52 protein-coding genes and 4 pseudogenes (1 of these 56 cut by a window edge) are annotated in these 57,292 nt (G+C 49.4%); 26 read left to right on the forward strand and 30 right to left on the reverse strand.

What is annotated here, in order from left to right:
• Positions 1–464: 464 nt before the first annotated feature.
• The 4 genes from feoB to topA all read right to left on the reverse strand — a co-directional run bounded on the left by feoB (position 465) and on the right by topA (position 6,179).
• On the reverse strand, positions 465–2,366 hold the full coding sequence (gene feoB, locus EAO38_RS04830) for a ferrous iron transport protein B (RefSeq protein ID WP_121021646.1): 1,902 nt from the start codon (positions 2,364–2,366) through the stop codon (positions 465–467).
• Between the two features lie 131 nt (positions 2,367–2,497).
• Positions 2,498–2,950: a DMT family transporter gene (locus EAO38_RS04835; protein ID WP_121021648.1), complete on the reverse strand. Its 453-nt coding sequence runs from the start codon at positions 2,948–2,950 to the stop codon at positions 2,498–2,500.
• A gap of 29 nt (positions 2,951–2,979) precedes the next feature.
• On the reverse strand, positions 2,980–3,897 hold the full coding sequence (locus EAO38_RS04840; protein ID WP_121021650.1) for a radical SAM protein: 918 nt from the start codon (positions 3,895–3,897) through the stop codon (positions 2,980–2,982).
• A complete protein-coding gene (topA, locus tag EAO38_RS04845) occupies positions 3,897–6,179 on the reverse strand; it encodes a type I DNA topoisomerase (protein WP_121021651.1) in 2,283 nt (760 codons plus the stop codon). The genes EAO38_RS04840 and topA overlap by 1 nt, the downstream gene beginning before the upstream one ends.
• 107 nt (positions 6,180–6,286) lie before the next feature.
• On the opposite strand from topA, the gene EAO38_RS04850 reads away from it, so the two are divergent.
• From EAO38_RS04850 to lpxB, 6 genes are read left to right on the forward strand one after another with little or no spacing between them, the layout of a single operon-like run.
• Positions 6,287–7,831 carry a flagellin B gene (locus EAO38_RS04850; protein WP_121021653.1) on the forward strand — a complete coding sequence of 515 codons (1,545 nt, stop codon included), beginning with the start codon at positions 6,287–6,289 and terminating at the stop codon, positions 7,829–7,831.
• A 16-nt stretch (positions 7,832–7,847) separates the two neighbouring features.
• Positions 7,848–9,764 carry a motility associated factor glycosyltransferase family protein gene (locus EAO38_RS04855; protein WP_121021655.1) on the forward strand — a complete coding sequence of 639 codons (1,917 nt, stop codon included), beginning with the start codon at positions 7,848–7,850 and terminating at the stop codon, positions 9,762–9,764.
• Positions 9,765–9,803: 39 nt separating this feature from the next.
• Positions 9,804–11,960 carry a flagellar hook protein FlgE gene (gene flgE / locus EAO38_RS04860; RefSeq protein ID WP_121021657.1) on the forward strand — a complete coding sequence of 719 codons (2,157 nt, stop codon included), beginning with the start codon at positions 9,804–9,806 and terminating at the stop codon, positions 11,958–11,960.
• Positions 11,961–11,968: 8 nt separating this feature from the next.
• Positions 11,969–12,313 carry a hydrogenase/urease nickel incorporation protein HypA gene (gene hypA, locus EAO38_RS04865; RefSeq protein WP_121021659.1) on the forward strand — a complete coding sequence of 115 codons (345 nt, stop codon included), beginning with the start codon at positions 11,969–11,971 and terminating at the stop codon, positions 12,311–12,313.
• Entirely contained in the window at positions 12,310–12,915 is a 606-nt protein-coding gene (gene mua, locus EAO38_RS04870) for a nickel-binding protein Mua (RefSeq protein ID WP_205588350.1), read from the forward strand. Before hypA ends, mua begins: the two co-directional genes overlap by 4 nt.
• On the forward strand, positions 12,912–14,015 hold the full coding sequence (lpxB, locus tag EAO38_RS04875; RefSeq protein WP_121021661.1) for a lipid-A-disaccharide synthase: 1,104 nt from the start codon (positions 12,912–12,914) through the stop codon (positions 14,013–14,015). Before mua ends, lpxB begins: the two co-directional genes overlap by 4 nt.
• A gap of 20 nt (positions 14,016–14,035) precedes the next feature.
• On the opposite strand, the gene EAO38_RS04880 is transcribed toward lpxB, so the two are convergent.
• The 9 genes from EAO38_RS04880 to greA form a co-directional block, all read right to left on the reverse strand.
• Positions 14,036–14,374, reverse strand: coding sequence for a dihydroneopterin aldolase (locus EAO38_RS04880; RefSeq protein WP_121021663.1), 339 nt, complete (start codon positions 14,372–14,374; stop codon positions 14,036–14,038).
• 8 nt (positions 14,375–14,382) lie between these two features.
• On the reverse strand, positions 14,383–15,051 hold the full coding sequence (plsY, locus tag EAO38_RS04885) for a glycerol-3-phosphate 1-O-acyltransferase PlsY (RefSeq protein ID WP_121021732.1): 669 nt from the start codon (positions 15,049–15,051) through the stop codon (positions 14,383–14,385).
• A gap of 71 nt (positions 15,052–15,122) precedes the next feature.
• The gene (locus tag EAO38_RS04890; protein ID WP_235852521.1) at positions 15,123–15,629 is read right to left on the reverse strand and encodes a D-glycero-alpha-D-manno-heptose-1,7-bisphosphate 7-phosphatase; all 507 of its coding nucleotides are present in this window, start codon (positions 15,627–15,629) and stop codon (positions 15,123–15,125) included.
• Positions 15,630–15,640: 11 nt separating this feature from the next.
• Complete coding sequence (locus tag EAO38_RS04895; RefSeq protein ID WP_121021667.1) at positions 15,641–16,330, reverse strand: sulfite exporter TauE/SafE family protein; 690 nt, start codon at positions 16,328–16,330, stop codon at positions 15,641–15,643.
• Complete coding sequence (locus EAO38_RS04900) at positions 16,321–16,935, reverse strand: type III pantothenate kinase (protein ID WP_121021669.1); 615 nt, start codon at positions 16,933–16,935, stop codon at positions 16,321–16,323. Before EAO38_RS04900 ends, EAO38_RS04895 begins: the two co-directional genes overlap by 10 nt.
• A complete protein-coding gene (locus EAO38_RS04905) occupies positions 16,932–18,128 on the reverse strand; it encodes a hypothetical protein (protein WP_235852522.1) in 1,197 nt (398 codons plus the stop codon). Before EAO38_RS04905 ends, EAO38_RS04900 begins: the two co-directional genes overlap by 4 nt.
• Positions 18,125–18,736 carry a hypothetical protein gene (locus tag EAO38_RS04910; RefSeq protein WP_121021671.1) on the reverse strand — a complete coding sequence of 204 codons (612 nt, stop codon included), beginning with the start codon at positions 18,734–18,736 and terminating at the stop codon, positions 18,125–18,127. The genes EAO38_RS04905 and EAO38_RS04910 overlap by 4 nt, the downstream gene beginning before the upstream one ends.
• Positions 18,736–19,167, reverse strand: coding sequence for a dUTP diphosphatase (gene dut, locus EAO38_RS04915; RefSeq protein ID WP_121021673.1), 432 nt, complete (start codon positions 19,165–19,167; stop codon positions 18,736–18,738). Before dut ends, EAO38_RS04910 begins: the two co-directional genes overlap by 1 nt.
• Positions 19,154–19,645 (reverse strand): transcription elongation factor GreA, encoded by a 492-nt coding sequence (gene greA, locus EAO38_RS04920; RefSeq protein ID WP_121021675.1) that lies wholly within the window; start codon positions 19,643–19,645, stop codon positions 19,154–19,156. Before greA ends, dut begins: the two co-directional genes overlap by 14 nt.
• 73 nt (positions 19,646–19,718) lie before the next feature.
• Here greA and EAO38_RS09470 point away from each other — a divergent pair.
• Positions 19,719–20,159: pseudogene (locus EAO38_RS09470) on the forward strand (5-formyltetrahydrofolate cyclo-ligase); the annotation flags it as partial.
• Positions 20,160–20,268: 109 nt separating this feature from the next.
• Positions 20,269–21,834, forward strand: coding sequence for a ribonuclease Y (gene rny, locus EAO38_RS04930; protein ID WP_121021678.1), 1,566 nt, complete (start codon positions 20,269–20,271; stop codon positions 21,832–21,834).
• Position 21,835: 1 nt separating this feature from the next.
• Here the strand turns inward: rny and priA are convergent, their stop codons facing one another.
• The gene (gene priA, locus EAO38_RS04935; protein WP_121021680.1) at positions 21,836–23,680 is read right to left on the reverse strand and encodes a replication restart helicase PriA; all 1,845 of its coding nucleotides are present in this window, start codon (positions 23,678–23,680) and stop codon (positions 21,836–21,838) included.
• Between the two features lie 6 nt (positions 23,681–23,686).
• Positions 23,687–24,462: pseudogene (dapF, locus tag EAO38_RS09195) on the reverse strand (diaminopimelate epimerase).
• A gap of 46 nt (positions 24,463–24,508) precedes the next feature.
• Here dapF and EAO38_RS04950 point away from each other — a divergent pair.
• Positions 24,509–25,594 carry an AI-2E family transporter gene (locus EAO38_RS04950; RefSeq protein WP_121021735.1) on the forward strand — a complete coding sequence of 362 codons (1,086 nt, stop codon included), beginning with the start codon at positions 24,509–24,511 and terminating at the stop codon, positions 25,592–25,594.
• Here EAO38_RS04950 and EAO38_RS04955 read toward each other — a convergent pair.
• Genes EAO38_RS04955 through guaA form a run of 3 tightly spaced genes read right to left on the reverse strand, consistent with a single transcriptional unit; the run spans position 25,542 to position 28,427 of the window.
• Positions 25,542–26,288, reverse strand: coding sequence for a hypothetical protein (locus EAO38_RS04955; protein WP_121021686.1), 747 nt, complete (start codon positions 26,286–26,288; stop codon positions 25,542–25,544). The genes EAO38_RS04950 and EAO38_RS04955 overlap by 53 nt on opposite strands.
• Positions 26,272–26,895, reverse strand: coding sequence for a thiamine phosphate synthase (thiE, locus tag EAO38_RS04960; protein WP_121021687.1), 624 nt, complete (start codon positions 26,893–26,895; stop codon positions 26,272–26,274). Before thiE ends, EAO38_RS04955 begins: the two co-directional genes overlap by 17 nt.
• Positions 26,886–28,427 (reverse strand): glutamine-hydrolyzing GMP synthase, encoded by a 1,542-nt coding sequence (gene guaA / locus EAO38_RS04965; RefSeq protein ID WP_121021690.1) that lies wholly within the window; start codon positions 28,425–28,427, stop codon positions 26,886–26,888. The genes thiE and guaA overlap by 10 nt, the downstream gene beginning before the upstream one ends.
• 100 nt (positions 28,428–28,527) lie before the next feature.
• Here guaA and ccoG point away from each other — a divergent pair, with 100 nt between their 5' ends.
• The 8 genes and pseudogenes from ccoG to EAO38_RS05005 all read left to right on the forward strand — a co-directional run bounded on the left by ccoG (position 28,528) and on the right by EAO38_RS05005 (position 36,703).
• Positions 28,528–29,925, forward strand: a complete 1,398-nt coding sequence (ccoG, locus tag EAO38_RS04970; protein WP_121021692.1) for a cytochrome c oxidase accessory protein CcoG — start codon at positions 28,528–28,530, stop codon at positions 29,923–29,925.
• Between the two features lie 118 nt (positions 29,926–30,043).
• Positions 30,044–30,673 (forward strand): cytochrome c3 family protein, encoded by a 630-nt coding sequence (locus EAO38_RS04975; RefSeq protein WP_121021694.1) that lies wholly within the window; start codon positions 30,044–30,046, stop codon positions 30,671–30,673.
• Positions 30,674–30,752: 79 nt separating this feature from the next.
• Entirely contained in the window at positions 30,753–32,096 is a 1,344-nt protein-coding gene (locus EAO38_RS04980; protein ID WP_121021737.1) for a multiheme c-type cytochrome, read from the forward strand.
• A 75-nt stretch (positions 32,097–32,171) separates the two neighbouring features.
• Positions 32,172–32,438 (forward strand): hypothetical protein, encoded by a 267-nt coding sequence (locus tag EAO38_RS04985; protein ID WP_121021696.1) that lies wholly within the window; start codon positions 32,172–32,174, stop codon positions 32,436–32,438.
• A 149-nt stretch (positions 32,439–32,587) separates the two neighbouring features.
• Positions 32,588–32,923, forward strand: a complete 336-nt coding sequence (locus EAO38_RS04990) for a DUF485 domain-containing protein (protein ID WP_121021698.1) — start codon at positions 32,588–32,590, stop codon at positions 32,921–32,923.
• On the forward strand, positions 32,910–34,568 hold the full coding sequence (locus EAO38_RS04995) for a cation acetate symporter (RefSeq protein WP_121021700.1): 1,659 nt from the start codon (positions 32,910–32,912) through the stop codon (positions 34,566–34,568). The genes EAO38_RS04990 and EAO38_RS04995 overlap by 14 nt, the downstream gene beginning before the upstream one ends.
• An 11-nt stretch (positions 34,569–34,579) precedes the next feature.
• Positions 34,580–35,545, forward strand: a complete 966-nt coding sequence (rocF, locus tag EAO38_RS05000) for an arginase (protein ID WP_121021702.1) — start codon at positions 34,580–34,582, stop codon at positions 35,543–35,545.
• A gap of 10 nt (positions 35,546–35,555) precedes the next feature.
• A pseudogene (locus EAO38_RS05005) lies at positions 35,556–36,703 on the forward strand (alanine dehydrogenase).
• Here the strand turns inward: EAO38_RS05005 and EAO38_RS05010 are convergent.
• Complete coding sequence (locus tag EAO38_RS05010) at positions 36,700–37,578, reverse strand: outer membrane protein (protein ID WP_235852524.1); 879 nt, start codon at positions 37,576–37,578, stop codon at positions 36,700–36,702. The pseudogene EAO38_RS05005 and the gene EAO38_RS05010 sit on opposite strands and share 4 nt — an antisense overlap.
• A gap of 110 nt (positions 37,579–37,688) precedes the next feature.
• Here EAO38_RS05010 and EAO38_RS05015 point away from each other — a divergent pair, with 110 nt between their 5' ends.
• Entirely contained in the window at positions 37,689–38,426 is a 738-nt protein-coding gene (locus EAO38_RS05015) for a hypothetical protein (protein WP_121021704.1), read from the forward strand.
• Here the strand turns inward: EAO38_RS05015 and rlmN are convergent.
• From rlmN to rsmA, 8 genes are read right to left on the reverse strand one after another with little or no spacing between them, the layout of a single operon-like run.
• A complete protein-coding gene (gene rlmN / locus EAO38_RS05020) occupies positions 38,410–39,480 on the reverse strand; it encodes a 23S rRNA (adenine(2503)-C(2))-methyltransferase RlmN (protein ID WP_121021706.1) in 1,071 nt (356 codons plus the stop codon). The genes EAO38_RS05015 and rlmN overlap by 17 nt on opposite strands.
• Positions 39,480–40,337 (reverse strand): glycosyltransferase family 25 protein, encoded by an 858-nt coding sequence (locus tag EAO38_RS05025; RefSeq protein WP_121021708.1) that lies wholly within the window; start codon positions 40,335–40,337, stop codon positions 39,480–39,482. The genes rlmN and EAO38_RS05025 overlap by 1 nt, the downstream gene beginning before the upstream one ends.
• Positions 40,337–42,148 carry a glutamine--fructose-6-phosphate transaminase (isomerizing) gene (glmS, locus tag EAO38_RS05030; protein ID WP_121021710.1) on the reverse strand — a complete coding sequence of 604 codons (1,812 nt, stop codon included), beginning with the start codon at positions 42,146–42,148 and terminating at the stop codon, positions 40,337–40,339. The genes EAO38_RS05025 and glmS overlap by 1 nt, the downstream gene beginning before the upstream one ends.
• An 8-nt stretch (positions 42,149–42,156) precedes the next feature.
• The gene (locus EAO38_RS05035) at positions 42,157–42,396 is read right to left on the reverse strand and encodes a DUF2443 family protein (RefSeq protein WP_104752524.1); all 240 of its coding nucleotides are present in this window, start codon (positions 42,394–42,396) and stop codon (positions 42,157–42,159) included.
• A 9-nt stretch (positions 42,397–42,405) separates the two neighbouring features.
• Positions 42,406–43,377, reverse strand: a complete 972-nt coding sequence (locus EAO38_RS05040; protein WP_121021712.1) for a KpsF/GutQ family sugar-phosphate isomerase — start codon at positions 43,375–43,377, stop codon at positions 42,406–42,408.
• A complete protein-coding gene (gene msrB, locus EAO38_RS05045) occupies positions 43,377–44,411 on the reverse strand; it encodes a peptide-methionine (R)-S-oxide reductase MsrB (RefSeq protein WP_205588351.1) in 1,035 nt (344 codons plus the stop codon). Before msrB ends, EAO38_RS05040 begins: the two co-directional genes overlap by 1 nt.
• Before the next feature lies 1 nt (position 44,412).
• On the reverse strand, positions 44,413–46,341 hold the full coding sequence (locus EAO38_RS05050) for a ribonuclease J (protein WP_235852525.1): 1,929 nt from the start codon (positions 46,339–46,341) through the stop codon (positions 44,413–44,415).
• Positions 46,334–47,203, reverse strand: a complete 870-nt coding sequence (gene rsmA / locus EAO38_RS05055; RefSeq protein WP_121021714.1) for a 16S rRNA (adenine(1518)-N(6)/adenine(1519)-N(6))-dimethyltransferase RsmA — start codon at positions 47,201–47,203, stop codon at positions 46,334–46,336. Before rsmA ends, EAO38_RS05050 begins: the two co-directional genes overlap by 8 nt.
• A gap of 89 nt (positions 47,204–47,292) precedes the next feature.
• Between rsmA and EAO38_RS05060 the strand changes: the two genes are divergently transcribed.
• From EAO38_RS05060 to EAO38_RS05075, 4 genes are read left to right on the forward strand one after another with little or no spacing between them, the layout of a single operon-like run.
• The gene (locus EAO38_RS05060; protein WP_104752527.1) at positions 47,293–47,562 is read left to right on the forward strand and encodes a NifU family protein; all 270 of its coding nucleotides are present in this window, start codon (positions 47,293–47,295) and stop codon (positions 47,560–47,562) included.
• A gap of 9 nt (positions 47,563–47,571) precedes the next feature.
• On the forward strand, positions 47,572–48,186 hold the full coding sequence (locus tag EAO38_RS05065) for a histidine kinase (protein WP_104752528.1): 615 nt from the start codon (positions 47,572–47,574) through the stop codon (positions 48,184–48,186).
• Positions 48,183–49,514 (forward strand): UDP-N-acetylmuramoyl-L-alanyl-D-glutamate--2,6-diaminopimelate ligase, encoded by a 1,332-nt coding sequence (locus tag EAO38_RS05070; protein WP_162982688.1) that lies wholly within the window; start codon positions 48,183–48,185, stop codon positions 49,512–49,514. Before EAO38_RS05065 ends, EAO38_RS05070 begins: the two co-directional genes overlap by 4 nt.
• A gap of 1 nt (position 49,515) precedes the next feature.
• Positions 49,516–50,478: a transaldolase gene (locus tag EAO38_RS05075; protein ID WP_121021716.1), complete on the forward strand. Its 963-nt coding sequence runs from the start codon at positions 49,516–49,518 to the stop codon at positions 50,476–50,478.
• 4 nt (positions 50,479–50,482) lie between these two features.
• Here EAO38_RS05075 and EAO38_RS05080 read toward each other — a convergent pair whose 3' ends face one another.
• From EAO38_RS05080 to EAO38_RS05090, 3 genes are all read right to left on the reverse strand, one after another.
• Complete coding sequence (locus EAO38_RS05080) at positions 50,483–52,180, reverse strand: methyl-accepting chemotaxis protein (RefSeq protein WP_121021718.1); 1,698 nt, start codon at positions 52,178–52,180, stop codon at positions 50,483–50,485.
• 102 nt (positions 52,181–52,282) lie between these two features.
• Positions 52,283–53,980 carry a methyl-accepting chemotaxis protein gene (locus EAO38_RS05085; protein ID WP_121021720.1) on the reverse strand — a complete coding sequence of 566 codons (1,698 nt, stop codon included), beginning with the start codon at positions 53,978–53,980 and terminating at the stop codon, positions 52,283–52,285.
• Positions 53,981–53,990: 10 nt separating this feature from the next.
• On the reverse strand, positions 53,991–54,872 hold the full coding sequence (locus EAO38_RS05090; protein WP_205588352.1) for an aspartate carbamoyltransferase catalytic subunit: 882 nt from the start codon (positions 54,870–54,872) through the stop codon (positions 53,991–53,993).
• 15 nt (positions 54,873–54,887) lie between these two features.
• On the opposite strand from EAO38_RS05090, the gene EAO38_RS05095 reads away from it, so the two are divergent.
• The 4 genes and pseudogenes from EAO38_RS05095 to tkt form a co-directional block, all read left to right on the forward strand.
• Positions 54,888–55,388 carry a hypothetical protein gene (locus EAO38_RS05095; RefSeq protein WP_121021724.1) on the forward strand — a complete coding sequence of 167 codons (501 nt, stop codon included), beginning with the start codon at positions 54,888–54,890 and terminating at the stop codon, positions 55,386–55,388.
• The gene (gene tlyA / locus EAO38_RS05100; RefSeq protein WP_121021726.1) at positions 55,389–56,090 is read left to right on the forward strand and encodes a 23S rRNA (cytidine-2'-O)-methyltransferase TlyA; all 702 of its coding nucleotides are present in this window, start codon (positions 55,389–55,391) and stop codon (positions 56,088–56,090) included.
• The gene (locus EAO38_RS05105; RefSeq protein WP_121021727.1) at positions 56,059–56,934 is read left to right on the forward strand and encodes a bifunctional riboflavin kinase/FAD synthetase; all 876 of its coding nucleotides are present in this window, start codon (positions 56,059–56,061) and stop codon (positions 56,932–56,934) included. Before tlyA ends, EAO38_RS05105 begins: the two co-directional genes overlap by 32 nt.
• Before the next feature lie 25 nt (positions 56,935–56,959).
• Positions 56,960–57,292: pseudogene (gene tkt, locus EAO38_RS05110) on the forward strand (transketolase); it runs 1,610 nt beyond the window's last position.

Here is a 57,292-nt window from a genome sequence, read left to right on the forward strand (position 1 = left end):
AGGGCAAATCACCCCCAAAGTGTGGGAGTACGGGTTTTTGCGCTACTGAGCTAGCAAGCGCAGACGAGCCGGTGCAAGTAGAATACTCGCGCCGTTTGCACGAGCCGGGTAAAATCAGACGCGCCGCCTAAAAGCAGGATGGTTTTAGGCGTTTGCGCGCGCCAAGCCTTATATAGACGAGCAAGCACGAATAGAGCGTCTTTGGGTCTTTACCCCGCTTAAACCCGTTTGCGCGCTGGGGTGGTAAGTCCCAAGCCGGTGTAAATCAGAAGGATTTGCACCCATTGCACGAGCCGGCAAAAGTTTGCGAGTGCGCGCCGGGTAAAGTCCCAAGCAGAACACTTCACTTTAAAGAATTTCACTTAAGAGTACATAGCGCGCTTAAAAACACCCCTTTAAACCATGTTGAAGGGGGGTTGAACACCTACGATCACGCCTGAGGTTAGTATCTCTGCATGCGCGCGCTAGAACAGACCCGCCACTAGCCAAGTGGCATAGTAGGCGATACAAGAAAAAGCGTAGGCAACCGCTGTAGTGAAAACAAATAAATAAAGCACAAATTTAATTCCCCCGGCCTCTCTACCAAAGGTGATTGTGGCGGCAAAACAGGGGATATAAAACATCACAAAGACGATAAAGGCGATGGCAGAGGGCACACTCACATGTTTTTTGAGCGCCATACGGAATGATTTAGATTCTTGGCTGGTGTCCCCTAGCGCGTAAAGCACACCTAAAGTAGAGACGACCACTTCCTTAGCCATAAAACCCGTTACTAAGGAAATAGAAAGCCGCCAATCAAAATCCATCGGCTTAAACAGTCCATCAATACTGCGCCCCGCACGCCCCACAAAGCTATTTTCTAAAATCTCTTGTTGTTTTTTCTCTTCTAAGCTAGCTAGAGCTTCTTGTTTGGCACTGGCTTCTAAAGAGCTAGCCTCAAGGTGCGCTTGTTGGGCTTGGTACTTCTCTAACATTTGGGTATCCCTAGGGTAGGCAGAGGCAAACCAAATGAGAATCGCCCCGCCCAAAATGTAAGTGCCTGCTTTTTTGAGATAGGAAAGCGATTTGGTGTAGATGCTATACCAAATCACTTTGGGGCTGGGCATGCGGTATTTGGGCATTTCCATCACAAAGGACTCTTCTTGCCCTTTAAAAACGCTGAGTTTGAGAAATTTTGCCATCAAGAGCGCCACCACCGCCCCAAGCACATAGATCAAAAAGAGCACCAAGCTGGCGTATTTTTGGGGAAAAAACGAGCCCACAAAGAGTACATAAATGGGCAAACGCGCGCTACAACTCATAAAGCCGATCACAAAGAGGGTGATTAAGCGTTCGTGTTGGTTTTGCAAGGTACGCGTGGCCATATAAGCAGGCACAGAGCACCCAAAGCCCGTGATGAGTGGGATAAAACTCTTTCCATGCAAACCAAACTTATGGAACACCCCATCTAATAAAAACGCCACGCGGCTCATGTACCCCGTGGCCTCAAGAAGGGAAATCCCCAAATATAGCACCACAATCAAGGGTAAGAAAGAGAGAACCGCCCCCACGCCCCCGATGATCCCATCGCCCAAGAGTGAGCCAATTTGGGCGTTGGGGGCATGTGTCTTGATGGTGTCGCTTAGGAAGGCAAACCCATCATCCACATAGCCCTGCAGTGTACCCCCAACCAAGAAACTCAAGAAGAACACCACAAACATGAGGGCTAAGAAGATGGGCACACCATAGATAGGATGCATCAAATAGGAATCGATGCGTTGGGTGTACCCGGGCGCGCTCTGTGTGTGGCGCGTAACTTTTCTGGCCAGCTTATGACAAAACTCAAAAACTTCTTCTTTGGAGAGGGGGGCGTGTGCCTTAGAGGTTTGGGCGTTGCGGTGCAAGCTAATGAGACGATCTAAAAGCAGATCGACATTGAAATGCGCGTGCGCTGAAGTGGGGATGCAGGGGACTCCTAAATCTTTAGAGAGCGCATCTACATTGATTTGCAAGCCCTCCTTTTGGGCTTCATCCCACATGTTAAGGGCCATCAACACCTTATGGGGTGTGTGGAGCAACTGGGTGCTTAGATTCAAATTGCGCTCTAAATTCGTGCAATCTAGCACGTTTAAAATTAAATCGAAGCGCTCGTTTTCTAAAAATTGCCGACTGACCTTTTCCTCGATAGTGAAATCATTTAACGCGTAAATACCGGGGAGATCGACGATAGTAATTTTAGTGTTGTTATAGGTAGTACTCACCTGGGTTTTTTCCACCGTAACCCCAGCAAAATTGCCCACCTTCAAATGCGCCCCACTGATTGCATTTAGAAGCGAGCTCTTGCCCACATTGGGCTGCCCTACCAACGCGACTATAATCTCTTCCATAGACTCAACTCCTTTAGAGCTAATTATAATTCTAAAAATCAATCGCGGATTATAGCGTGTAAGCCTAAACATTCCCTAAGAGATGGGAATACAAGCACACAGGATTCTTTATAAATGATGGTTATTGCGCCTTACTTGAAAATATCCTTATAAAAAAAGATAAAAATCCCCGCAATGATCACTCCCAGCCCAATGACCTTAGATAGACTAATTGTTTTGGGCACTAATCCAAATGCTCCGATGGAATCTAAAAACAAGCCCATGCACAACTGCCCCACGAGCAAAAAGACAAGCATGGGCGCTAATCCTATTTTAGGCGCGCTGATGATCGTGGTGAACACCACAAAAGACCCCAATATCCCCCCTATGTATTTCCACCATTCTTGATGCCATAAGAGCTTGAGCGTTCCACTGGGAATTTGATGAAACACGCGGGCTAAAACCAACAGACACAAAGTACCCACAAAAAACGAAAAAAACGCTGCAAAGACAGGTAGCCCGCCCATGTCTCTAGCTAATGCAGCGTTGATGGGTGCTTGCAAAGACAACGCCATTCCTGCTAAGAGTGCGAAAGCATAGAACATCTTCTTCCTTTAAAATCTTTAGATGGGCTTTATGTACGCCCTAAGTAGTAAAAATCCACAGCCCCAATTTTTCTAATCTCCACGATTCCTCTTTGGCGTAAGCTTTCCATGGTGTGGGTGGGTAGATAAAAGCATGCCTCCTCCACGCTCAAGGGGCGGCGCGCCAATAAATCCAAGAAGGCGGGCAATTCTAATGCCTTTACAAGAAAGGTGTTAGAGGGGGGGGTGCGCAGGGCTAAACTCACACTCAAGCCCTCAAATTGCACGGCGATCGCCAAAAGCTCCTCAGCGCTCAAGGGTTGAACATGGTGAGAGGGGGGGCGATCAATGGTGCTCAAATCCACGCGTGCGGGCTTAATTTGGCGCAAAAAGGCCGCGATGGCTTGGATATTTTCTAAGTCATCATTGACTCCCTTAACCAACAACACCTCAGCCACTAGCATGCCCGCATAGCGCGCGCTAAAATCTGCAATCCCCTCCAAGATGTGTTCTAAATGGATAGCACGACTGGGCTTGTCCACCTTCTTAAACGCTGTACGCAAAGCGGCATCTAAAGAGAACTTCACCATGTCATAGCGCAACAAAGCTTTTTGCACCTCAGGCTCGCCAAAACGCGATCCATTGCTCAAAATTAAGGTTTTAGGTCCCCCGGGGGGGATTTTAAGTTGGGCGATAAATTCGTAGAGGTGGGGGTAGAGGGTGGGTTCGCCATTAGCGGTGGTGGTGAGCACATCTAGGGGGGTGTTTTGGTGGGCGTTTAGGGCTGTGTGCACCGCCTCTAAGAGGGTTGGCAGGGGGATCACATGCGCCATTTTATCTACAGGCTTGTGCGCCTTGAGCTCGCAATACACGCAATTAAAATTGCATTGCTTGTTCTCCCCGCTTAAATCAATCCCCAAGGACCAACCAAAACGCCGCGATTTTAAAGGACCAAAGACAATCCCCATCACGCGCCCTCACTTGGGATTGCCTCTTGGGCGTGGCATTGTAAGCACTCTAACACACTGGGTTTTTTCTTATACTCTTTCAAAACGCGCAACCCTCCGCACGCCTCACATGGCTTAGAATCAGGCTTGTAATTGGAGATGAATTTACAGCTAGGGTAATTGTCGCAACCATAAAACACGCCCCTTCTACCCCTTTTGGCGCGCACATCGCCCCCACATTGCGGGCATTTGGCAAGGGGAGGGGTGTCTTTAGTTTCTGTATTGCGGATATTTTTACAAGTAGGGTATGCGCTACAGGCGATAAACTCCCCAAAACGCCCTCTCTTGCTCACCATCGGCGCGCCACACTTCTCACACACGCCTAAGTCTGTGCGCTCCTCCTCTGATTTAATGTATTTGCACTTAGGATAGCCACTACACGCCACAAACGCGCCATACCTGCCCACTCTTTGCACCAAATCCGCCCCACATTGGGGGCACAACTCCCCTGTAGGAATACTCACTTTTTGAGAGACAATTTGACTCTTGCCCTCTTCAATTTGGCGCATAAAGGGCGTATAGAAATTCAAGAGCATCTCTTGCCAGCTGATTTGGTGGCTAGCGATCGCGTCTAATTTGTCTTCTAACCCCGCGCTGAAAGTGGCGTTCACGATCTCGCTAAAGTGTTTTTCTAAAATCTCTATCACACTGAAGGCGCTAGAAGTGGGGGTGAGCTGTTTTTGTTGCAAGGCGACATAATCCCGACTGAGCAAGAGGGCGATGGTGGGCGCATAGGTGCTAGGTCGTCCGATCCCCAAACTCTCTAGGGTTTTGATCAAAGAAGCCTCTGAGTAGCGCGCGGGGGGCTCTGTATGGCACTCTCTAGCTTCTAAACTCTCTAAACGCACCTCTTGATGGAGTGTGAAAGCGGGCAATAGCATGTCCTTATCCACATCGCCAAAGACTTTGTAAAAGCCCTCAAAGAGCAATTTACGCCCGTTGGCTTTAAACACTGCCCCTAACTCTTCATGGGCAAAATACACGCTTTGGTTTTCAAAGCGCGCATCGCTCATCTGCGAGGCTAAAAAGCGTTGGTAAATCAGGCGATAGAGCTTGTGCTCTTCGGGTTTGAGATAGTCCTTAGCGATGGTGGGGGTGAAGGCTAAATTAGTGGGGCGGATCGCCTCATGGGCTTCTTGAGCGCTCTTGTTTTTAGAAGTGTAGCTTTTGGGCTTCTTGGGGACATAGAGCGCGCCATAAGTCTGCTCAATGAAGGCGCGCGCGCCCTCTATGGCTTCTTTAGCGATGTTCAGACTATCGGTACGCATATAGGTGATCACCCCACTAGCCCCCTGGGGGGTCATCACCCCTTCATAGAGTTTTTGGGCGATGTTCATGGTTTTAGAGGGGCTATAGCCTAACTGACTAGAGGCACTTTGTTGGAGGGTTGAGGTCATGAAAGGGGGGGGTGTGGGGGTGTTTTTCTCTTTGGTCTCAATGGCTTGGACTTGGTAGTCTTGATCGCGCAAGCTAGCCACCATGTCTAAGGCTTTTTGAGAATCCCTAAGAGCTTGTTTTTTGAGCTTTTCATGCTGGTAGCTTTGCAAGCTCACACGCACCTGTGCGATCGTCCCCTCAATCTCATAATAAGTAAGGGGTTTAAACGCTTGGATTTCGCGTTCGCGATCCACGATGAGTTTGAGCGCAGCGCTTTGCACCCGCCCAGCACTCATGCCCTTAGAAATCTTAGAAGCCAATAAAGAGCTTAAGCTAAAGCCCACGATGCGATCCAAGAGTCTACGGGCTAATTGGGCGTTGATTTTGTGCACATCTAGGGTTTTGGGGTGTTTGAGCGCGTGCAAAATAGCCGATTTGGTGATCTCATGAAAGACAATGCGCGGGAAGGCAAAGATAGGGTTATGCGGAGGTGTGCTTTGGGTTTGATCCTCTAGGGCGCGTATTTCTTTTAAAGAGTCTTGGGATTTATGCCCAGCCTGCTCAATGAGATAGGCGATGTGGTAGCCAATCGCCTCCCCCTCGCGGTCCTCATCTGTGGCGATGTAGACTTGTTGGGCGGCTTTGGCGCGCGCCACAATTTGGGCTACAATCGCCTCGTGGTCTTTATCCACCGCGTATTTGGGGATGAATCGATCCTCTTGTACACTAATGCCCATGGCGTACTTTCTTAGATCACGCACATGCCCCTTAGAGGCGATGATTTCATAACTGCTATCCAAGAAATGCGCGATTGTCTTGGCTTTGGTGGGGGATTCTACAATGATGAGTTTGGTGTGTTTGCCCATAAATACCTCGTTTTTGTCGCATTATAAACTATTTTGGTGCATGGATTAGATGTAAACATGGAATAGCTATTGCTTTGCGTGGGCATATTATCGCAAAGGATGCAAAGATGAGTTTTAGAATCAATACGAATGTCGCCGCGTTGAACGCGCACACCATCGGGGTACGCAACAACCGCGATCTCTCTACCTCTTTAGAAAAATTGAGTTCAGGCTTGCGCATCAATAAAGCTGCAGACGACGCATCAGGGATGGCAATCGCAGATAGCTTGAGAAGTCAAAGCGCGAGCTTGGGACAGGCGGTGAAAAACGCTAACGATGCCATCGGGGTGGTACAAACCGCCGATAAGGCAATGGATGAGCAGATCAAAATCTTAGACACGGTCAAGACAAAAGCGGTACAAGCCGCTCAAGATGGACAGACCGCTGAAACCAGAAAGGCGTTGCAAAGCGATATTTTACGCCTCTTAGAAGAGTTGGACAATATCGCCAACACCACGAGCTTTAATGGGCAACAACTCTTGGCCGGGAGCTTTTCTAATAAAGAGTTTCAGATCGGGGCCTATTCTAACACCACGATCAAGGCTTCTATTGGTCCTACGGGCTCAGATAAGATCGGGCATGTACGCTTTGAAACCTCCGCGATGGATAGGGGGGGCATGGAGGTGAGCGCGGGCGCAAACAACCTCCAAGAGGTTACGCTCAAGTTCAAACAGGCGGACGCGGTGAACGATTTTAAATTGGAGTCTGTGAAGATCTCCACGAGCGCGGGCACGGGGCTAGGCGCGCTGGTGAATGTGATCAACAAAAACTCTAGCACTTTGGGCGTGCGCGCCACTGCCATCGTGTTAGGCACGGGAGAAAACTCTGTAGAATCTGGCACGGTGAGAGGTTTAACCATTAATGGGGTGTTGATTGGGAATGTGAATGATGTCCAACACAATGACCGAGACGGGCGTTTGATCAACGCCATCAACTCTGTTAAAGAGCGCACGGGGGTAGAGGCCTATACGGATATTCAAGGGCGCATCAACTTGCGTTCCACAGACGGACGGGCGATCTCTGTGCATGCAGATAGCGCTTCTGGACATGTCTTTGGGGGGGGGAATTTTAGGGGCATCTCAGGCAAGGCGCACGCCATTGTGGGGCGTTTGACTCTAACTAAAGAAGACGCGCGCGACATCATCGTCAGCGGGGTGAATTTTAGCCATGTGGGGCTACACTCCGCCCAAGGCGTGGCAGAATATACGGTGAATTTGCAAGATATCCGCGGGGTTTTTGATGCCAATGCGGCTAGCGCGAGCGGAGGGAACGCCAACGCCGCCCAAGCTGCCTTCAACTTTAAGGGCATTGGGGCTGGGGTTACTAGCTTGCGCGGGGCGATGATGGTGATGGATATGGCAGAGAGCGCGCGCATCCAGCTAGATAAGATTCGCTCAGACTTGGGTTCTGTACAGATGGAGTTGGTTACTACGATCAACAACATCTCTGTAACCCAAGTGAATGTGAAGGCCGCCGAATCGCAAATCCGCGATGTGGATTTTGCTGAAGAGAGTGCAAGCTTCTCTAAATACAATATCCTAGCCCAAAGCGGAAGCTTTGCGATGGCGCAAGCCAATGCAGTGCAACAAAATGTCTTGAGACTCTTGCAATAGAGGGGGTGGGCTAGGCTTGTCTAATATCTATGAAAAAAATCTAGGGGTTTTGCAACGCAAAGACCCCCTGCTCGCCCTAGAGCTCTCTAAGCTCAAGAGCAATCTCAAATACGAGGTTTTTGTACAACAAGACGCGTTTAATCTTGTAGATGTGTCTACCAACACGCCCTTATTTGCCCACAAGCCCTTAAAGGAGAATTTGGCGCGTTTTGAAGAGCTAAAGACTTACGCCTATATCCCCTATCTTTATTTCTATGGCGCGGGCAATGGGATGCTCATGCGCTTGTTTTTGGGCTTGGAGCAACTCAAACGCCTTGTGGTGATCGAGCCGGAGTTAGAGATTATTTTCATCATTTTGAATTTGCTAGACTTCAGCGAAGAAATGCAAAGCGATCGGCTTATCTTATTGCATAGCAGTGCGTGCAATTACCCTTTGATCGCCTCGCTATTTTTAATGGACAAGCACGCTAAAATTTACGCTAAAGTCTATGAGCTCATCATTGCTCACCCCTATTACGAACGCTATGAGTCAGACTTTACCCAGATCAACCAACACTTCATCAAAGCCCTAGAAAACGCCGTGATCGGGGTGGGCAATGACGCTAGAGATGCCATTGTGGGGATCAAGCACCATGTACAAAATCTGCCCTTTGTGGTACAAACCCCCACTTTGATCCATCTTGTAGAAGTGCTCAAAGCGCGCAACGCGCATTACAACACCGCCATTATTGTTTCTACCGGACCTAGTTTAAATAAACAACTCCCCCTGCTCAAAGAGATCGCCCCCTATGCCACGCTTTTTTGCATTGACGCGTCTTTTCCTATTTTGTACACGCATGGGATCAAGCCTGATTTAGTCTTTTCTTTAGAGCGTGTGGAAGCGAGTGCCAAATTCTACCAAGACACCCCCAAAGAGGCGCAAGAAGGCGTGATCTTTGCACTCACCTCCATTGTACACCCTACATTGCGCCAAGCCATTAGCAAGGGCACCACTCAATTTAGTTTGCGCCCCTTTGGTTATACCAGTCTCTTTAACTTGCACCAATATGGCTATTTGGGCATTGGCATGAGCGCAGCCAACATGGCTTATGAGCTCGTGGTGCATGCGCGCTTTAAGCGCTGTGTGTTTATCGGGCAGGATTTGAGCTTTGCGCCCAGCGGGGAGAGCCATGCGCACGGGGCGATCTATGGGGCACAAGAGATCAAGCCCAAGCAGGAGGGAGAGAAAATTTTCATTGAAGCCTATGGGGGGCAGGGGCAGGTGGAGAGCACACGCGTTTGGAAACTCTTTTTAGATTTCTTTGAAAAGGATATTTACCACACTCCCTATAACTTGGAGGTGATCAACGCCACGCAGGGCGGGGCTAGAATTAGGGGCACTTTAGAACTTCCCTTTAAAGAAGCGATTGCACGCATTAAAGCGGACTTGGTTTCAACGCAAGAAAAACCCCTCCTAAAACTCACCCCTCCAAGCCCAGAGCAAAGCGCGCAATGGCTAGAAGGGGCAAGAGAGACTTGCCTAGAGGCGATCGCCTATGCCCAAGAGTGCAAGGAAAAGATCGAAGCGCTTTTTTTAGAAGTGATGGCATTTTTAGAGGAGATCGAGGCACTCAACGCCAAGCAAGAACTAGAAAAGTTAGATTTAAAGCGCATTGAAGACTTGAGCCAAAAGATCGACGATCTCAAGGGCTTGTTTGAAGAGGTCAAATTCAACCAGTGCTTTAACGATGCGATCCAGTCTTATATTTTTCACCAAGAACTAGACATCGCTAAGATCGTGGTCAAACCCACATTCACCCAAGAAGATGTACAGGCTAAACAATTAGAATGGATTTATGCCCATAAATACTGGCTCTTTAGTCTAGCCGGGGGGATCACCTGTGTTAAGGAAGTTTTAGAGGAGGCTTTGCAAACTTGGGATAATAGGGAATGATCTTTGCTTTCAAAAAGCAATTTTGATTAAAGGATCACCATGCTCCGTTCGCTATGGTCTGGCGTGAATGGGATGCAAGCCCACCAAATCGCTTTAGATATTGAAAGCAACAACATCGCCAATGTGAATACCACGGGCTTTAAATACTCTCGCGCGTCCTTTGTAGACATGCTCTCTCAAGTCAAGCTCATCGCCACCGCCCCCTATAAAAATGGCCTTGCTGGGCAGAATGACTTTTCTGTGGGCTTGGGTGTGGGCGTGGACGCGACCACAAAAATCTTTTCTCAAGGCAATTTGCAAAACACCGATGTCAAAACAGACCTAGCCATTGAGGGCGATGGATTCTTTGTGATCAGCCCTGATCGAGGGGTTACGCGCAATTTTACGCGCAGTGGGGAGTTCTTATTTGACGCGGAGGGGAGTTTGGTGACCACGGGGGGGTATGTGGTGCAGGGGTGGGTGCGCGACCCTAAAGACATGGGTTCTAAGGGGAGTGAAACAGACATGCTCAAAATTGACAACACCAAGCCCCTACAGAATATCCGCATCGATCCGGGCATGGTCATGCCCGCACGATCTAGTAGCAAGATCTCCATGCGTGCGAATTTGAACGCAGGCCGCCATGCCGATCAGACTGGGAATATCTTTATGTTGGATTCTTCAAGCAAAACCCCCTCTGATGGCGTGAAACCCCAGTACGATTCTTCAACCAACTTGACCCAATTAGCCGAAGACATGGGGTCTTTATTCAATGAAGATGGGGATGCGTTCTTGCTCAATGAAGATCAGGGGGTGTGGGTGAGCTATAAGAGCGCGAGCATGAATAAAGAAATTGATGTGGCCAAGACCAATAGCACCCTAGAGCTCAATGGCACTAAGATCTCTTTTACCAACGACTCCACCATCAGCAAAATCTCTAGTCTCTCTGCCGCCCAAGATGCGATCAACGCAGTGAAGGACAAAACAGGGGTAGAGGCCTATATTGACAATGGCACCTTGCGCCTAGAGAATAAGAATAACATGGAGGGCGATGAACATGTCAAAAACATCGTCATCACGGGGGCGGGCACGGGGGTATTTGCCAAATTTGCTAAGGGCGAGCAAAGCGTTACGGCCTTTAGATACCGCTACACCAAGGGGGTTAAGCCAGATCTAGCCACAGGGCAGTTTAAAACAACAGATGATTTGCGTGCCTTGATGCAAAGAGATGCTAACATCGTCAAAGATCCCAAGCTCAAAGGCAATTACAAGGATTCGGCGGCTTCTGTCTCTGTGGTGGTGAATAAGAATGGGATGTTTGAGATCACCAATAAGGACAATGGTAACCCCACTAGGGAGGATTTGAGCATCTTTGTAACCAACTACGCCTCTAAAAAAGTTACTAAGAATGTCTTGTTTGGCAAGACCATGGGCGCGCTCAACACCGCCTCCCTCATTGAGGGGGGGGTGTCTACGGCCACTTCTAAACTCAGCCACGCCACGCATGCAAGCAGCATTGATTTGGTGGATAGCTTGGGCACCAAACACACCTTGCGCCTAGAGTTTTTCAAAAGTGGGGAGGCTGAATGGCATTTTCGCGCCATTGTGCCCGAGCCTGGAGAGCTTGTGGGCAGCTCGCCCACACGCCCCAATGTCTTTGAAGAGGGGCGTTTGCACTTCAATAAAGATGGTTCTTTGGCGGGCATGAACCCCCCAGTTTTGCAGTTTGACCCCAAGAACGGCTCAGACGCGCCCCAGAGAATCACGCTCAACATGGGCACAGCGGGTGGCTTTGATGGGATCACCAGTGTGGATAAGATTTCTGAAACCTATGCCATTGAACAAAATGGCTACCAGGCTGGGGATTTGATGGATGTGCGTTTTGACAATGACGGCTCTTTATTAGGGGCCTTTAGCAATGGCAAAACCCTAGCCCTCGCGCAAGTGGCCTTGGCCAATTTTGCCAATGATGCGGGTTTGCAGGCCATAGGGGGGAGTGTGTTTTCTGAAACGGGCAACTCGGGCAAGGCCTTGATTGGCGCGGCCAATACGGGCAGAAGAGGCGGGGTGTCTGGTTCTAAATTGGAGTCTAGCAATGTGGATTTGAGTCGGAGTTTGACCAATTTGATCGTGGTGCAACGCGGGTTTCAAGCCAACTCTAAGGCCGTAACCACCTCTGATCAAATTCTCAACACCTTGCTCAACCTCAAACAATAGGGCGACATGTGCATGAATATAGCGTGATCTCTTCTTTGATGGATTTGTGCGAAGCGCACGCCAGAAAACACCATGCTAGCAAGATCGAGCGCGTTGTGGTGAGTATCGGGGAGCGTTGCGCGATGGACAAACAACTCTTTGTGAGCGCGTTTGAAACCTTTAAAGAAGAATTAGAGCTATGCAAGGACGCGATCTTAGAGATTGTGGAGGAGAAGGTCGAATTGACTTGTTTGGCCTGTGGGCATGTCTTTGTGCCGCCCAGCTTAGAGTATGGGGCATGTGAGAAATGCGGGGGGAAGGTGCGTATCAGCAAGGGGACACAGATGACCTTGCTCTCTTTGGAGATGGTATGAAAGATTCGATCTTTCAAGAATTTATCCAAAAAGCCCCCGAGATCAAAGAAAAATGGGAGGTGGTACGCCTTTTTGAAGAAGAACGCCAAAAGTTTCAAGAAGAATTACAGGTGTATGAAAATGAGATCGCGCAGGCTAGGGCGGTACTCAAGGATTTGCGCGCGGAGTTATTAGAGGCTAGAACCCATCTCAAAGAGCTAGAAAACCGCCAGCAAAGTAAAAAAGAAGAAATCAAGGTGATCCAACAAGAACTCTTTTCACACAAGGTGCAACGCGATCTAGTGGCCCAGCAAAAGCACAAGCAAGAACTCTTAGATCAGGCCCAAGATGAAGAACTCCTGCCCCAACCTGTGGATTTTGTAGAGATTTACCTTAAAGATCGCTCTGTGGCCAAAGCGCGCCCAGCCAAGCGCTTTTTTGGCGATCAGCTCTATCGCAAATACCGCGTACTCCTGCGTGAGAACCGCGCGCTCAAAGATCGCATTTTTGAGCTAGACCTAGAGAATAGCACGCTCAAAATTGAGCTTAGGGACATCAAGACTAAGGACTTTTTGAGCGCGAATGGATACCTAGAAGACCCCACTTCTAAGGACAAACCCTGAGGGTGTTAGTCAGCGCGTTAGAAGTGAGCGCAAATGTGCATTTAAAAGCCCTGCGCACCCATCTTAAAGGTATTGAGTGGTTGGGGGTTTATGACGCGCTAGAGCCCGGGGACAAACCCCTCTTTAGCCCCAAGCAATTTTCTATCATGGGGTTTAAAGAAGTCGCCTTCAAGCTGTGGTTTTTCTACAAGGCCTTGGGCCAAATGCATGCGCTCTCCAAACAAGCCGATTTGATCTTGTTGATGGACTCTAGCTCGTTTAACATCCCCCTAGCCAAGCGCATTAAAACCCACACCCCCCATAAACCCATTATCTACTACATTCTCCCCCAAGTGTGGGCGTGGAAGTCTTATCGCGCTCCCATTATTGAGAAGTATTGCGATCAACTGGGGGCGATTTTGCCCTTTGAGTTGGGCTATTACCAACACAAGGCCTCTTATGTCGGGCATCCGCTCTTAGATGAAATCCCCCTTTACAAAATCCAAGCGCAGGGCCAGGGCGTGGTGTTCATGCCAGGGAGTCGCTCCCAAGAGATCGCAGCGATCTTCCCCATTTTTGTACAGGTGGCGCGCGCGCTTAAAACCAAGAGTGTGTTGGTGGTGCCGGCCAGTTTAAAGGGGAGCGATTTAGAAAATCTCTATGGCAAGGATGTCGATTTATTTGACATCTCCTATAACGCCCACCAAAGCCTGTATGCGGCCGAATTTGCCTTTATTTGTAGCGGAACGGCCACTTTGGAGGCCGCTTTGATCGGCACACCCTTTGTACTCGCCTATAAGGCAAAGGCTTTGGATTTTTTCATCGCCAAGCGTTTGGTCAAACTCACTTGTATTGGATTGGCCAATATCTTTTACAACGCCTTGCACCAAGAGAGCCCGGGCAGGGGCAAGACCATGTTACACCCAGAGTACATCCAACACGATCTGCATGCACAAAATCTCTTGCAGGCCTATGCCAAGATGGATCGCGCTCGTTTTGTACGGGAAGCCCAACGCCTGCGGGCCTATCTTCATACCGGGAGCGCGCAGCGTGTGTCAGAATGGATTAAAGAACGCGCAATAAACAAGACCGCTGGGTTTTTTCAGAATGCAGAGCCTTAAATGCACGATCCTGCGCGCCTTTAAGAATTTTCAAAAATTTTACGCATTTTAGCCCCAACTAGGGCGCGTTGACAGGCTTGAGGCTTTTTGATTTCCATAGCAATTTGGGTGATACTAGGGAAGGCCTGTTTGAGATGCGCGCCAATTTCTTCTAGGGCTTCCTCTAAGAGTGTGTAGGGGGTGGTGGCAAATTTATCGCACACCACTTCTAAAATATCCATGTAGTCTAGATAAGCCTGCGCACCACTGTAGTGGTAGCTGACCTCTAAATCAATGATCAGGGGTTGGGGGTGTTCCTGTTCGCTCTGTTGGGTACCAATGCGCGCGTCTAGACGGTAATTCTCTATGAGTAGGGTCATGGCCATCCTTATAAAATCTTCTTTTCCTGCCCGCTGAAGAGTTTAAACAAATTTGGCCAATGTTTGTAAAGCGTGAAGAGAAAAATCAACACCATGGGCGTGGGCGTGCCCACCTGTGCGTAAATATCGATGGAAGCGGGTAAGTTCACATGCACGGCAGGGAGGACAAATAAGAGTAAAGTAGCCAAACCCACACCCGCAATAGAAGCCAAAGACGATATCTTGAGTTTCTTACCCACAAAAGCCCACAGAGCTAAACCTATCAAACTCTCCACAGGAATGAGCAAGAGCACTGCGCCCATTGTGGTGCTCACACCCTTGCCCCCCCTAAAGCCTAAAAAAGGAGAGTAGCAATGCCCTAAGATCGTTGTAAGCGCCACCATCCATTGCGCTTCGTAGCTCAGAGTCGCGATTTTGGCTACCAGTACGCAAAACACCCCCTTGAGCAAGTCCAATACCAACACACCCGTGCCTAACCTTTTTGCCTTGTTGGGATCGATGGTGTTCATCACGCGTACTACATTGGTCGCCCCAATCCCCCCGCTGCCCTGTGTGGTAATATCCACATTGTAAAATACCTTGAGAATCCAATACCCAAAGGGAATCCCTCCCACGAAGTACCCAACAAGATACAAGACCACATTGATATTGCTCAGAAATGTCAAAAGACCCTCTATTATCTTTTCCATCACCACCCTTTAAAGCCCCCATTATAACCAAAAATTAACATCTCCAGTTAGCAAGCCCTTTAGTCTTTTAAAAACCCTAAAGCTTGCTTGAGATCGCTGATACAAACTAGCTTTTGGAAATTTGCCTTCTCTATAGAGCCCTCCAGCCAAAGATTAAGGCCTATCCCTCCCTGGAGCCCAAATTGCATGTCGCTAAATTTGTCGCCCAGCATGCAACTTTGGCCTAAGTTGAGATCAAAATCCCTCAAGGCTTGTTCGAGCATGCCTAACCCGGGTTTGCGACAGGCGCAAGTATGAGGGGCATGGGGGCAAAAGTAGATTTTATCCAATCCAAAGCCCACTTTAGCTTGCAAACACGTTTGCATATGCGCGCTCAAGTTCCAAAAATCTTGCACGCTATAATACCCTCTAGCAATCCCAGATTGGTTAGTAACTAGCAAGAGTAAAAACCCCTGCGCTTTAGCCACGCTCAAGAGTTCAAAGATACCTGGCATGAACACAAAATCTGCGATGCGGCACACATACCCCTTGTCCACATTGATAACCCCATCGCGGTCCAAAAACAACGCCCTTTGTTTCAATGCCCTGCCATGTGGTGGGTGTGCCCCACCCACATATGAAAGCCCTTGTAGAGATCATAAACCCCAGAACACAACATCAGTACAAAGGCGAGTTTAGCAAAAAGGGCTTTTGCACTGAGCAAACGCCCAGAACACAGACCCAGTGCCAATAAAGGCGCAAAGGTGGCTAGAGAGAGTACTAGCATAGTGGCCAGCGCACTAGCAAGATTGGGCGCGTCCAAAACGTTGAGCAGAAAATAATAGACGAGTGAACAGGGTAAGAGCCCATTGAGCAACCCTAGCGCGTAAAAACTAGAGAGTTTAGCACTCCCCAAGGTGGCCTTAAAGAATTTAGAGAATAAAGTCATGTTTAAATGCCATTTGAAGACAAAACCAAAGGCCAATAAAATCACCAGTACGCCCACGCCCATGATCACCCCACCCTGCAACTTGGCGCGTGCGATCGCGCTGTGCTGGGCGATGCTATCCAAAAGAGTGTGCCCTAAAAAGGCCACGATGAGCGCAGCGATCATGTAGGTGCTAATACGCCCTAAGTTGTAGAGAACATGCCCTAGTACTTGGCTTTTTAGGGGGGTGGAGGTGTGAAATTTAGCCTGTGTGTAGGCCAACACCACCCCCCCGCACATCCCCACACAATGCCCTAAGGACATCACAGACGCACTAAGAAATAACAGGGCTAATTCCATGCTAGTGCGCGTTGCATGCCTTCAAAGATCAACCACTTGTGGTACACCCCTCGTTGGAAAAATGCGCTCAAAAATTTCCCATCACCCCCTGTAAAGACCACGCGTCTTTCTCCAATGAGCTCTTGGAGTAGCAAAACAACACTTTTAAGCGTCCCAAAACTCAAGGCCTGCGCAGTACTCTGGGGCAGGGTTTGTAAATCCACGCGGACATTGATAGGGTGATCTAGCACCTCTGAGATGCTTTTAAAGGCTTGTTGGTACGCCCTAAAGCCGGGTAGAAGCACCCCGCCCACATGCACCCCATGTTCCATTACATCTACACTGATGGCACTCCCAGCGTCCACCACCACGCCATCATCCCCCAAGCCTAAACAGGCCACCTTGCGATCCACCCCCAAGCCCTGATACGCGCTTTTGAGCCTGACACAGGGTTCTAAATTATGCGCGCGCGGACAGATTTCTAACAAAGCACTCTCAAAGGCCGGGTTGACACTGATATAGTGTAGCGGCTGGGTGAAGGGCTCCAAAGTTTGGGGCGTGCGGTGCCAGATTTTCTTGCCATCGTAGAAATGCAGGGCGCTATGCCCAATATCACATAAGATCATGGGTTATGACTCAAATCTATGTAGTAACGATCGTAGTAAATCTTATCCCCAGTGTAAAAGCTCATCTTATCCAAACGCCCACCCCAGTTCTTGGAAACATTGTCAAGCCGATACACCCTATAGTCGTCAAAATGATCCAAATCCACCTCTACCAAATAGCCCCGCTTCTCCAAAGTGTAAAGCTTTTTATCCGTAACCACTAGGCTTGTCAACATTGCAAAAGGCAATTTCACAACTCCCATGCTCTGATCGTTGAGCGTGCGATCCATCTCTAAGATCTGCCCGTCCAAAGTCAACACGTAGAGATGGTTATTTTTGTAGAGCACGTCTACAATATCCGCATCAAAGCTAAACTCTTGCCCAGAGACAATGGATACGAGCTTTTTAGCCGTGGCCGCAAACATATTTTCCCCATCCACTCTCAAATAGATCACATTGTTGAAGAATTTCTCGCTATTGAGTACAATGTTGCGTACTACCTTAGGCGTGTCCCCACTCACATCCACCACTAAGAGCCGCCCATCTAACATGGGGAAAACCACTACCGTGTCCAAAAACACAGGAGCAGCCATTAAGGAGTTGATCGCGGTAGTAGAAGCACCCTTTTCGCTGAAAATGAGTTTACGCGTGGCGATGTCATAGATATTGGCCGAATTGTCCGACATCACCACCGCTAGGCGTTTGCCCTTCACGCTCGCGCTCAAAGGGTATGTGTCGATGGGGATGAGGATGGAGGGTTTGGCATTTAAAGCAGTGCTGACTAATTCCAAGTGGTGGCAACGATCCTTGAGTACCACTTGTTCGTCTATAGATTCGATATTCTCTACGATCTCCTCTTGAGCCTCCTGTTGGGTTAATTTTACTTCTTTTGTTTTCTTGGGTTTGGGGCCATTTTGTTTATGGCTACGCCAACAATCCTCTGCCAAAATATAGTAATCCTGACTTTGGTTAAGGAAAGAACTTTCTTTATACTCCTTTTTGGTGAGTTTCAAGGGGGTAACCCCTTGGGTGTCGATCACACCTCCGTTTTTTAAGATCGCCCCATAGCGGTTGGTGAAAGTGATGGGGTCTTTGAGCGTATACTGGAAGCGTAACGCACCTTTGATTTTGGATTTAGGCGGTTCAAAGTTCTTTCTAGACCCACAGCCCAGACATAACAACGCGATCAACAGCCAAAAAATCCTCAAACTCACTTGACATCCTTAGAAGAAGGTTGTACCACGCCATAATGCCTTAGCAAAGAGGCGATTTGGTAGAGACTAGAGCTAGGGGTGATGGGGGCTAGAATCGCTCCAACATCGCTTTTGGGGTTGGCCTGCAGGCTTAAGTAGGCTTGTTGCAAAGCGATCCAATCTTGCAAGCCCTCTAGCTTAAGCCCTTGCAAGGCTTTTAAATCCCTGCCATAAGAGGCGCTATAGTAGCGCGCAAGAGCACTCACCACAGTGTTAGAGGAAGTGCTCAATTCCTTAAGGGCTTTGAGATTCTTCTCTTTAAGCGCGCGCGCGTAAGCGTGCAGGCTGTAAAGATTGGGGGCAGTGCGCTGGAGTTTGTCCAATAAAGCCAAATTATTAGGATTTTGCAGGACCTCATTATACAAAGCGGTAACCTCTTGGACATGCGTGGCTTTTCTATGCTCTAAAAACTGCACCGCACCCCACCAAAGCAGAGCCAACCCCACCAAAGCCCAAAGCCAAAATTTATACTTTTGGTAAAATTTTTCCAGTCTAAAAGCACTCTCCAAGAGCTTTTCATCGCTTTTAAACTCTTCTTGGACTTGCTTGAGATTTTGCTTGATTTCCATTAGATCCCACTGCTCCCAAACCCTTTACACCCGCGCGCACTGGTCTCTAATTGGGTTACTAACTCAAATTGGGCACTAAAGACCTGACATAGGATCGCTTGGGCAATGCGATCCCCGGGTTGGATACTAAAAACGCGCCTAGAGAGATTCATCAAGATCACCTGCAACTCGCCCCGGTAGTCGCTATCAATAGTACCCGGAGAATTCAACACCACAATCTGATCTCTCAAAGCCAGCCCACTACGCGATCTAATTTGCAATTCAAAACCCTGTTCTAAGCTCACAGCCAAACCCGTACGCACTAAAGCCACCGCACTAGGGGCGATCTGCAAAGCTTCTAGAGCGTGCAAGTCAAACCCACTTGCGCCGCTACTCTGGTAGGCAGGGATGCGCGCTTTGGGGTGGAGTTTTTGAATCTTAACTCTTGGCATAAGCGATGTCTTGATAGCAAATGTCCAAAATTTCAAACTCACTTTCCCCAGCGGGTAAGCGTACACTCACTTCATCGCCCTTTTGGTGTCCCATTAAACTCTTGGCAATGGGCGAGCTGCAAGAAATCAACCCGCGCGCTGGATCGCTCTCCATACTCCCTACGATGGTGTAGCTCACTTCTTTGTCTGTCTGTAAATTGAGAATCTTTACCGTGCTCCCAAAACTCACCTTTTGGTGGCTCAAAGTGGAGGGGTCAATGACTTGGGCATTGGCTAAAACGCGGCTTAGATCGTTAATACGCGCCTCAATGAAGGTTTGTTTTTCTTTGGCTGCGTGGTACTCAGCATTTTCTTTCAAATCTCCGTGTTCTCTGGCGCGATCGATCTCTTTAACGATTTGGGGGCGCTCTTCTTCTTTCAGACGTTTGAGTTCAGTACGGATTTTCTCATAGCCATACATGCTCATAGGTTCTTTCATCTAATTCTCCTTAAAAGGGCTCATTATATAGCAAGCATGCTTAATTTGGGGCGATTGTGCTAGCATGCGCGCCATGAAACCTCCTAACAAGGCAGAATTTCGTCAGTGGTGCAAGCAACAGCTTTTCAAACAACAAGGCTGGGATATTAGAGATCATAAAATCACCACCCAACTCCAGCCCCATCTCAAGCTCTGCAAACGCATTTTGCTCTTTTGCCCCCTTGCCCATGAACCCAATGTGATGCCCTTGATCGTGTGGGCGCGCCAACACCACCTGAAGGTTTTTGTGCCTACCTTGGCTCAGGGGCGCTTGCGCGCCACCCCCTATCGCCTCCCCTTGCAACGCAGGGCTTATAATATTTTAGAGCCCGCGCCCTCACTGGCATGCGCCAAATTAGACCTAGCGATCGTGCCCGTACTAGGTATGGATAGGACACACAGACGCGTAGGCTTTGGCAAGGGCTACTACGACACCTTTTTTGCCCACCAACCTACAATGCCTATCATTTTTATCGCGCGCAAAATCTTGCGATCTCAGAGTTTACTAGGCGATAACCATGATATAGTAGGCACTTGGTATTTTGACCAATGTACACCAAAAAATACAAATAAAAGGATAACTAATGGGATATGTCATAGAAATTGTTCTTCCTTGCGCTCTCACCGGGTTTTGCGTCTTTTGGGCGACAAAGAAATTCATGTTAACCCACAGCCAGCAATACCTGCACCAAGCCAAGGCCAAAGCAGACATGCTTCTCTACCAAGCCCAAGTGCTCTACCAAGCCAAAGAAATCGAATCCCAAACTCTCTTGGAGAGCCTCCAAAGCGAATTTACCCAAAAACTCCAAGCCCACACTTTAGAACACCAGCGCAAACTAGACGCGTTGCAATCCCAAGAATTCCAGCAGAAACAGTATTGGCACACCCAAAAAGCCCACCTAGATCAAGCCCGTCAGGATTTGCAAATCCAACAAGAAGACTTAGAGAGCCAAAAAAGTGCTCAGGAACAATTGCAAAGCGAATGCAACCAACTCAAAAGCCAAATGTTAGAGGCCTTAGTACAGGTGTCTGGATACACCCAAGAAGAGGCCAAGACTTTAATTTTGGCGCGTATTGAGGAGGATCTGTTGTTGCAGAAGGCAGCTTTAGTGCGCCGTTATGAAAAGGAAGCTAGAAAGGAAGCGCGCGCGCGCGCGAATTTTGTGATTGCAGATGCCACCGCGCGCTTTGCGAGCCAATTTGCGATGGAGAATCTCACCAGTGCGGTGAATTTACCCGATAGCGAGTTCATCGGGCGCATCATCGGCAAGGAGGGCAAGAATATAGACACCTTCAAGCGCATTAGCGGGGTGGAGGTGATGATTGATGAGGAATCCAAAACCATCACCCTAAGCTGTTTTAATCTCTACAGGCGCGCGATCGCCACAAAGACCCTAGAAGAACTGATTGAAGATGGGCGTATCCAACCTAGCCGCATTGAAACCACCTACCAGCGCGTGGAGGCGCGTATGGAAGAGATGGTTTTAGAAGACGCAGAGGAGATACTCCTAGAACTAAAATTAGATTCCATGTCTGAAGAACTCAAACGCTTACTAGGTAAAATGCGTTATCGTACCAGTTATGGGCAAAACGCGCTCATGCATTCTATAGAAGTGGCGCTTTTGGCTAGCGATATTGCCACACAACTAGGCGGTGATGCCAAACTTGCGCGCCGTGCGGGGATTTTGCACGATATTGGAAAAGCGCTCACTTACGAATGTGGGGGCGATCATGTAGAATTGGGCGCGCAGGTGTGTACGCGCTATCACGAACACCCCGTTGTGCTCAACGCCATCTACGCCCATCACGATCGCGAAGAAATCAAAAGCATCGAATGCGCGGCGGTGTGTGCGGCCGATGCGCTTTCAGCCGCACGCCCTGGGGCTAGACGCAAGGATGCAGAAAATTTCTTAGCGCGCATGCATGATTTAGAACGCATCGCTAGCCAAAAGAAAGGGGTAAAAAAAGTCTTTGCTTTGGATGCGGGCCGAGAAATCCGCGTGATCGTTTGCCCAGAACGCATCAATGATGCCAAGATCACCATGTTGGCCAAAGACATCGCCAAAGAGATAGAGGAGAAGCTCAAGTATCCCGGGGAAGTGGTGGTGCATGTGATTCGAGAAAAATACGCCAAGGCCATCGCGCGCTAGATCACACATCTAGAGGGTCCATCACAATTTGAGCGGGGCTGCCATCTAGCTGGTGCAAGAGAGTTAAAAGCTGGGATGTGGAGTGCGCGCTCAATAGAATTTCATAGCGGTAGCGCTTGGCAATCTTGGCCACGCGCGCAGGGCCTGAGCCTAGAATTTGCACATCTGGAGGCAAAGCTTGCTTAATGCGCGCCAAGACATTTTGCATAGCCTCTTGGGCTTTTGGCGCGCTAGGCGCGCTAAAGAGCAATTGGGCTAGGCGTTTGAAAGGGGGGAATAACTGAACGCGCGTGCGCAGTTCATCTTGGAGAAAATCTTCATAATCCTCAATATAGCGGGTTAAAAAAGCGCTGTTGAGAGATTGGATTAACACCTTGCCGCGTTCTTTGCGTGCGCTGCGTCCGGCAATTTGGTGCATCAAACTCACCCCCTGCTCAAAACTGCTATAACTCCCATTGTATAAGATTTCATCCAAGCCTAAAATGATTGCCAAATTCACCTTAGGATAGTCATGCCCTTTGGCGATCATCTGCGTGCCGATCAAGATATCGATTTGTTGGGCGTGGAGCGCGTCTAAAATGTGTTGGATTTGGGTATTGGTGTGGGTGTGATCCCTATCTAAAATCCCAATGCGCGCATGGGGCAATAGCGCTTCTAATTCTTTTTTAAGCTGCTGGGTGCCCATGCGCTTGCCTTGCAAGAGAGGGTGTTGGCAAGAGGGGCAGGCATGGGGGATGGGAGTGCTATGCTGGCAATAATGGCAACGCATGCGCTTGTCTTTGAGGTGCAAGCTCATGTTCACGCTACAAAAGGGGCAATACACCCCCTGCCCGCACGCTTGGCACAATAGCTTCTTAAAATGCGCGCGGGTGGGGACAAAGATCATGCTTTGTTGGTGGCGATTCAAGTTTTCTTGCAAATGGGCGTATAAAAAGGGGGTGATGGCACTCTTTTGTGCTTCAAAAAGAATTTCTTTGTGCGAGTCAAAGAAACGCCCCTTGAGGCGCACTAAACGCCTCTTGCTTTGCGCCATGTAATAACTGCGCAAACTTGGGGTCGCTGAACCTAAGATCACCTGAATGGGCATCTTGCTTGAGAGATACAGGGCAACATCACGCGCGTGGTAATAGGGGGCTTGGTTAGATTTATAGGAGGGATCATGTTCTTCGTCTATGATAACGAGTTTGAGGTGGGGGATGGGTAAAAAAAGCGCGCTTCTAGTGCCCACCACAACGCGCACTTGCTGGTTGTGGAGACGCTCTAAAAGCTGTGTCTTTTGGGTGCTTTGGAGTTTGCTATGCCATAGCCCCACCAAGTCTTCAAAACTCTCCAAGAGGGCATGGTAAACTTGGGGAGCTAGGGCAATCTCTGGGATCAAAACCAACGCGCAACCCTCCTTGAGAATTTGGGCGATCAAATGCCTGTAAATATGTGTCTTGCCGCTGCCTGTATCCCCAAACAAGAGGGCGTTGGGCTTGCCCCGTATTTGTAAAAGGGCATGCTGTTGGGAGGGGGAAAGAGGGGAGAGTTTGGGCGCAGGAAAACTAGGAATGGGGGAAGCGCGCGCTTTTTTAAAGGGGCGCAATAGAGGGGCGATAACACCTAGTTGCGCGCAATAATAATACGCAATGAAGCGCAATAAAAGCATTTGATGGGCGTTGAAATAGTGGCTAGTGGGAGTGGCCAGTTTACAGGGGAAATCAGGGCGTGCGCACTCCTCTAACACCACCCCTAGAACGTTGCGCTTCTGCAAGGGGATTTTCACGATTGCCCCGGGGGTTAAATCATGCGCGCTTTCATAGGTTAAGGGTTTGGTTTTGGCAAAGGGGGCGATCGTGCAAAACAAGGGGGTTTATCCAATACGTGGCGGGTTGCTCACAGCCCCCACAAAATGCACCTCTCCTTTAAAATACACCTCATTTTCTTGAAGGCATAGATCCAAACTCTGCGCGCTAGGGGGGATCAAAGTGGCTTGGGGGGGGGTGTTATGGTAGCGATGCGCGCACACAAACACGGCGGCCATGCCCGTGCCACAGGCCAAAGTGATGTCCTCAACGCCCCTCTCATAAGTCGCTAGCCTAATGGTGTGTAAATCCACAATGCAGGCGATGTTCACATTGGCATTGAAGCGCGCGCGCAGGGCTTGCATTTGGGGGGTTTTGTGCGTGGGGATTTGGCTAGGTTCTTGTACAAAGTGCACCAAATGGGGTACGCCCGTGTCTAGCCAATGCCAGATCTCCCCCTCTAATGCCAAATCCTCCAACCACTGGGGCGTGCCCAAATTGCTGCGTACCACCCCCCCTTGCGCGTTGCAATCAAGCACCTCTAGGGCGATCGCCCGGCCGCGCTCAAAAAAGTGTGTTTCAAGGGGGCTAGGCCTTGATGATAGGCATAGAGCCCCACACAGCGACTCGCATTCCCACACATATTGGCTAAACTCCCATCGGCGTTGTAAAACTCCCATGTATAGGCGTACTTGGCATGGGGCAAGAGCACCACTAAGCCATCTGCCCCAAAGCCGTAATGGCGATCGCAAACGCGCTTGGCAAGCGCGCTACGATCTTGGGGGGCAAATTGGTGGGTGATCAAAAAATCATTGCCACTGGCGCAATATTTGTATAGGTGCATGGTTAGCCTTTTTGGGTATTATAGTGCAAAACTATTTGGGGTTGGCATGCGCCCGGTCTATTTCTTTTGGCTCTTATTCGCGGTGGCGTTTTATTGGATGCTCTATCTTTATGAAGACTTCTTGATGGATTTGCTCATCGCCGGGTTGCTATGCGTAACGATCTTTTGGCTCAAGGATTTTTTAGACAAACGCATGCGCAATCTCTTTAGCTCCCTGCTCTGTGTGGTGGTGCTTTTGAGTTTTTTAGTCCTGCCCCTCTACTTTCTAATCCACCAAAGTGTGGATTTTCTCTCCCACATCAATTTAGAAAGACTCTCTTTCTTTTTTAATAAATTCAAGGCTGATTTGCTTGTCTTTCTAGATCGTTTCCCTATGATCAACGCGGATGCGAAGAATTTTATCGCGCATCTCTCCGCCCAATCCATCATGTCCTATGTCCTGCGTTTTAGTAGCGATATTGGCAAATACAGCCTAAAACTGGCCAGCGACACGGTGATGGTCTTGGTGTTCTTGTTTTTGTGCTTCTTTTATGGCCGCCGTTTTTATGGCTATATTTTAGAAATTCTCCCCTTTGAGAAAATCCAAAGCAGGGGGATTTTTAGAGAAGTGGCCGGGATTTTGCGCGTGGTCCTGCTCACTTCTATTATCAATGTCGTGTTGCAGGGGGTGGCCTTTGGGGCGTTGGTGGTGTGGTTTGATTTAGATTGGCTCTCTTTGGGGATTTTATACGGGCTGGCTTCGCTCATCCCCATTGTGGGTGGGGCGTTGGTGTGGATTCCAGTCGCTCTGTATGAAATGTATCGTAACCACACCCCAATTGCAATCGGAATCGCCATTTACTCCATTGTGTTGATCGGGGGGCTGATTGATAGTTTGATCAAACCCTGGCTCATCGGTTTTATCAAGCGCAAGATCCTTAAAATCTCCCTTAAAATCAATGAAATCTTGATCTTCTTCTCCATCTTGGCCGGGATTAGCAAATTTGGCTTTTGGGGGATCGCCGTGGGTCCCACGATCACGGCCTTTTTCATCGTCCTCTTAAGGCTGTATGAATACTCTTTTAGCAAGTCCAAAAGCCCTACCCGCGTGTGTCCAGCAAACTCTCCTCAAAGACAAATAAGGGCTCAATAGGGTCTAAACTAGCGCTAATATGCACGCGCTCAAACCCCTTTAGCGCGTTTTGGTGCGCCTGCAATAGGGCTTTTGTGGCTTGGTAGTGCACTTGAATAAAGAGCTCTAAGCCCGGGTCATGAAAAATCACACTCCCTTGCAAGGGCCCTAAATGGGGGTATAGGGCATAAAAGTCTAGGCGTTGTTGTTTGGCTTTCTTGAATTGCACTAACGCTTCTTTATGGCGATCTTGAATCACAAAGCTTACCACTTGGTGTTGCAAAGAGAGCAAGAGATTGCCCAAGAATAAGAAATCCTGCTTGCTAGTGGCGTGTGTCCAGTGCTGGATCAACATGTCTTGATACCCTTTAAAATCCTCCTGTTTGAACAAGGTGGGCAAGTCTTTAATGTCCAGTTTTAAGGGCGCGTCTTTAAGTTGCTCAAGGATTTTAGGTTGGGGGGTCAAATGCGAGAGCATGATCGCCCCCACAGAGCTTTTTTGCATCAATGCCCAATAACTTTGCCCCACCACTAGGGGTTTTTGACTCTTGGTTTCTACGATTTGATTACCCAGTTGCAGCAAATACTTCTGAGCCCCCTTTTTCTCTAGCACCTTGAGCAGTAGAGGGAGGGTGGCGTTAAAACGCTGGGGATCGTCTTTGAGCAGTTCTTGGAGCTGTTGGAGCTGTAAGAACGCGCTAATGGGATTGAGCATTCAAAAGCTTTCTTAACAAGTTTTGCGCATTGGCGCGCACATCGCCCTGCCAAAGCGCGCTGATGAGCGCAACCATGTCCGCATGCTTGAGTTGGGCGATGTTTTGCGCATTCACCCCCCCAATCGCACACACCGGGATTTTTAAGCACGCCTTAGCGCGCGCCAAGACTTCTAAATCTATACAGGGCGCGTTGGGTTTGCTAGGCGATTTAAAACACGCCCCAAAGGCGACATAATCCGCCCCCTGTGCTTGGGCTTGTTTGGCGCGCTCTAAATCCCCATAGCAAGACACTCCAATCACTCCGCTAAAGCGCGCGCGCGCCTCGCTTAAGGGCATATCCTCCTCTCCCAAATGCAAGCCCCACGCGTTGCACTCTAGAGCTAGGCAAAGGCGATCGTTGATCACAAAGCCCACGCCCTTTTTTGTGCATAAATCGCTCAATGCTTTAGCCAAACCTAAGAGCTCTTGATCGCTATGTTCTTTATCGCGCAGTTGCAAGAAACTAACCCCCCCCTCAATGGCGCGCGCAGCTAGTTTAAGTAGGTCAGGGTAGGGGGTGAGCTTGAGATCACTGATGGCATACAAGCCCTTAAGTGCTACTCCCATTCAATGGTCCCGGGAGGCTTAGAAGTGATGTCATAGACCACGCGGTTAATCCCAGAGACTTGGTTAATAATGGCATTAGCCACGCGCTCTAAGAACTCAAGGGGCAGAGGCGCGCAATGCGCGCTCATCCCATCGCTTGCCACCACCGCGCGCAACGCGATGGTGTTATCATAGGTGCGCTTATCCCCCATCACCCCCACAGAAAACACATTGAGCAAGACGCAAAAGGCTTGCCACACTTGATGATAAAGCCCCTCGGTGTGCAGGGCTTCTATGAAAATGGAGTCGGCTTGGCGCAAGAGTTCTAAGCTAGGGAGGGTAACTTCTCCTAAAATGCGAATGGCAAGTCCGGGACCAGGGAAGGGGTGGCGCGCTAACATCTTTTCAGGCAGTCCTAAGCGCGCGCCCAAAGCGCGTACCTCATCTTTAAAAAGTTCTCTTAAGGGTTCTAAGAGTTTGAGGCGCATTTTTTCAGGCAACCCGCCCACATTGTGGTGGGATTTGATCACCGCCGAAGGTCCTTTAGCACTCACCGACTCAATGACATCGGGGTAAAGCGTGCCTTGAGCGAGCCATTTGATCGCCCCTTGTTTAGAGAGTTCTTTAGCCTTGTTCTCAAAGACTTCAATAAAGGCGTGCCCGATGATTTGGCGTTTTTTCTCAGGGTCCACCACCCCTTTAAGGCGTTGTAAAAACAAATCTTGCGCGTCTATCACATGTAAAGGGATTTGCAAATCTGCAAACATGCCCACCACTTGATCGCGCTCCCCAGCCCTTAACAAGCCGTGATCCACAAACACCACCTCCATCTGTGCCCCCAGCGCGCGCGCACACAACACCGCCACCACGCTTGAGTCCACCCCCCCGCTCACCGCGCACAACACCCGATCGTCCTTTACCTGTGCTTTGATGCTTTGGATTTGCTGAGCTAGAAAATCCTGCATATTCCAATCTTGCGCACAGCCACACAGGCGCGCGAAATTGGCTAAAATGCGCCCCCCCTGCGCGCTATGGGCGGATTCGGGGTGAAATTGCAAGCCATAGAGGGGTTTATGGGTGTGGGCGATCGCACAAAAGGGGGCATGCGCGCTTTGGGCTAGGGTTTGAAAATCCGGGGGTAACACCTCTACGCGATCCCCATGACTCATCCACACCACGCTAGAAGGCTCAATCTCTGCTAAGAGGGGGTGGTTGTGCAGATTTTCTAAATGCGCCCGCCCAAACTCTTGGGAGCGCGCGCGCGCCACACGCCCCCCCAAGCTGTGTACCAGCCATTGTAAACCATAGCAAATCCCCAAAATGGGGATCTTGAGCTCCAAAATCCCCGGATTGGCGTGGTAGGCTTGTGAATCGTACACGCTAGCGGGCCCCCCGCTTAAAATGATCCCTTTGGGTTGTTTGGATCGGATTGTCTCAAGGGAGAGATGATAGGGGTAAATTTCTGTATACACCCCACACTCACGCAGACGGCGCGCAATGAGTTGAGTCGTCTGACTCCCAAAATCTAAGACTAGAATCTCCGGAGTCGCCATCTTTTGCCTTTTTGAATCTATTATAGCGCATGCTAGGCGCGTTTAAACCCCCTTAAATAAACTTTGCTAGCATGGGGCTATTTACTCTCAAGGAATTTATATGGCAAGCATGCCTCGTGCCTTCAAGAAAACCCCTTTTAGCCATTCGTTGCGCTTCAAACGCTATTGGGTATATGCTTGTATCACTTTGTTTTCTATTATCGTGCCCTTTATCCACATAGGCGATGGGCAGATTTTCTTAATTTCTTTTGAGCACCGCCAAATCCATTTATTAGGCAAAATTTACAGCGCGCAAGAGATGTATCTCTTGCCCTTCTTGGTGATCTTTTTGTTCATCTTTATCTTTTTCATCACCTCTATGTTAGGGCGAGTGTGGTGTGGCTGGGGTTGCCCTCAGACGATTTTTAGGGTGATCTTGCGCGATCTCATTGAAACCAAACTTCTAGGCTTGCATGCCAAAATTTCCAACAAACAACGCCCCACTCCCTCCACAGCGGCCAATAAGCTCAAAAAGATTTTAGCTCTAATTCTCTTTGCCCCCGTGCCCATCATGGCTATGGCGGTCTTGCTCTTTTACTTTGTCCCCCCTTTGGAATTTTTTAGGGCTTTGAGCGACCCTGAAGAACACGCCTTGCTTATAGGTATTTGGGCGGCCTTAAGCGCGGTGGTCTTCTTAGACATCACATGGGTACAAGAACGCTTTTGTATTTATCTATGCCCCTATGCGCGCGTACAAAGCGTACTCTTTGATGATCACACCCTTAACCCCATTTATGACACGCGCAGAGGGGGGGCGATTTATGATGAAGCCAATGTAAAAATCCCTATCCTGCCCCAAAAACGCAACCCTAGAAACGAATGTGTGAGTTGTAACCAGTGCGTGTTGGTGTGCCCCACCCATATTGACATCCGCAAGGGCATGCAATTAGAATGCATCAACTGCTTAGAATGCGTGGACGCGTGCACGATCACCATGGGCAAGTTGGGCAAAAAGAGTCTGATCAATTGGTCCTCTAGCCAAGCGCAAGCCACACAAACCCCCGTGAAGTTTTGGCGGCCCAAGACTTTGGCCTATGTGGGGGTGTTGTTGGTGGTGGTGGGCGCGCTGGTGGTGGGCACACTCAATAAAGCAAGCATGCTTTTAGACATCACGCATGGGGGGCGTTTGTATGCCGTGCATGGAAAATTTGTAGACAATAGTTATTTGTTCTTGTTCCAAAATACCAGCTCCAAACCCCATGCCTATACCTTCAATATAGACGATCCCAACGTGAGCATTCTACGCCCCACGGGCACGCTCACCATCGAACCGCAGGGCAAGCTTAAGGTCGTGGTGATCTTACGCATGCCCTTACAAAAGGCTAAAGAAGCCTACATGGCGCACAATGTTACCCAAGCCAAGCGGGGCATTTTGCCCATTACCATCAAGGCCTATAGCATGGACGATCCCAATATCGTTTTGGAACAAAAGAGCATTTTCATGGTGCCACATTTTTGAGAAGAAAGGCAGGGTAATAAACTTTTTATCTAGTTTACTGGCATAATTAGCCCTTCTGTTATATTTTTAGTTAATCTTACTTTGTATGCTTCCTAGTATTGTCATTGTAGAGGGAATCATGAATGTGTTAGAAACTCTCAAAAGCAAAAGATATGTTGTGTTTTGGATTTTTGTAGGGGGGTGTGTGTTGGGGGTGTTTTTGAGTGTGTTGACCGTGCAGGCTGTGGAGTGGACGGCTGATGATAAATTTTGTGGGATTTGCCACATCATGACCCCTGAACTAAACGCCTACCACTTAGACAGACATGGGGGGAATAACCCCATGGGTTTTAAGGCTAGATGTGTGGACTGCCATTTGCCCCATGACAATGTAGTGCACTATTTTGTGAGTAAAACAATCTTGGGCATAGAGGATGTCTATGGGAACACCCTTAAAGACCCTAAGAAATTCGATTGGGAGAAAAACCGCCGCCGTGCTGCTGAATATGTCTTTGATTCGGGTTGTTTGCATTGTCATGACAATTTGAGACGCGCCACCGCGTCTAATATGAAATCTTTCTTGCCCCATCGCGATTATTTTGAGGGGCTTACCCATAAAAAATGTGTGGAATGCCATTTAGATGAGGTGGGGCATAAAAATCTGGGCATCCATCTAAGAGAGTATCTCAAAGAACATTACCAGCCCTACCCTAGGGAGCTAGTGGTGGACGATCAGATCCACCAAATCAAAGAGGCGATCAAGGAGTGAGAATGCGCAAATTTAGATCAAAGGAGGCAAGATGCTAAAGCGTGAGGCGCGGGGCTTGTTTTGGAAATGGGTGCTTGTCATGGGATTAGGGGCGGGGGGGTTGTTAGCCCACCAAAGCAAAGGGGGGACCAGTGTTGACAATGCCATGGATGTGCAATTGCCCTTGAAAACTTTTAGAGATATGAAAGCAGAAGCAAAGGGCTGCATCGAATGCCATGCTAAGAAGACCCCGGGCATTGTGGCCGATTGGAAGATGAGCCGACACGCCCATGCGGGGGTGAGCTGTATTGACTGCCATGGGGTTACTAGAGATAGCCCCATGTTGACAAGGGATGGCCATGAAGGCTCTAAAGTGCCTATTTCTGTCTTGGTATCCACCAACACCTGCGGGAAATGCCATGAAAAAGAAACCATAGAGTTTAGACATAGCGGGCATGCCAGAGGCGCGGTACAGGTGTGGTCTAAGGCGAGCATGCGCGATCTTATGGAGATGGTAGAGGGGCGCGGGCATCCGGATCTCAAACACGCTCCTGAGGCCACCGGGTGTATCCAATGCCATGGTTCTATTATAAAATTGGATAAAAACAGACGGCCCACCCCAGAAACTTGGCCCACTTATGGGATTGGTACAGCCTTCCCGGATGGTTCTGTGGGCAATTGTGCCAGTTGCCACAGCGCGCATAAATTCTCCCTTGCAGAGGCTAGAAAACCTGCCGCGTGCGCGAGTTGCCACTTGGGTCCCGATCACCCCGATATTGAAATTTACAACAATTCTATGCATGGGCATATCTTCAACGCCGAGGGGAATCAATGGAATTTTGACGCTGCGCCCGGAACATGGAAAGTGCCTGATTTTAGAGCCCCCACCTGCGCGACATGCCATATGAGCGGCAATTCTAAAAGCGCGGTTACCCACAATGTGAGCCGCCGTTTGAAATGGAATCTTTTCTTGCCTTTGAGTGAATTGCGCACAGGGGGGTATGAAACCGCCAGCGATGCCTACAAAAATGGTTACCAACTCACCAAGGGAAATCCTTTGGCCGGTAACCCCAAGGGGCCAGAGGCGGCGCGTGCGGAGATGAAGGCGGGTTGTATTGATTGCCACAACTCCACCCACATTGATAACTTCTTTGTCATGGCTGATAAGAATATCTTACTCTACAACGAGTATTGGAAAGAGGCGGTGAAGATGAAGGAGGAATTGGCCAAGAAACATTTGTTAGGCAAGGATATGTGGGCTGATGATTTCCAAAACATCATGTACCATCTCTGGCACCATGAGGGTCGCCGTATGCGCCAGGGGGGAATCATGGGCGGTCCGGATTACTCCCACTGGCATGGGGTCTTTGAGATCCAACAGGACATCAGAAAGTTGCGCAAAATCTACGCCAAACGCCTCAAAACAAACCAAATTGAGGACTAGCGCGCTTGAGGGGGTATAAGCCCCCCTTAAGTTGGAGAGGGCTAGCATTACCTAAAATCGCTACAAAGGCATCGCATGGACAACAAACCACCCGCACAAACTCCGCAAGTCGCTACAATTAATCAGGCCCCCAGTCTTGTTTCTTCCGGGTTTCTAGGCAAGCCCGCAGAGGGTTCGATTGTCATTCACGAAAGCGTGAGCGTGAAGATCAAACGCACTTACCAAAAGGGCGATATGAAAGAGGTGCACGAGGAGGTGCGCGAGCAAAAACGCGTGATCGAACAGCGCGCGCCTGATTCCCAAGACTCCCGCCCGGCATGGTTTAAATCCCTCCTACCTTAAACCATAGAAAAAGGGAGGGGGGCTTTTTAAGCGCTAATCGTTACTAAAATCTACAAGACTTTTTGGCTTAGGGGAGTGGGTCTCCTTAAAACTTTTGCTGGATTTGAATTGCGTGTAAAATGGCTGAAAATCTAATATAGGAGTGGCTAATGCCAGAAAGTTATCAGAAATCCATCCAAGCGTTTAAGAAATTTGTTTCCTTGCGTAACAAAGTGTGTTGGTGGTTGTCCATTGTGGTCTTTTTATGTTACTATACTTTCGTGCTGAGCTTGGGGTTATTCCCCGATATTTTGGCCTACCGCTTAGGACCAAGTGCCATCACTTTAGGCATCATGGCTGGGATTTTCCTCATTGTACTTTGTATCGTACTCACAGGGCTGTATACTTTTCTAGCCAATGAGCATTTTGATCGCACCCAAGCTGAGATTTTAAAGCAATTAAAAGCCAGTGGCGCGCTTGAGGAGATGCAACATGGCGCGTATTAATTTAACCATTCTCATCGCGCTTTTAGGAGTGGGGGAGTTGTGGGGGGCGGCTTTAGAGTCTACACAAGTGAGCACGCAGAAATTCAACCCCATCGCGGTTTCTATGTTTGTCCTCTTTGTGCTAAGTACGCTCTGCATCACCTATTATTCTAGCAAGAAAAGCCAGAGCGCAAGCGGGTTTTACACCGCTGGGGGGAGTATCACCGGGTTACAAAATGGGATTGCCATTGCGGGGGATTACATGAGCGCGGCAAGCTTTCTAGGGATCACGGCTCTAGTCTTCACCAATGGCTTTGATGGGCTGATTTATTCCGTGGGCTTTTTGGTAGGCTGGCCCATCATTTTATTTTTGATCGCCGAGAAATTCCGCAATCTAGGTAAGTTTACCTTTGCAGACATCACCGCTTACCGCTTAGAAGCCAAGCCTATCCGCGTGATTTCTGCCATCTCCGCTTTAAGTGTGGTGATCTTCTATCTCATCGCCCAGATGGTGGGCGCGGGGCAACTTATTCAACTTCTCTTTGGTCTGCCCTACAGCGTGGCGGTGATCTTGGTAGGGATTTTGATGATCTGCTATGTTGCTTTTGGAGGGATGCACGCCACCACTTGGGTACAGATCATTAAGGCAATCTTGCTCCTCTTTGGCGCGTCTTTTATGGCGGTGATGATCTTGTATTTGACCAAGTTTGATCTAAGCTATTATTTCGCCCAAGCGATCAAGCATCACCCTAAGGGCGAGGCAATCATGGCTCCAGGCACTTTTCTACCCAACACCACTGCAGCGATCTCTCTAGGGCTGGCTTTGATGTTTGGCACGGCCGGGTTGCCCCATATTCTGATGCGCTTTTTCACGGTTAAAGACGCTAAAGAGGCGCGCAAATCGGTTTTTTACGCCACAGGTTTTATTGGGTATTTCTATATTTTGACTTTCATTATTGGGTTTGGGGCGATCGCCTTGCTCTATGCCCACCCCCAATTTGTCGGTCCTGATGGGGTTTATAATGGGGTCAAAAACATGGTCGCCATTAATTTGGCCGGGGTCGTGGGGGGCGATGTGTTCTTAGGCTTTATCTCTGCTGTTGCCTTTGCGACAATTTTAGCTGTGGTTTCAGGGCTGGCAATTTCAGGTGCGGGGGCGATTAGCCATGATCTCTTCGTGCATGCCTTTAAGGGAGGGGTTTGTGATCCCAAGTTGGAAATGCGCGTTACTAAGGGGGCGACTATCGGCTTAGGGGTTTTAGCCATCGTGTTAGGTTTGGTGTTTGAAAACCAAAATGTCGCTTTCATGGTGGGCTTGGCTTTTGGGATTGCGGCGAGCGTGAACTTCCCCATTCTCTTTTTGAGCATTTATTGGAAAAATCTCACCACTAGGGGGGCGTTTTGGGGTGGGCTCATTGGCTGGCTAGCCGTGATCACAATGGTGTTACTTAGCCCTAGCATGTGGGTGAAGAGCTTTGGGCATGCCCATGCAATCTTCCCCTACGATCACCCCGCGCTTTTCTCTATGCCCTTGACTTTTATTCTCATTTATCTTATTTCTAAGGCGGACAAAAGTCCTAGGGCACAGGTAGATAAAGCGGGCTTTGGAGCGCAGGATTTTCGCGCCCAAAGCGGGATTGGTATTTCAAGTGCAAGCGCACATTAAAAGGAGAACAGATGATTTTAGTGAGTTTGGCTGCAGAGTTAGGGGCTTCTAAACACGGGAGCAATCAGGGCGTGAAAGAACTCAGGCGGGCTTTGATCGAGTCCTACCCTGAGATCACCGAACACATGGTGCTTATCCGCCAAAAACAATGCTTGTTAGACACTTTCTTTAGATTTGCCAAGAATTTTGAAGATTACTTTATCTTTTGCAGGGATACTCTCATTCCCAAAATGCGCGGGGTGTTTAAAAGCGCAAATTTCCCTTTAATCCTGAGTTCAGAACATGCCAATGTCTTTGGGATTTTGCAGGCCTTACGCGGAGTGCACCCAGATAAGAGTATCGGGGTGCTATACCTAGACGCGCACGCAGACATCCATACCGCCTATGACAGCGAAACGGGGCATTTGCATGGCATGCCCCTGGGGATGTTGATCAACCAAGTCCATTCAGGACCCAACTCCCTTAACCCTAGAGAAGAGCATTTTTGGCAACAACTTTGCCACTTGGGCATAGAGGGGGGAGTGAAAGCCTTTGATCCGCGCCATTTGGTGTATTTTGGGGTGCGTAGCACCGAGCAAAGCGAAGATGATATGATCGCCACCCACCAAATCCCCCTGTTTAGAGTGGCAGACATCCAAGCGGACATGGAGGGGTGTGTGCGCCAAGCGCAGAGGGCTTTAGAAGAGGTGGATTTGGTGTATCTGAGTTTGGATTTAGACATCATGGATGGCCAACTTTTCCAATCTACCGGAGTGCGCGAAAAGGGGGGATTACGCCCTGAGGAACTAAAAGCCTTGTTAGTGCTGTTGCTAAAACGCTTTGCGCCCAAGTTAGCCGCTTTGGAAATCACCGAATACAACCCGCAGGTGGGTGTGCATACCGATGTACCAGTGGTTTTAGAGATTGTCCACAGCGCGATCAAGCATTTATGCAAGAACGCTAAAGTGCGATCGCATAAGATTTGTAGCTATTGCTAGGGGGTGGATGATGCTTGGCGTGGGTTTGCCTAAGGAGAGTATGGATTTAGAGGCGCGCGTGGCGCTTGTGCCTGAAGATGTGGCTTATCTTGTTCAAAATGCGCCCATAGAATTATGCGTACAGGAAGGCGCAGGGGTATTGAGTGGGTATAGCGATGAGGCCTATGTGCGCGCAGGCGCGCGCCTTGTCTCTCAAAAAGAAGCGTGGGGGCAAAATGTGGTAGTCAAGTGCAAAGAACCCCTAGAGGACGAATACCCCCTTTTGCAAGAGGGGGCAACTCTCTTTAGCTATTTGGATTTGGCTTACAACGCTTCTCTAGCGCGCATGCTAGTAGATAAAAAAATTCTCTCTATCTGCACTGAAACCATTGCCGGCCCCAAGGGTAACTACCCCATTTTAGCCCCTATGAGTGTGGTCGCGGGCAATTTAGCTGCCCATTTGGTGCAACATTATTTGCTAGGTTTGGAGCATTTGCCCGGAGTCTTTGGGCTTGGAGTGATGCTAGGCGGATTAGCCGGACAGCGCGCGCCAAAGTGGTGGTGGTGGGCGGGGGCGTGGTGGGGTTGGAAGCGGCTAAGGTGTTGAGTCTTATGGGGGCGCATGTGGTAGTGCTAGAGCTCAATTACGCCAAATTGCAAGATCATCCCTACACCCATTTACACCACTTAGAAGTGTTGAGCGTGCATGAGGAGAATATTCTCTACGCCCTAGAGGGGGCTTTGGGCTTGGTGGGCGCGGTGTTACAAACCGCTACAGCCACCCCAAAAGTGATTTTAAAGCGCCATCTAGCGCGTATGCAAAAAGGGGGCGTGGTGGTAGACGTGGCCTGTGATTTGGGCGGGTGCATTGAAACAATTCACCAAACTAGCCACTCCAACCCGTTGTATTTGCAAGAGGGTTTATTGCACTATGGCGTGCCCAATATGCCCGGTGTGGTGGCGCGCAGTAGCTCGTGCGCTTATAGCCATGCTAGCGCGCCCTACTTGCTCCATTTTCTCCAACATGGCTTGAAAGGGTTTTTGCAAGCCAATACCCCGCTAGTGGCTAACACTTTGGGAGGCTTAAGTGCCTATCAAGGCTATCTCACCCAAGAGGGAATTGCGCGGGCTTTCAATTTGCCCTATAAATCCCCTCGTGAAGTGCTAGCCCAACTTTAGAAGTTGTAGACGTAATTTGCAAAGACGGCGATCACACGGCGGAAGGCAAAATCCACCTTTACGCCGTCCTTGACATGGAGTTTAAAGAAGGGGTCGTTGATGACTGGGACGCGCACACCCACCTCAAACCCATTGTGCAGGCTCAAATTGGCGCGCAATCCAAAGTTAAAGATGAATTGTACCCAGTTATTAGAAAAGCTGGCTGTGTTGCCATTGCGGTTGTAACTATCTGCCATCGCCTTGAGCTGCTTGTTCACATTCTGACAAATCATCTGCCATGCTCCAGCACTGGCAAATTGCTGCCCCACACAGCCCCCATGCGCACGGCCATTACCCATGGACCAGCTACTTCCCCCAATCATCGCGCCTGCAAAAACTCCAACCGCATAGTCCTTTTTCTCAAAGAAATTCAACAGCATATCTATGCCCGCGCCATAGAAATAATTAGACAGAGACCCCCACACAACAGGGGAGAACGCGCTCCTGTAATTGCCCCCCTGCCCGCTGAACAAGCCATAGTAGCGCAAACCAAAGCGCTTTTTCTTCCCAAAGAATTGCTTGTAACCCACCAACACATCCATGCCATAGAGATTACCTGAATAGGTGCCCTTGTTCTTAAAGAGTGTGCCGATCAACTGCTGCTGGTTTTGCTGGCAGTTTGCTGGTGCTTGCGCATTCGAACTACTGGCATTACATAGCACATCCTGATCTAATGCATTGGGATTAGTCATAGAACTGCTGATAGGGGTACTAGCCATATTAGAGTACTGGAAGCCCGCCGCAGCAAAGGCCCCGTTGCGCTCTGCGCTCAGAGGCACTAAACTCAAAAATGTAAAGGCGGTGGTGGTTAGGATTTTGCGACTCGTGCTTGACATGAAACTCCTTGTTTCTATTAAAGTAAGGGCTCTATTTTAAAGAAAAATAAAAATGTTGTCAAGAGAGGAAATTTGTTATACTAAAAGCATTTTTCAAGTTAAGGAATGGCATGAGCTGGCGCTGGTGGTACGGGGGGCTTTTGGGCTTTTGGGCTTTTGGGTGCATGGGGTTTTTGCCCTTCTTTTCCCTTTCTTCGCTCTCTTCAGACAATCAGGATCAACTCAGCGACTTTAGCGTGTCCAAACAGGGCGATGTAACCTATTGGACTCGCCTAGAACCCCCAAGCTTTGAAAACATCCCCCCCACCCAATCGGATATAGGGCTCTCTTCTCAAGACATTCAAGGCACGCCCATCCCCAATAGCGTAGAAATCCGCCGTAGCGATTTATTGGCCGAAGTGCAGAATACACAAGCCCAAGAAGCCAAACTCCCCCCTCCTACCCAGCAATCTTTCCACACTCTCTTAAACAATTGTGCTAAAAACGATCTCTTCAACCAATTAGGCGCGGGGTTGACAATCAAAGCCAGCGAAAAAGCCCAATGCGCGCGCTTACAACAACGTTATTTTGCCACATTGATGGATCACTATAGCCACTTACAGCACGCCCCCACGCTTTTACAAGACATTCTAGCTGCCTGCCACACCCGCGTTAGTAAACAGGCCGTGCTACAGAGCGCGTTTTTCAAGCGCCTAGAACCCACGCTAAAGGGGCGCAAACAGCACCTATTATTAAAAGAGCTCACACAGGCCAAACCCCTAAGCCGCCAAAAACTCCATGCTCTCCTCCAACAGCCCGATTTGGGCGAGCGTTTTTATCGCTGTCAATACTTTATCCACGCGCGCTAAGGCGTTTTTCTCTGAGTTGCCCACAGGCGGCCGCGATGTCCTGCCCCTTAGAAATGCGAATGGTGCACAGCAATCCCTTTTGGTTGAGAAAATTAGCAAAATCTTGCACCCTCTCTAAGGGCGGGCGTTCAAAACTAGAATGGGGGGTAGAGTTATAGGGGATGAGATTGATTTTTGCCTTTAGCCCGTTGAGCAGTCTTAAGAGTTCTTTGGCATGGATTAAGGAGTCGTTGAGATCTCTAATCATCAAGTATTCAAACATCACCCGCTTGCGCGTGTCTAGGGGGTAGGCTTTGAGCGCGTTGATCAGAGTTTCTAAATTGTAGCGCTTGTTAATGGGCATCAGTTTGGAGCGCAGGGTGTCATTGACCGCATGCAAAGAAATAGCCAACTGCACGCCTAAGTTTAACGCGCCCAAAGTTTGCAAAGCGGGCACCACCCCGCTTGTAGAAATAGTGATGCGTCTAGGGGCGATATTGAGCCCCTCATGGGCGCTTAAAATCTCTAAAGCGCGTACTACTTGTGTCAAATTGTGCAAGGGTTCGCCCATGCCCATAAAAACGATATTGATCCCCTTAGTGGGCTCTAATTGGTGGGCGCGCTTGAGGGCGACCACTTGTTCTACAATCTCGCCGGTGTCTAAATTGCGCACAAAGCCCCCCCTAGCGGTCGCACAAAAGACACAGCCCACCTTGCACCCAATTTGACAACTCAAACACAGGGTGATCTTTTCTGCAGTACCCCCCTCTTGTGCTTCTTGCATCACCATGTACACACTCTCAAAGCTATGCCCATCAGAGGTTTTAAAGAGGTATTTCACGCTCTTATCTGTGCTTTGTTGGCGCTCTAAAATTTCTAAGGGGCGCACCTTAAAATCGGCACGCAGTGCTTCTTTAAAGGCTTTGGGGAGATTGTGCATTTGATCTAGATAGGCGTAGCGTTGGTAAAGCCAAGCGTAGAGTTGTTTGCCCACAAAGGGCTTAAAGCCATGATCGCTACAATAGGTTTGCCATTGCGCTAAAGTCAGCGCGTACAAAGAGGGTTTGTTTTGCATTAAAAACGCCTAAAGAGGAGATGAAAGAGATGATAACAGCGCAGGCGGGTTTTTAAGACATAATTGCACAGGCGCAACAACCAAGAGAGATTTTTTAGCTTGCCTCTAAAATGCTGGGTGCTGGCATGGGGCACTTGGGTGGGGGCGGGTTCTACCAAGAGGGCATAGGATTTTAAAGTCAAGGTTTTAACATGGTGGGTATAATGCGCGTCCATGTAATTGTCCACGGGCAAAACCCATTGAGGCGGGCAAGCCTTTAAAAGCTTTTGGGCCCCTTGGGGGCTTAAAATATAGCCCTGCGTGCCCATCCCCCCATAGGGGCTAAAAATCCAGTCAAAATAATGCGTGACCGTGCTTTTGATTTGGTATCCCTTGAAGTAGAGCGAAAAGAGACGCACCAATTCCACCTGCCCGGATCTAATGGCCTCCAAACTCAAATGGCATTTCTCATAGAAGTCAAAGGCGGGCAGGACATCGTCTTCTAGCACAATGATGGGTTTTTGCAAGGCGACGCACTTTTGCCAAAGCAAATAATGGCTAGCAAAACAGCCCAGTTGCCCCAAACTCTGAAAATTGGCCACGCTCTTGAGGGCTAGGCGCATCAATTTCAGATAATCGGCGCGTTTGGGGAGATTGGTGGCAAAATCATTGAGAATGGGGTGGGTGTGTGCAGCGGTGATCCCCCCCTTGGCAAAATCTTCTTTGCCATCAATCCCCTCAAAAAGCTCAATGCAAAAGGCATCAGGGGTGCGCGATCGCTTTAAGAGGTAGTCCAAATGCCATAGCAGGGGCGCGACATCGCGCTCCCCGGGGCGCGCGCTCAAGTGGATAATGTAAATGGGGGTTTGTGTGTACATCACTCCACAGTCACGCTCTTGGCTAAATTGCGCGGTTTGTCCACATCTAGGCCTTTGAGTTGTGCCATCTCTAGGGCAAAGAGTTGCAAGATCACGAGCATGTGAAAAAACTCGGGCATGTAGTGATCATAGGCGCGGGTTTGGATCTGAAAGGTGGCCTCTTCTAGCTTGATAGGACTGAGGGCAAAGATGAGCGAATCGCGCGCGCGCAACTCTTCTACATTGCTCAAATTCTTAGCAAAGAGGAGGTGTTGGGGGAGTAAGGTGGTGCTTAAAAGACTGCTATCGGCTAAAGCAATGGGGCCATGCTTCATCTCTGCGCTGGCATACCCTTGTGCGTGCACATAGGCGATCTCTTTGAGTTTGAGCGCGCCCTCTAGGGCTAAAGGGTAAAACACCCCCCGCCCCATGAAAAAATACCCTTTTAAATCCCGCTCTAGTATTTGCGCGCTCAAGGTGCGTACCTGGCTTTGCCACTCTAGCCCCTCTTGCATGGCTTGCAAGCTCCCCTGCAACGCTTGCATTTGTACTTGCAAGGTGTTGGGATACAAGGCGTGGCGTTCTTGGGCGAGTTGCAGGGCTAAAAGCCAAAGCACTAAGACCTGACTGGCAAAGGCCTTAGTAGAAGCCACGCTGCGCTCCAAGCCCGCATGGGTGAGCAAGAGGGCATCGGCCATGCCCGCCATGCTGGAGTTTTGGGTGTTGCAAAGGCTAAGAGTCTTTAAGCCCAACGCTTTAGCCAAGCGCAACGCCTCTAGGGTGTCCGCGCTCTCCCCACTTTGAGAAATGGCAATGAAGAGCTCCCCCTCTTGAGTGGCTGGGTTGGCATAGCGGTATTCACTGGCTAATTCTACCTGCACTCTCACCCGAGCTAAACTCTCTATCAAGTATTTGCCCACTAACCCGGCGTGGTAACTCGTCCCACACGCGCTAATGCTGATACAAGAAATGCCCTCTAAAAAGCCTTCAGGCAATTCTAAACACACGCGATCGCCACAGAGTCGCCCTAGCAAACTTAGCACTTTGGGTTGTTCGTAAATCTCTTTTTCCATGAAAGTGCTAAAGCCCTCTTTGCTGCTCTGTTGGCAATCTTGGGCAATGGGTTGCACCACGCCCAAGCGATTCAAGTCTATAGGGTGTTGCCAATCTAGCACCCCCACACTCCCCTCGCCCAAGCGCACCATCTGCTGGGCATGCCCCACTAGGGCGTTTTGCGCGCTGGCAAAATACACTCCCTCTTTGCCTGTGGCAAGGATCAAGGGAGAGTGGTTTTTGGCATAAAAAATACAAGTGGGGAAGCGCGCGCTGATGAGCAAAATCGCATACGCCCCCTCTAATTGGGCGATCGTGTTTTTAAAGACCTGCAGGGCTTGATCCACATTGTTAGCCGGGGTTGTCTCTAGCATGTCTTCAAATAAATGCACCACCACCTCGCTATCGGTTTGGCTAGAAAAGAGATGCCCTTTTTGCTCTAATTGCGCTTTGAGCAAAGCGTAATTTTCAATGATCCCATTGTGCACCAGCGCGCTATGCTGGTAGACATGCGGATGGGCGTTTTCTTGCGTGGGTTTGCCATGGGTAGCCCAGCGGGTGTGGGCAATCCCCACCCCTAAGCCCTGTGTGCGCACGCCTTGTACCAAGTGTTCTAGCGCGCTGATTTTGCCGCTGGTTTTAAAGACTTGCAAGGGCGCGCCCTCCCCTAGCAAAGCCAACCCCGCGCTATCATAACCCCGGTATTCTAATTCTTTCAATCCCTCCAACAAAAGCCCCACTCTCTCCTTTGTGCCCAAATAGCCCACAATCCCGCACATAAAAATCCTTAAAAAACTAACATTTCTCGTTTGTATTTATTCAGCGCGTTGATACACTCCTTGAGCTCTTCAACATGTTCGCTAATTTGGGTGTAAAAAGCCATGTCCAAACCCTCCGGGATGTCTAAACTCCCACGCTTCATCAAGATAAAATCGCTCAAACTCACATTGGCGAGCTTTAAGAGCAATTCTACTTCGTCTTTGGCATTTTCAATATCTTTAATGAGTTGATCGAGTCGTTCAAACATCGTAGTCCTTCAGTGGTCTTTGAGCCCTAGGGCTAGAAGAGTGTGCAAATGCACCACCCCTAGCACTCTTTGTGCCGAATCTAGCACAATGAGTAAAGAAATTTGGTGGGTTTCTATGAAATTGAGCGCTTCTAACACGGGCATGTTAGGATCGTGAATGCATTTGGGGTTTAGAGTGGCAAATGCCTTAGCCGGGGCGTGGCGATCAAAATGCGGTTGCAAGAGCGCGCGCCGAATATCTCCATCACTGAGCACCCCTACGAGCTCTTGATTCTCATTAACTAAGAGGGCATTGCCCAAACCCTGATGAGTCGCCTCTAGCAGGGCTTCATGCAAAGAGGCTTGTGCGCTCACTAAGGGCAGGGCATGGGTGCGATAAATGTCCTTAACGCGTAGGTGCATTTTCTTGCCCAAGAGCCCCCCGGGGTGGCAACGGGCAAAATCGCTTTGGCTAAAGCCCTTGTGCGCCATCAAGCACACCGCCAACACATCGCCTAGGGCTAGACAAAGCGTGGTGGAGGTGGTGGGCACCATGTTAAAGCTACAGGCTTCTTTGGTAATTTTAAGTGTTAAATGATGCGTGCAAAGTTTGCCCAATGCGCTATGCGCGCTCTTGCTCATGCCAATGATCTTAGAGTGGCGCAAAAAGCTAAGCGCCTCCAAAAGCTCCACACTCTCCCCCCCAAAACTGATCGCCAAGATCACATCTTTTTTGCCCACAATGCCCATGTCCCCATGCAAACTCTCAGTGGGGTGTAAAAAGATCGCCCTAGTGCCCGTACTGGTCAGTGTGGCGGCGATCTTGCGCCCAATATGCGCGCTCTTGCCCACCCCCATCACCACCACTAGGGGCGCGTGGGCTAGGCATGTAATGATGGGCTCTAGGCTAGTGTGCGTGAGCCCCTCTTTAGCGCATAAAAGCGCGTTGGCGGCTAGCTCAAGCGTGTTGTGCGCGAGCGCGCCATAATCTAGCTGGGTCATTAGGGGTGCTGGGTGGCTTTTTTAGCCATCGCTTTTTGGAGTACGGGCACTAAATAGCCATACCCCTTAGCTTCCATTTCCTCTAAGGGGATGAATTTCAACGCCGCGCTATTGATACAATAACGCAAGCCCCCCAATTCTTTAGGTCCATCTTCAAAGACATGCCCTAAATGCGCATTGCCCACACGGCTACGCACTTCGGTGCGCAGGCGGTTGTAACTGGTGTCCTTTTCATACCCCACCACCTCTTTACTGATGGGCTTGCTAAAGGCAGGCCACCCACACCCGCTATCAAATTTATCCGTGGATAAAAAGAGGGGTTCGCCCGTGGTGATGTCCACATAAATCCCGGGTTTAAACAGAGTGTCGTACTCGTTTTCAAAGGGGTGTTCTGTGTAGCTCTCTTGAGTTACTTTGTATTGCAGGTCGCTGAGTTGTTTTTTAAGCGCGGCTTGATCGGGCTTGTGGTAGTCCTTGGGATCAATGATCACCTCATCGGCTTTTTTGAGATCAATATGGCAATACCCCCCCGGGTTTTTCTTCAAATAGTCTTGGTGGTACTCCTCTGCCACCACGAAGTTTTTCAGAGGTTCTAATTCAACGCGCACCTTTTGTTGGTAATGGCTTTGCAAGCGCGCCAGGGCTTTAGCGATGATAGGCTCGTCTTTGGGGTCTGTGTAGTAAATCCCGGTGCGGTACTGCCGCCCGCGATCATTGCCCTGCTGGTTTAAGCTGGTCGGATCGATCACCTTGAAGTAGTACAGCAAGAGTTTATCTAGACTGATCTCTTTGGGATCAAACTCCACTTTCACCGTCTCGGCGTGATCGCTATTGTGCAACTCGTGGTAATTGGTCTGATCGCTCTTGCCATTGGCATAGCCCACTAGCGCATTTTTCACCCCATAAATGCGCTCCATATAGGCTTCTAGCCCCCAAAAACACCCCCCCGCTAAATAAATTGTGTGCATCTTTTTCTCCTGCATGCCATTTAACACCCCCACCAACACCAACACCCCTAACACTAACGCGCGCATGCTAGCTCACAAACACATGGCTAACAATGGCGGGGTATTTCTTGGTGTGCTTGAACAGGGCTTTGCGCAAGAAATGCCGCACACTCTCATCTAAATGCTTGGTATTGCTCAGTACATCTTGACGCAACGCCTTGATGTGCAAGCCCAAAGAGTCCTGCAAATCCTCTAGAAAATGGCGTTCTTCTTTGAGATTGACAATCCCCACACTGCTAATCTTAGACTGGGGCATCAAGCTTTGGGCTTCTTTAGAGATGAAGAGCACCGCGCTGAGCAAGCCCGCACTAGCGATTTCTAGGCGTTCGTCCACGATTTTTTGCTCAATGCTGACATTGTTGGTGTTGTCCACATAGTGTTTCCCGCTCTTAATGCTCTTGACCTTGCGCATGAAGTTAGGATTGACCTCCACTTGATCCCCATCCTCCATCAGGTAGATATTCTTCTCAGGGATCCCACACGCCATGGCGGTTTCTTTGTGCTTGGCGACATGGTTATACTCCCCATGCACGGGCAAGAAAAACTTAGGCTTGATGAGGCGCAACATCAGCTTTTGCTCCTCTTGGGCGGCATGCCCGCTCACATGAATATCAAAGGCGTGGTGTACCACTTGGGCGTCTTTTTTCATGAGCAAATTCAAAATGCTAGAAACGCTGGCTTCATTGCCCGGGATCGCCTTGGCCGAGATGATGACTAGATCGCTAGGCTTAATGCTAATGTGGCGGTGCTCATCGGTTGCCATGCGATAGAGCGCGCTCATGGTTTCCCCCTGTGAGCCTGTCGTTACAATGAAAACCTCATGATCGGGGTATTTCTCCACTTCATGGGCTTCAATGAAGGTTTTAAAGGGCAGATGGATATAACCCAACTCTCTAGCGATGTCTAGGTTTTTCTCCATAGAACGCCCGATCACCGCGACCTTGCGGTTGTGCTGGATAGCGTGCTGAATGGCTTGATACACCCGGTGGATATTAGAAGAGAAGGTGCTCATGATCACGCGCCCTTTGGCGTTCTTAAAGAGATTTTCAAAGACGGGTCCCACACTGCTCTCACTAGGGGTAATGCCTGGTTTATAAGAATTGGTGCTATCGCTAAGCAGCAACATCACCCCCTGCTCGCCATAATGAGCGAGGCGGTAGAGATCGCTGGGCAATTTGTCCACTGGGGTGTGATCAATTTTAAAATCGCCCGTGTGGATGATCGTGCCCACCTTAGTTTGGATGGCTAGCGCGCTCGCATCAATGATAGAATGCGTGATGTGAATCCACTCCACGGTAAATTCACCAATTTGAATGGGCTGGCGTTTTTGCACAATCTTAAAGAAACTCTTGAATTTCTTCAAGCCGTGTTCGTCAAATTTATTCCCGATCATCCCCAAACTCAAAGGCGTGCCATAGAGGGGGAATTGCATTTCTTTAAACAAGTAGGGGACCGCCCCGATGTGATCCTCATGGGCATGGGTGATGAGCACGCCCACGATTTTATCCTTAATGCTGTGCAAGTAGCTAAAATCCGGGATCAAGATGTCCACCCCGTGCATGTCCTCGCTAGGGAAACTCATGCCCACATCAATGATAATGGCCTGTTGCATGGTTTCAAGCACCATCATGTTGCCCCCAATTTCTCCTAGCCCGCCTAAGGGGGTGATCTTAATGCGGGCTTTGACATTGAGGTCTAATTTATAATGCGGGTTTAAATGGTTGATGTGAATCTTGTTATTGGTCTCCACGCCCGCCTTGAGCTCTTTATGAAAGCCCAAATTGCCTCTTTCATTTGCCTTAGTGATGTTTTTCACCCCGGCCTGTTCTGGGGTGTGGTTACCCCTGCCCTGTTTGATGCGGTTAGGGCGCGATTTGTGCGGGGTGTTGCGCGGGGGGGTTTGGGGGTTGTTGGAGGGGGTTTGGTTGTGTTCTTGGTCGTCAATGGGTTTATCCATAAAAAACTCCTAAATGAGATTGTTGGGTGAGATCGCGGGCTAGTTCTAGGTAGTCTGTGGGGCTCAACTCGTGGGGGCGCGCTTGGGGTTTAAGAGCGCGCTGGGCTAGAAAACCCTGCACGGGATAAACCCCCTTGAGATTATTGCTCAAAGTCTTGCGATTGGCTTTAAAGCAGTGCTGGAGCGTGGTTTCTAAATGGGCGACATCTAGGGGGTTGGTACAAGCTTGCAAGGGGTGCTTGAGTAAAGCGATCACGCTGGAGCGCACTTTGGGGGGCGGGTTAAACGCCTCTTTGGGCACTTCAAAACACAGCTCCCTTTTAGCGCACACCAGCGCGCAAAGCACACTCAGCGCGCCATAATCCTTACTCCCATAGGGGGCGCAGAATTTCAAACCCACTTCTAGCTGGGTCATCACCACCAACCCGACACACAAGCTATCTTTGAGCGCGTGGGCGATGATGGGCGTGGCGATGTAATAGGGCAGATTGGAGACCAAAAAATAGGGTTCAGAGTGTAAAAATCCACTCCGGGGCAATCTAAGCCCGGTCTGTGCCAAGACATCGCATGCGCCATCTCCAACCCCTTTATACTCCATCACGTCGCCCACCACCAACTTTAAGCGCGCCCGCGCCTGAGCACAAAGCCTGTGTTGTAGCCTTGTGGCTAGCGCCTTGTCCACTTCATAGGCGATCAAAGTCTTAGAGCCCAGCCTATCTAAAAGCCTAGTGGTGAGATCTCCCAAGCCAACCCCTATCTCCACCATCTGCACCGCATCGCTAAAGTGCGCGTAGGGGACGGATTGTAAGATCTGATCCAAATAATAGGCATCGTGCAAAAAATGTTGCCCCAACAACGCCATGACTAACCTTGCATTCTCTGATTTATTGTAACATGGGCTAGCTTAAACACCCCGATTAGGTTATAATGCAACGCTTTAAGGAGAATACAATGGTCTTTAGCGATCAAGAATTACAAAAACCCGTAGAAAAAGCCTTAGAGAAGGTGCGCCCCATGCTGCTAAGAGACGGGGGCGATGTGGTCTTGTTGGGGATTAAAAACGCTAAGGTGTATGTGTCCTTAGTGGGGGCGTGTAAGGGCTGTGCAGCCAGTTCTAACACGCTTAAATTCGGGATTGAACGCTGTTTGCAAGAGGAGATTCACCCGGATATGCAGGTGGTGCATGTGTCCAAAGAGCAGTATCAAGAACTCTTCCCCTAAGGCGACCCTTTGAATAACGACCCTAAAAAGCGATCCTTGCTCACGCAGGGCTACAAGGCTTTCTTGCAAAAGCAGTATTTTAGAGCCCTGTTTTTATGCTCCCAAGCCCTCTTTTTAGACCCCCTAGACGCGCATGCCAAAATTGGCTTGTTGCTCAGCGACATCGCCCTAGACTTCCCCAAAGAGGCGCATAGCTTTTATGAACTCTATCAAAATCTCTTGCACTCCCAGCCACGGCGTTATAAAGCCAGCATTCAGGGGCAGATTTTAGAGCTCATTAACTCCTTTGATGAGAGTTTGAGCAAGATGGCGCAAGCCTTTGGGTATGAAAACCAGCTCAAGGCAGAGAGTTTAGATGGGATTTTATACGCCGACTTCAAGGCGATGTGCGCGGGCAAGGACTTTAAAGAAGTCTTTGAGAATTTGATGTTTAGCACTAAAGTCATCTTTGAGCGCAAAGAGGATTTTTACGAGTTTTTAGAAAATCTAGTGGATCACCAATTCTATGACATGTCCATTGCCTACATTGAAAACATGCGCGAATTGCTTTGGTATGACCCGCGCGTGATGGCGTTGTTGCAAAAGGCGTTGCGCTTAGAAAAGGCGCATCGGGAGGACAAATGATCCTCCCTAAGCGCGTGTACTTCAAGGATCAAACCTTTCACGCCCTAAGCGATGATACGCGAGAGATCACAGAAGGGGTTTTGTTGGTAAAAACTCCGAGCAATGCGCGCTTTATCCCCCCCACTGCGCTCTATTTAGAGGCGCAAGAATTGGGGCGTTATTTTAATTTAAAGATACAAATCATAGGGATCACGGGCACCAATGGCAAGACCACCACCGCCGCGCTCATCGCCCATGTACTCCAATCTTTGGGGCATTCTTGCGCCCTGCTAGGTACAAGGGGCTTTTTTATTCAGGGCGCACAAGTCAAGCCCAAGGGGCTCACCACGCCCAGCTTATTAGAACTCTACAGCAATCTAGAGCGCGCCACTGCAGAGGGAGCGGAGTATTTTGTCATGGAGGTAAGCTCCCATGCGATCGCCCAAGGGCGCATTTTAGGCTTGGCGTTTGCCGCTAAGGTGCACACCAATATCACCAGCGATCACTTGGATTATCATAAGGATTTAGAGACCTACCGCGCGATCAAGAATCAATTCTTCAGCGATGAGGGCTTGAAGATCATCAATTTAGACGATCCGCATGTGCGCTTTAACCCTGCTAATGCCTATGGCTATGCCTGTGAGCGCAAAACCCATTTGAGCGTGAACGCCTATAGTTTGCGTCCGGATTTGAGCGCGCATATAGAATTTCGCGCCGATCCAAGATCCCGGCGCAACGCCCCTAATAACGCAGAAATGGGCATTGTGCACGCCCCCCTAATGGGTTTGCACAATCTTTATAATCTCTTGGGGGCGTTGTTGTGCGTGCGCGCGCTCACGAAAACCCCTTTAGAGACGCTGTGTGAGCGGGTGGGAGATTTTACAGGGGTGGAGGGACGCATGGAGGTGGTGCACCAAAACCCCCTAGTGGTGGTGGATTTTGCCCACACCGCCGATGGCTTTGTACAGATTTTTAACAGCTTTAAGGCGCAAAAAATCAAGGTCGTCTTTGGGGCGGGGGGGGATCGCGACAAGAGCAAACGCCCGTTAATGGGGCAGGTAGCCACCGCGCACGCCCTGAAAAGCTATATCACTTCAGACAACCCGCGCACTGAAGAGCCTTTAGCCATTATTGAGGATATTTTAAGCGGGGTCGCTTTAGAGTTGCGCGATCGCGTGGTGGTGGAGCCCGATCGCAAAAAAGCCATTGAGTTAGCCCTAAGCGAATTGCAAGGCGATGAGGTCTTGCTCATTTTAGGCAAGGGCGATGAGTGCGTGCAAATTGTGGGGGAGGCGCATTTGCCCTTTGACGATCGCGCTTTGGTGCGCCATTTCTTTCACAAGGACTAATATGCAGGATTTTTATCTCTGGTGCGATTTTATTGAGCGCGATTTTCTAGAAACCCGTTTTGTGGACCTGCTTGCCTTAAAGCGTATCAGCGGGGCGACTTCTAACCCGAGTCTTTTTGCCCAAGCGATTATCCATTCTCAGGCTTATAAGGAGGCGATGAGTGCGCACAAGCCCAACACCCCCAAAGCCCTTTATGAAGCCCTAGCCCTTGAAGACATCGCGCGCGCTGCTGACTTGCTCTTACCCCTCTATCATCAAAACCAAGCCACAGGCTATATTAGTCTAGAGATCGATCCTTTCTTAGAGGGCGATGTGAGCGCGTGTGTGCAGGAGGCAGAACGCCTATACCAAACCCTAGCCCGCCCCAATGTGATGATCAAAATCCCAGCCACGCCCAGCGGGTTAGAGGCGATGGCGCATTTGAGCGCGCACATGCCCATTAACGCCACCTTGATCTTCTCCCCCCAGCAAGCCCAAGAATGCGCCCTCGCGCTCAAGGAGGCAAGGCATACATGCGTGATCAGTATCTTTGTGTCTCGATTAGATGTCGCTCTAGAGGCTTTTTTAGCCCAAGCCCCTAGCTCGACTGCCCAGCGTGCCCAACTCGCCCACCAATTAGGTGTCTCTAGCGCGCAACAAAGTTACCACAAAATCCAAAGCCTCAATCTCCCCCACCTCTACCCCCTCTTTGCTAGCACCGGGGTTAAAGAGCCCACTCTCCCTAAAGATTACTACATCCAAGCCCTCAAAATGCCCCATAGTATCAACACCGCCCCCCTAGAAGCCCTCTACACCTACTACCACACCCCAAGCCCCACCCCCCATATTCTAGAATACCCTGTGCTTGTAAGCCAGCTAGAAGGCTTGGGTTTTGATGTGGGTCAACACTATCAAGCCCTCCTCAAGGCGGGTTTAACTAGCTTTCAAGAGGCGTTTAAGACCCTTTTAAGCAGCCTTGAGTAGGGCTTTAAGCCGTCTTGTAATCATTGGTTTTTTGGGCAATCTGTTCGACCAGTTTCTTAGCGTTGTGCATGATCTCTTGCATGGTGTGCGCGTTTTTCAGGGTGTCGCTCGCGCTAGCCTGCACAGAGATCACCTTTTGGATAATATCTTGAGTGTCCTGCCCTAGGTTCACAAAGAGCAAATTCGCCTCCTTAATGCGCTCGATGAGTTTTTCTAAATACTCTATGGCACGGATGGATCCCTCTTGCACGCTCACGCTCAACACGCTGGATTCTTCAATGCGCGCGGTTTGCTCATGCATTTTTGAGCCCACCGCGCCCACATTCTGCACAATGCTAGAGATCGTGTTATTGACCTCGCTTAAAGCTTGCTGGGTGCGTGTGGCCAAATTGCTCACTTCATCAGCCACCACTGCAAAGCCCCGCCCGCGCTCGCCCGCGCGCGCGGCTTCAATGGCGGCGTTCAAGGCTAACAAGTTGGTTTGTTTGGCAATTTCATTGATGGTTTCTAAAATACTCTTGGCATCATTAGCGCTTTGGGTGAGCGTGCCAATTTGAGCGATCAAGTCCTTTTCATTGGCGACATTGTCCAAAATGGTCTGGTGCAAGATATTCACATCTTGTTTGCGCTTTTCTAACAAGGATAGGGCTTGAGTGAGTTCAGCGGCCATGTTCTCCACCCCTGAAGTGATTTGAGTAAGATTGTGCGAGAGATTGACTCCTTCATCTTTGATTTGGGTGATGGTTTGGGTGGTCTGTTGCATCGCGTCTATGGTGTGGCACATCGCGCTCTCAAGTTGCAAAGAGGAGGTGTGATTTTGTTGGCTGCAATCCTTGACTTCATTGTTAAACGCGCAGACATGCTCTAAGAAGGCGTTGATACAATTAGCGCTCAGACTGATCTCATCTTGAGCGCGCCCGCTGATCTCAATGCGCATGGTCAAGTCCTTCTTGCTGGTGGAAAAATTCTGCACCACTGCCACCAACGCGCCCAAGCGCCGCATGATCCACACATGGTTGAGTACAAAGGTGAGCGCGATAATGCCCAAGGTGCTAAGAATCGCCGTCCATAATAGAGTGTGGAAATTCTGATCGGCCAAGTGATAGGCGTGTTGCTCGGCCTTTTCCATGGTCTTGTAAATATTGTTGACATAACTCATGGCTACAAAGATCAACTGACTCACCGGGTCGTAGTAGGCATAGCTCACATAACCCCCTAGGGGGGTCTTTGGATCTAAGCTCTTAGAATGGCAACGATAAATCCCCCCTTTGGGGTTGTCTAGGGCGCGTTGGAGGTATTCTTTGAAATAGTAATTCCCGCACTCATCTTGGGTACTCAAGACATTTTGCCCGATTAAATTAGGGTGGATGTGATCGGCGAGCAAAACCCCTTCTTTGTTGAGAGCCAAAACATAGACGCGCCCTTTGGCGTGGTTGATCGTTTTAAAATAATCGATGGTCATTTTTAAGGCCATTTCCCTGGGGTGTTGGGTGAAATACTCCCTGATTCCCGCGACGATCAAAAAAATATCGTGTTGAATCACCTTTTCGCGTTTGTGCAACGCATTGGCATCAAAGGCCTCGATGGTCTGTTTAAAACTCTGTTTTTCCATGTAATGGCTCAATAAGGTGAGAGTGAGACCCAAGGCGCACAAGGACCCCCATATCATGAGCGTGATTTTCCAGCGGAGATTCAATGCCATTGTACTTCCTTTATCAGGAATCTCTATATATTATTATTGTATATAAGAAAATATTATTTACGGCTGGCTAACAAAGCGGGCTGTGGAGTCTCTTTTAGTGTCTTAGGTGGTCTTGTAATCCTTAGTTTTGTGGGCGATCTGCTCTATAATGTCCTTAGATTCTTGCATAATGCTCTTCATGCCCGCGGCATCTTTAAGGGTTTTGCTCGCGCTAGCTTGCACAGAAATCATCTGGTTGATGATCTCCTGAGTATCCTGCCCTAGATGGATGAAGATCAAATTCACGCCCTTAATGCGCGCGATCAATCTTTCTAAATAATCTGTAGTTTGGGTGGAAGTCTTTTGCACCGAAGCGCTCAAGGTGTTGGCTTTTTCAAGGCGCGCGGCCTGTTGGCTCATCTTGTGGCTCACATCATGCACACTTTGGGTGATGTTAGAGAGGGTGGTGTTCACTGCGCCTAGGGCTTGCTGGGTGCGTGTGGCCAAATTGCTCACCTCATCAGCCACCACGGCAAAGCCGCGCCCATGTTCGCCCGCGCGCGCGGCTTCAATGGCGGCATTGAGGGCTAGTAAATTAGTTTGTTTGGCGATTTGATCGATGCTCTCTAAAATATTCTTAGCGCTGTCCGTGCTCTTGGTGAGCGATTCGATCTGGATGATGAGTTCTTTTTCATTGGCGACATCTTCGGTAATGGCCTTGCACAGGGTGATCACACTGGCCTTGCTCTCTTCGAGCAGATTTAACGCCTTGCCAAGCTCGCCCACCACCCCCTCTACATCGGTGTTCACGCCACTCAAATCGCGCGAGAGTTTTACCCCCTCATCACGAATTTTAGTGATCGTTTGGACGGTTTGCTCGATGGCATCTGTCGTGTGGTGCATGGCATTGTCTAGAGCTAGGCTGGATTCGTGGCTTTGCGCGCTGTAGTCCTTGATCTCATTATTGAACGCACAGACGGACTCTAAAAAGCCATTGATACACTGCGCGCTCAGGCTAATTTCATCTTGCACGCGCCCCTTTATATAAATGCGGCTGGTTAAATCCTTCTCGTGAGAGGCAAATTTTTGTACCACCGCCACCAACGCGCCCAAACGCCTAGCGATCCAAAAGTGGTTGCACACAAAAGCAATGAGGATAATTCCAAAAGTGATGAGCAAAGTCGCCCATAGTAAAATGCGATAATCATGGCTAGCTAGGGCATGGACCTGTTTTTCGGCCTTGTCCATCGTTTTATAGATCGCGCTCACATAGCTCACCGCCACCACGATCAAATCGCTCACCGGGTCGTGGTAGGCATAGCTCACGCAATCCTCTGTTTTAGTTTCTGGGGCGGGGCGTTTGAGATGGCAGCGATAGAATCCGCCCTTAGGATTGCCCAGCGCTTTTTGCATGAATTCTTTAAAATAGTAATCCCCGCGCGCGCTTTGGAAGTTTAAAACCTTTTTGCCCACTAATTCTGGATGGATGCTATCGGCAATGAGGGTGCCATCTTTTTCAAGCGCGATGATAAAGAGCCGCCCCTTAGCCGCGTTGATCTTGTTAAAAAAATCCACGCTGATACGCAAAGCCTCCTCTCTAGAATGGTGTTTAAAATACTCTCTCAGACCAGAGATGGCTATAAAGGTGTTGTATTTAATCCCGGATTCGCGTTTGACCAAAGCATTAGAATTAAAACTGTGAATAGTCTTTTTAAAACTCCGCCGTTCTATGTGATAACTCAAAAGACTTAAGCTCAAACCCAAGGCACACAAAGACCCCAACACAATTAAAATCATCTTCCAACGCAAAGTAAGAGACATGAATTCCCCTTTAAGAAGTGAGCAGCCCCTCCATCAAGGCCATGCGCAAGAACACGCCCAATTTAACCTGCTCTAACACCAAACAACGCGGATCGTCTAAAAGCGCGTCCTCTATGTCAATATTGCGGTGCACAGGGCCAGGGTGTAAAAGGGGGATTTGGCGATCGCCAAGCATGGCGCGCCTCAGGCAGAAATCCTTGGCGTAATCTTTGAGCGACCCATAGGTTTGCAGGCTATGCCTCTCGGTTTGGGTGCGCAACCCCATCACCACATCAACCTCTTGCAAGGCCTCTTGCAGGGAGTGAGTGGTGGGCAAAGAAGTGGGGGGCAGAAAGTGCGGGGGGGCAACTAAAATGACTTGCATCCCAAAGCGGGGCAATAATTCCATATTGCTATTGGCCACGCGCGAGTTTTTAATATCCCCCACAATGGCGATCCTCTTGCCCTCTAGCGCGCCTTTAAAGTGGTTATAAAGCGTGAGCAAATCTAGCAGGGCTTGGGTGGGGTGGGAGAGAGTCCCACTCCCGGCATTGATAAAGGCGCATTTTAGATGTTTGGCAAAATAGGGCGCGGAGCTGGAGTGGTGGTGGCGCGCGATGATCAAATCCACCCCCATCGCCTCGATATTGTGCAAAGTGTCTAGCAAGCTCTCCCCCTTGCTAGTGGAGCTTTTTTGTACATTGAACACGCTAAAATGGGCTTGCAAGCGCGCTGCAGCGCTTTGGAAACTAGCAATCGTACGGGTAGAGTTTTCAAAGAACAACGCGACAATATTTTTAGCGCGCAGGTTAAGCGGGGCGGTTTCTTGGCACAAAAGCGCGTTAGCGCGTCTTAGAAGTGCTAAAATTTCGCTATTATTGAGATTTTGGGTGTGGACGAGTTGGGTTAACATGCGAGGAATTATAGCATGGCTAGGGTATTTTTATGGTTGTTGGTGTTGGGCTTGGGTGGGTGCACGGATAATTTTGCAGACGCGTACAAGCCGGATTTTCTGGCCGAACAGCGCACCCAAGCCACCCGCAAGGGCGAGGTGATTGTGAACTTACGCCCCGTATTGAGCGCGCTAGCCACCCACCTTAACGATGTGGATCCGGTGATCTACCATGCTAGAGAATTTTTCTTTGTGGAGATTTTCACAGAGGACCAATCTCTTTTAGACAACGATGCCATTTCTTATACCCTCTATGGTTTAAAGCGGGTGGAGACCCCGGCATGGGTACGCGAGGTGCATAAAGAGGAATTTGATAGCGTGTTGCACACCACCAACAAATACGCGCGCGGGTTTTTGCTCGCCTTTGACAAATTAAACCACGCAGCCCAAGAGGAGGCCAAATTAGAAATGGACATTGTGGGTTTGGGAAAGATCCTCTTCAACTTCGCCTACAAAGTGCCCGCCCCCGCCTTTTAGATGCGCCTAGATCAATACTTGGTACACAGGGGGTTAGCCCAAAGCCGCAGCCAAGCCAAGAATCTCATTGTAAAGGGAGCTATCACAAGCGCAGGGCGGGTTTTAGACAAGCCTAGCTTGCAGGTGGGGGAGTGCTTAGAATTGTGCGTACAACAGCGTGTTTTTGTGAGCCGGGCGGGCGAAAAGCTATGGCATTATCTAGAACGCCACCCCCTAGATTGCACCAATAAAGTGATTTTAGATGTGGGTTCTAGCAAGGGGGGGTTTGTGCAAGTCTTGCTAGAAAAGGGGGCTAGAAAGGTGGTGTGCGTGGATGTGGGCACAAACCAGCTAGACCCGCGCTTGAGAGAAGACCCACGCGTACAAGTCCTTGAACAATGCGATATCCGCGCTTTCAGCCCCCAAGAAAATTACGACTTGCTCACCTGCGATGTGAGTTTTATTTCTTTGAGTAAAATTCTAAAAACTTTGTGCGCCTTGAGTGGGGAGGTGGTTTTGCTCTTCAAACCCCAATTTGAAGTGGGCACAAGGGCCAAGCGCGATAAGCGGGGTGTGGTGTGCGATGCGCACGCCATCAGCGCACGTTTGCAGGCGTTTTTAAGCGAAATTGACGCTTTGGGCTGGCGCGTGTGCACACTGGAGACTTCACAGATCAGAGGTAAAGCTGGGAATGCAGAAATTTTTATCCATATCCAAAGATGAGACAAGTTTAAGTCTAGCGATCGGAAAATTTGATGGGGTGCACTTGGCACACCAACACCTATTGGGCATGCTAGGTCCCCAGGGCGCTATCCTTGTGGTGGAGCGCGCCCATCCGCACATGGCTTTAAGCCCCCTAGAAGAGCGCGCACGCCTGTTAGAACGCTATGCCAAACGCATTTACTTTTTACCCCTAGAAGAAGCCCGGAGCATTAACGCCTCTGAGTTCATTGCCCTATTAGAGAGCAAATTTATACACCTGCAAAAAATTGTCGTGGGCTATGATTTTAGATGCGCGCAGGGGCGATCGATGGGAGTGGAGCAAATGCGCACCTTGTTGCGCCCTAATATACAATTGCAAGTGATAGACGCGATCAAGATCAAGGGGATCGCTTTGCACTCCTACCACATTAAAGAGTGTATCCAACGCGGCGATGTGCGTCTAGCCAACCAATTTTTAGGCCGCCCATTTAGCCTTCAAGGGGAAATCATTACCGATCAAAACTTGGGCAGTTCTCATCTCTACCCTACCTTAAATCTCAACACCCAAGCTCTCCAAACCGAATTATTGCCCCACCCGGGGGTTTACATCACCAATGTACCCCTTGCCAAGCAATGCACCCGCGCGGTGAGTTTTTTAGGGCATCGTTTGAGCACAGATGGGAAAATGGCCTTTGAAACCTATATTTTAGATCGCAATATCCAAATCCCCCCCTCTGTGTTGCGCGTATGTTTTTTAAAGAAGATCCGCGATAACCGCCATTTTAACAATCTGCAAGAACTCAAGGCCCAGATCGCCCAAGACATCGCCCGCGCGCGCGCTCTAGATTCAGAGCAAGTTTGCTAACATGGGTGTTTTTTAAAGGTTCTGCATGGATAGAAAACTCAGCGACTCTGATCTGCCCCTCTTGCAAGAATGTGCCCACACCTTGCGCTTTTTGAGCGCGGACATGGTGCAAAGGGCTAATAGTGGACACCCGGGCGTGGCGATGGGCTTGGCGGAGGTGGGGGTGGTGTTGGGCTGGCATGTGCGCCTCAACCCCTCTAACCCGCATTGGCTCAATCGGGATCGCGTGGTGTTTAGCGGGGGGCATGCGAGCGCGTTGGTGTATGCGCTCTTGCATCTATGGGGTTTTGATCTGGACTTAGAGGATTTAAAATCTTTCAGACAGCTCGACTCTAAAACCCCCGGGCATTTGGAGTGC

This window comes from Helicobacter vulpis (genome assembly GCF_003660395.1).
GTDB lineage: Bacteria > Campylobacterota > Campylobacteria > Campylobacterales > Helicobacteraceae > Helicobacter > Helicobacter vulpis.

What these genes read in the sequence shown, in the direction of transcription:
- feoB (WP_121021646.1), bottom strand. Translation starts at nt 2,366, where the DNA reads ATGGAAGAGATTATAGTCGCGTTGGTAGGGCAGCCCAATGTGGGCAAG.
- EAO38_RS04835 (WP_121021648.1), bottom strand. Translation starts at nt 2,950, where the DNA reads ATGTTCTATGCTTTCGCACTCTTAGCAGGAATGGCGTTGTCTTTGCAA.
- EAO38_RS04840 (WP_121021650.1), bottom strand. Translation starts at nt 3,897, where the DNA reads ATGGGGATTGTCTTTGGTCCTTTAAAATCGCGGCGTTTTGGTTGGTCC.
- topA (WP_121021651.1), bottom strand. Translation starts at nt 6,179, where the DNA reads ATGGGCAAACACACCAAACTCATCATTGTAGAATCCCCCACCAAAGCC.
- EAO38_RS04850 (WP_121021653.1), top strand. Translation starts at nt 6,287, where the DNA reads ATGAGTTTTAGAATCAATACGAATGTCGCCGCGTTGAACGCGCACACC.
- flgE (WP_121021657.1), top strand. Translation starts at nt 9,804, where the DNA reads ATGCTCCGTTCGCTATGGTCTGGCGTGAATGGGATGCAAGCCCACCAA.
- mua (WP_205588350.1), top strand. Translation starts at nt 12,310, where the DNA reads ATGAAAGATTCGATCTTTCAAGAATTTATCCAAAAAGCCCCCGAGATC.
- EAO38_RS04880 (WP_121021663.1), bottom strand. Translation starts at nt 14,374, where the DNA reads ATGACCCTACTCATAGAGAATTACCGTCTAGACGCGCGCATTGGTACC.
- EAO38_RS04895 (WP_121021667.1), bottom strand. Translation starts at nt 16,330, where the DNA reads ATGGAATTAGCCCTGTTATTTCTTAGTGCGTCTGTGATGTCCTTAGGG.
- EAO38_RS04900 (WP_121021669.1), bottom strand. Translation starts at nt 16,935, where the DNA reads ATGATCTTATGTGATATTGGGCATAGCGCCCTGCATTTCTACGATGGC.
- EAO38_RS04910 (WP_121021671.1), bottom strand. Translation starts at nt 18,736, where the DNA reads ATGGAAATCAAGCAAAATCTCAAGCAAGTCCAAGAAGAGTTTAAAAGC.
- dut (WP_121021673.1), bottom strand. Translation starts at nt 19,167, where the DNA reads ATGCCAAGAGTTAAGATTCAAAAACTCCACCCCAAAGCGCGCATCCCT.
- greA (WP_121021675.1), bottom strand. Translation starts at nt 19,645, where the DNA reads ATGAAAGAACCTATGAGCATGTATGGCTATGAGAAAATCCGTACTGAA.
- rny (WP_121021678.1), top strand. Translation starts at nt 20,269, where the DNA reads ATGGGATATGTCATAGAAATTGTTCTTCCTTGCGCTCTCACCGGGTTT.
- EAO38_RS04950 (WP_121021735.1), top strand. Translation starts at nt 24,509, where the DNA reads ATGCGCCCGGTCTATTTCTTTTGGCTCTTATTCGCGGTGGCGTTTTAT.
- EAO38_RS04955 (WP_121021686.1), bottom strand. Translation starts at nt 26,288, where the DNA reads ATGCTCAATCCCATTAGCGCGTTCTTACAGCTCCAACAGCTCCAAGAA.
- thiE (WP_121021687.1), bottom strand. Translation starts at nt 26,895, where the DNA reads ATGGGAGTAGCACTTAAGGGCTTGTATGCCATCAGTGATCTCAAGCTC.
- guaA (WP_121021690.1), bottom strand. Translation starts at nt 28,427, where the DNA reads ATGGCGACTCCGGAGATTCTAGTCTTAGATTTTGGGAGTCAGACGACT.
- ccoG (WP_121021692.1), top strand. Translation starts at nt 28,528, where the DNA reads ATGGCAAGCATGCCTCGTGCCTTCAAGAAAACCCCTTTTAGCCATTCG.
- EAO38_RS04975 (WP_121021694.1), top strand. Translation starts at nt 30,044, where the DNA reads ATGAATGTGTTAGAAACTCTCAAAAGCAAAAGATATGTTGTGTTTTGG.
- EAO38_RS04980 (WP_121021737.1), top strand. Translation starts at nt 30,753, where the DNA reads ATGGGATTAGGGGCGGGGGGGTTGTTAGCCCACCAAAGCAAAGGGGGG.
- EAO38_RS04985 (WP_121021696.1), top strand. Translation starts at nt 32,172, where the DNA reads ATGGACAACAAACCACCCGCACAAACTCCGCAAGTCGCTACAATTAAT.
- EAO38_RS04990 (WP_121021698.1), top strand. Translation starts at nt 32,588, where the DNA reads ATGCCAGAAAGTTATCAGAAATCCATCCAAGCGTTTAAGAAATTTGTT.
- EAO38_RS04995 (WP_121021700.1), top strand. Translation starts at nt 32,910, where the DNA reads ATGGCGCGTATTAATTTAACCATTCTCATCGCGCTTTTAGGAGTGGGG.
- rocF (WP_121021702.1), top strand. Translation starts at nt 34,580, where the DNA reads ATGATTTTAGTGAGTTTGGCTGCAGAGTTAGGGGCTTCTAAACACGGG.
- EAO38_RS05010 (WP_235852524.1), bottom strand. Translation starts at nt 37,578, where the DNA reads ATGTCAAGCACGAGTCGCAAAATCCTAACCACCACCGCCTTTACATTT.
- EAO38_RS05015 (WP_121021704.1), top strand. Translation starts at nt 37,689, where the DNA reads ATGAGCTGGCGCTGGTGGTACGGGGGGCTTTTGGGCTTTTGGGCTTTT.
- rlmN (WP_121021706.1), bottom strand. Translation starts at nt 39,480, where the DNA reads ATGCAAAACAAACCCTCTTTGTACGCGCTGACTTTAGCGCAATGGCAA.
- EAO38_RS05025 (WP_121021708.1), bottom strand. Translation starts at nt 40,337, where the DNA reads ATGTACACACAAACCCCCATTTACATTATCCACTTGAGCGCGCGCCCC.
- glmS (WP_121021710.1), bottom strand. Translation starts at nt 42,148, where the DNA reads ATGTGCGGGATTGTGGGCTATTTGGGCACAAAGGAGAGAGTGGGGCTT.
- EAO38_RS05035 (WP_104752524.1), bottom strand. Translation starts at nt 42,396, where the DNA reads ATGTTTGAACGACTCGATCAACTCATTAAAGATATTGAAAATGCCAAA.
- EAO38_RS05040 (WP_121021712.1), bottom strand. Translation starts at nt 43,377, where the DNA reads ATGACCCAGCTAGATTATGGCGCGCTCGCGCACAACACGCTTGAGCTA.
- msrB (WP_205588351.1), bottom strand. Translation starts at nt 44,411, where the DNA reads ATGCGCGCGTTAGTGTTAGGGGTGTTGGTGTTGGTGGGGGTGTTAAAT.
- EAO38_RS05050 (WP_235852525.1), bottom strand. Translation starts at nt 46,341, where the DNA reads ATGGATAAACCCATTGACGACCAAGAACACAACCAAACCCCCTCCAAC.
- rsmA (WP_121021714.1), bottom strand. Translation starts at nt 47,203, where the DNA reads ATGGCGTTGTTGGGGCAACATTTTTTGCACGATGCCTATTATTTGGAT.
- EAO38_RS05060 (WP_104752527.1), top strand. Translation starts at nt 47,293, where the DNA reads ATGGTCTTTAGCGATCAAGAATTACAAAAACCCGTAGAAAAAGCCTTA.
- EAO38_RS05070 (WP_162982688.1), top strand. Translation starts at nt 48,183, where the DNA reads ATGATCCTCCCTAAGCGCGTGTACTTCAAGGATCAAACCTTTCACGCC.
- EAO38_RS05075 (WP_121021716.1), top strand. Translation starts at nt 49,516, where the DNA reads ATGCAGGATTTTTATCTCTGGTGCGATTTTATTGAGCGCGATTTTCTA.
- EAO38_RS05080 (WP_121021718.1), bottom strand. Translation starts at nt 52,180, where the DNA reads ATGGCATTGAATCTCCGCTGGAAAATCACGCTCATGATATGGGGGTCC.
- EAO38_RS05085 (WP_121021720.1), bottom strand. Translation starts at nt 53,980, where the DNA reads ATGTCTCTTACTTTGCGTTGGAAGATGATTTTAATTGTGTTGGGGTCT.
- EAO38_RS05090 (WP_205588352.1), bottom strand. Translation starts at nt 54,872, where the DNA reads ATGTTAACCCAACTCGTCCACACCCAAAATCTCAATAATAGCGAAATT.
- EAO38_RS05095 (WP_121021724.1), top strand. Translation starts at nt 54,888, where the DNA reads ATGGCTAGGGTATTTTTATGGTTGTTGGTGTTGGGCTTGGGTGGGTGC.
- tlyA (WP_121021726.1), top strand. Translation starts at nt 55,389, where the DNA reads ATGCGCCTAGATCAATACTTGGTACACAGGGGGTTAGCCCAAAGCCGC.
- EAO38_RS05105 (WP_121021727.1), top strand. Translation starts at nt 56,059, where the DNA reads ATGCAGAAATTTTTATCCATATCCAAAGATGAGACAAGTTTAAGTCTA.